Source organism: Streptosporangium nondiastaticum (genome assembly GCF_003011965.1).
Classification (GTDB): domain Bacteria; phylum Actinomycetota; class Actinomycetes; order Streptomycetales; family Streptomycetaceae; genus Streptomyces; species Streptomyces nondiastaticus.
Genome location: NZ_PXWG01000002.1, coordinates 115,343 through 171,196, shown reverse-complemented (window position 1 = coordinate 171,196; position 55,854 = coordinate 115,343). Strand labels below are relative to the sequence as shown.

56 protein-coding genes and 2 pseudogenes (2 of these 58 only partly in view) are annotated in these 55,854 nt (G+C 71.8%); 27 read left to right on the top strand and 31 right to left on the bottom strand.

The genetic code is table 11. The features are described 5' to 3' along the window. On the top strand, positions 1-51 hold the 3' portion of the coding sequence (locus B7P34_RS02335; RefSeq protein ID WP_189382376.1) for a glycosyltransferase family 2 protein. It extends 690 nt beyond the left edge of the window; the window shows 51 of its 741 coding nt (coding positions 691-741); its start codon lies beyond the left edge, outside the window; it ends in the stop codon at positions 49-51. Here B7P34_RS02335 and B7P34_RS02330 read toward each other — a convergent pair. After that, positions 3-911: a hypothetical protein gene (locus B7P34_RS02330; RefSeq protein ID WP_146166710.1), complete on the bottom strand. Its 909-nt coding sequence runs from the start codon at positions 909-911 to the stop codon at positions 3-5. The two genes, B7P34_RS02335 and B7P34_RS02330, sit on opposite strands and share 49 nt — an antisense overlap. Positions 912-1,147: 236 nt before the next feature. Between B7P34_RS02330 and B7P34_RS39620 the strand changes: the two genes are divergently transcribed. From B7P34_RS39620 to B7P34_RS39615, 3 genes and pseudogenes are all read left to right on the top strand, one after another. Beyond that, on the top strand, positions 1,148-1,660 hold the full coding sequence (locus tag B7P34_RS39620; RefSeq protein WP_223267408.1) for an IS110 family transposase: 513 nt from the start codon (positions 1,148-1,150) through the stop codon (positions 1,658-1,660). A gap of 5 nt (positions 1,661-1,665) precedes the next feature. Beyond that, positions 1,666-2,736 (top strand): annotated as a pseudogene (locus B7P34_RS38180) (penicillin-binding transpeptidase domain-containing protein); the annotation flags it as partial. Positions 2,737-2,774: 38 nt separating this feature from the next. Beyond that, positions 2,775-3,122 (top strand): annotated as a pseudogene (locus tag B7P34_RS39615) (glycoside hydrolase family 65 protein); the annotation flags it as partial. On the opposite strand, the gene B7P34_RS02310 reads toward B7P34_RS39615, so the two are convergent. From B7P34_RS02310 to B7P34_RS02300, 3 genes are all read right to left on the bottom strand, one after another. After that, entirely contained in the window at positions 3,094-3,783 is a 690-nt protein-coding gene (locus B7P34_RS02310) for a helix-turn-helix domain-containing protein (RefSeq protein ID WP_146166709.1), read from the bottom strand. The pseudogene B7P34_RS39615 and the gene B7P34_RS02310 sit on opposite strands and share 29 nt — an antisense overlap. A gap of 164 nt (positions 3,784-3,947) precedes the next feature. Beyond that, positions 3,948-4,598, bottom strand: coding sequence for a CBS domain-containing protein (locus tag B7P34_RS02305; protein WP_106674061.1), 651 nt, complete (start codon positions 4,596-4,598; stop codon positions 3,948-3,950). Between the two features lie 30 nt (positions 4,599-4,628). After that, on the bottom strand, positions 4,629-5,306 hold the full coding sequence (locus tag B7P34_RS02300) for a CBS domain-containing protein (RefSeq protein WP_223267406.1): 678 nt from the start codon (positions 5,304-5,306) through the stop codon (positions 4,629-4,631). Between the two features lie 524 nt (positions 5,307-5,830). Here B7P34_RS02300 and B7P34_RS37160 point away from each other — a divergent pair. Continuing rightward, positions 5,831-6,031, top strand: a complete 201-nt coding sequence (locus tag B7P34_RS37160) for a hypothetical protein (protein ID WP_189382374.1) — start codon at positions 5,831-5,833, stop codon at positions 6,029-6,031. 10 nt (positions 6,032-6,041) lie between these two features. On the opposite strand, the gene B7P34_RS02290 is transcribed toward B7P34_RS37160, so the two are convergent. The 19 genes from B7P34_RS02290 to B7P34_RS02200 all read right to left on the bottom strand — a co-directional run bounded on the left by B7P34_RS02290 (position 6,042) and on the right by B7P34_RS02200 (position 25,411). Further along, positions 6,042-6,353 carry an SHOCT domain-containing protein gene (locus B7P34_RS02290; RefSeq protein ID WP_223267405.1) on the bottom strand — a complete coding sequence of 104 codons (312 nt, stop codon included), beginning with the start codon at positions 6,351-6,353 and terminating at the stop codon, positions 6,042-6,044. Positions 6,354-6,413: 60 nt separating this feature from the next. Further along, complete coding sequence (gene hypE, locus B7P34_RS02285; RefSeq protein WP_106674059.1) at positions 6,414-7,451, bottom strand: hydrogenase expression/formation protein HypE; 1,038 nt, start codon at positions 7,449-7,451, stop codon at positions 6,414-6,416. Further along, complete coding sequence (hypD, locus tag B7P34_RS02280; protein WP_106674058.1) at positions 7,448-8,575, bottom strand: hydrogenase formation protein HypD; 1,128 nt, start codon at positions 8,573-8,575, stop codon at positions 7,448-7,450. The genes hypE and hypD overlap by 4 nt, the downstream gene beginning before the upstream one ends. Before the next feature lie 10 nt (positions 8,576-8,585). Next, on the bottom strand, positions 8,586-9,908 hold the full coding sequence (locus B7P34_RS02275) for a Ni/Fe hydrogenase subunit alpha (protein ID WP_106674057.1): 1,323 nt from the start codon (positions 9,906-9,908) through the stop codon (positions 8,586-8,588). After that, positions 9,905-10,690, bottom strand: coding sequence for an oxidoreductase (locus B7P34_RS02270; RefSeq protein WP_106674056.1), 786 nt, complete (start codon positions 10,688-10,690; stop codon positions 9,905-9,907). Before B7P34_RS02270 ends, B7P34_RS02275 begins: the two co-directional genes overlap by 4 nt. Before the next feature lies 1 nt (position 10,691). After that, positions 10,692-11,486, bottom strand: coding sequence for an FAD/NAD(P)-binding protein (locus B7P34_RS02265; protein ID WP_106674055.1), 795 nt, complete (start codon positions 11,484-11,486; stop codon positions 10,692-10,694). Then, entirely contained in the window at positions 11,483-11,938 is a 456-nt protein-coding gene (locus B7P34_RS02260; protein ID WP_106674054.1) for a cyclic nucleotide-binding domain-containing protein, read from the bottom strand. The genes B7P34_RS02265 and B7P34_RS02260 overlap by 4 nt, the downstream gene beginning before the upstream one ends. Then, positions 11,935-13,113: a 4Fe-4S dicluster domain-containing protein gene (locus B7P34_RS02255; RefSeq protein ID WP_106674053.1), complete on the bottom strand. Its 1,179-nt coding sequence runs from the start codon at positions 13,111-13,113 to the stop codon at positions 11,935-11,937. Before B7P34_RS02255 ends, B7P34_RS02260 begins: the two co-directional genes overlap by 4 nt. 121 nt (positions 13,114-13,234) lie before the next feature. Beyond that, entirely contained in the window at positions 13,235-15,949 is a 2,715-nt protein-coding gene (locus B7P34_RS02250; RefSeq protein ID WP_106674052.1) for a bifunctional acetate--CoA ligase family protein/GNAT family N-acetyltransferase, read from the bottom strand. A 96-nt stretch (positions 15,950-16,045) separates the two neighbouring features. After that, complete coding sequence (locus B7P34_RS02245) at positions 16,046-16,321, bottom strand: HypC/HybG/HupF family hydrogenase formation chaperone (RefSeq protein ID WP_223267404.1); 276 nt, start codon at positions 16,319-16,321, stop codon at positions 16,046-16,048. Then, complete coding sequence (locus B7P34_RS02240) at positions 16,318-16,713, bottom strand: Kae1-like domain-containing protein (protein ID WP_435693942.1); 396 nt, start codon at positions 16,711-16,713, stop codon at positions 16,318-16,320. Before B7P34_RS02240 ends, B7P34_RS02245 begins: the two co-directional genes overlap by 4 nt. A gap of 19 nt (positions 16,714-16,732) precedes the next feature. Continuing rightward, complete coding sequence (locus B7P34_RS39250) at positions 16,733-19,678, bottom strand: beta-ketoacyl synthase N-terminal-like domain-containing protein (RefSeq protein WP_286157437.1); 2,946 nt, start codon at positions 19,676-19,678, stop codon at positions 16,733-16,735. Next, a complete protein-coding gene (locus B7P34_RS02230; RefSeq protein ID WP_106674050.1) occupies positions 19,675-20,229 on the bottom strand; it encodes a helix-turn-helix domain-containing protein in 555 nt (184 codons plus the stop codon). The genes B7P34_RS39250 and B7P34_RS02230 overlap by 4 nt, the downstream gene beginning before the upstream one ends. Positions 20,230-20,260: 31 nt before the next feature. Further along, positions 20,261-20,656 (bottom strand): hypothetical protein, encoded by a 396-nt coding sequence (locus tag B7P34_RS02225; protein WP_146166707.1) that lies wholly within the window; start codon positions 20,654-20,656, stop codon positions 20,261-20,263. A gap of 164 nt (positions 20,657-20,820) precedes the next feature. Next, entirely contained in the window at positions 20,821-22,212 is a 1,392-nt protein-coding gene (locus B7P34_RS02220; protein ID WP_106674048.1) for an amidase, read from the bottom strand. Then, complete coding sequence (locus B7P34_RS02215) at positions 22,199-22,408, bottom strand: hypothetical protein (RefSeq protein WP_106674047.1); 210 nt, start codon at positions 22,406-22,408, stop codon at positions 22,199-22,201. The genes B7P34_RS02220 and B7P34_RS02215 overlap by 14 nt, the downstream gene beginning before the upstream one ends. Before the next feature lie 120 nt (positions 22,409-22,528). Beyond that, a complete protein-coding gene (locus tag B7P34_RS02210; RefSeq protein ID WP_106674046.1) occupies positions 22,529-23,461 on the bottom strand; it encodes an MBL fold metallo-hydrolase in 933 nt (310 codons plus the stop codon). A gap of 68 nt (positions 23,462-23,529) precedes the next feature. After that, positions 23,530-24,750, bottom strand: coding sequence for an MFS transporter (locus tag B7P34_RS02205; RefSeq protein ID WP_223267403.1), 1,221 nt, complete (start codon positions 24,748-24,750; stop codon positions 23,530-23,532). A gap of 82 nt (positions 24,751-24,832) precedes the next feature. Continuing rightward, entirely contained in the window at positions 24,833-25,411 is a 579-nt protein-coding gene (locus B7P34_RS02200; RefSeq protein WP_106674044.1) for a TetR/AcrR family transcriptional regulator, read from the bottom strand. A 12-nt stretch (positions 25,412-25,423) separates the two neighbouring features. Here B7P34_RS02200 and B7P34_RS37155 point away from each other — a divergent pair, with 12 nt between their 5' ends. Further along, positions 25,424-25,600 (top strand): hypothetical protein, encoded by a 177-nt coding sequence (locus B7P34_RS37155; protein ID WP_189382370.1) that lies wholly within the window; start codon positions 25,424-25,426, stop codon positions 25,598-25,600. A 149-nt stretch (positions 25,601-25,749) separates the two neighbouring features. Here B7P34_RS37155 and B7P34_RS02195 read toward each other — a convergent pair whose 3' ends face one another. After that, on the bottom strand, positions 25,750-26,160 hold the full coding sequence (locus B7P34_RS02195) for a hypothetical protein (protein ID WP_106674043.1): 411 nt from the start codon (positions 26,158-26,160) through the stop codon (positions 25,750-25,752). Between the two features lie 383 nt (positions 26,161-26,543). On the opposite strand from B7P34_RS02195, the gene B7P34_RS02190 reads away from it, so the two are divergent. The 10 genes from B7P34_RS02190 to B7P34_RS02150 all read left to right on the top strand — a co-directional run bounded on the left by B7P34_RS02190 (position 26,544) and on the right by B7P34_RS02150 (position 35,412). Next, complete coding sequence (locus B7P34_RS02190; protein ID WP_106674042.1) at positions 26,544-26,867, top strand: hypothetical protein; 324 nt, start codon at positions 26,544-26,546, stop codon at positions 26,865-26,867. Positions 26,868-27,193: 326 nt separating this feature from the next. Further along, positions 27,194-27,427, top strand: coding sequence for a hypothetical protein (locus B7P34_RS38160; RefSeq protein WP_106674041.1), 234 nt, complete (start codon positions 27,194-27,196; stop codon positions 27,425-27,427). Positions 27,428-27,461: 34 nt separating this feature from the next. Beyond that, positions 27,462-28,967, top strand: a complete 1,506-nt coding sequence (locus B7P34_RS02180) for a hypothetical protein (protein WP_106674040.1) — start codon at positions 27,462-27,464, stop codon at positions 28,965-28,967. A gap of 4 nt (positions 28,968-28,971) precedes the next feature. After that, positions 28,972-29,214: a hypothetical protein gene (locus B7P34_RS02175; protein ID WP_106674039.1), complete on the top strand. Its 243-nt coding sequence runs from the start codon at positions 28,972-28,974 to the stop codon at positions 29,212-29,214. A 404-nt stretch (positions 29,215-29,618) separates the two neighbouring features. Next, the gene (locus B7P34_RS36605; RefSeq protein WP_146166705.1) at positions 29,619-30,062 is read left to right on the top strand and encodes an effector-associated constant component EACC1; all 444 of its coding nucleotides are present in this window, start codon (positions 29,619-29,621) and stop codon (positions 30,060-30,062) included. 2 nt (positions 30,063-30,064) lie between these two features. Continuing rightward, complete coding sequence (locus B7P34_RS02170; protein WP_106674038.1) at positions 30,065-31,984, top strand: caspase, EACC1-associated type; 1,920 nt, start codon at positions 30,065-30,067, stop codon at positions 31,982-31,984. An 11-nt stretch (positions 31,985-31,995) separates the two neighbouring features. Further along, positions 31,996-33,234, top strand: coding sequence for a serine/threonine-protein kinase (locus tag B7P34_RS02165; protein WP_223267417.1), 1,239 nt, complete (start codon positions 31,996-31,998; stop codon positions 33,232-33,234). 235 nt (positions 33,235-33,469) lie between these two features. Continuing rightward, complete coding sequence (locus tag B7P34_RS02160) at positions 33,470-33,862, top strand: VOC family protein (protein WP_106674036.1); 393 nt, start codon at positions 33,470-33,472, stop codon at positions 33,860-33,862. Next, positions 33,859-34,734, top strand: a complete 876-nt coding sequence (locus B7P34_RS02155; RefSeq protein WP_106674035.1) for a sigma-70 family RNA polymerase sigma factor — start codon at positions 33,859-33,861, stop codon at positions 34,732-34,734. The genes B7P34_RS02160 and B7P34_RS02155 overlap by 4 nt, the downstream gene beginning before the upstream one ends. Before the next feature lie 363 nt (positions 34,735-35,097). Further along, positions 35,098-35,412: an AMP-binding protein gene (locus B7P34_RS02150; RefSeq protein WP_106674034.1), complete on the top strand. Its 315-nt coding sequence runs from the start codon at positions 35,098-35,100 to the stop codon at positions 35,410-35,412. A gap of 128 nt (positions 35,413-35,540) precedes the next feature. Here B7P34_RS02150 and B7P34_RS37150 read toward each other — a convergent pair whose 3' ends face one another. Then, entirely contained in the window at positions 35,541-35,846 is a 306-nt protein-coding gene (locus B7P34_RS37150; protein WP_189382366.1) for a hypothetical protein, read from the bottom strand. Between the two features lie 910 nt (positions 35,847-36,756). Between B7P34_RS37150 and B7P34_RS02140 the strand changes: the two genes are divergently transcribed. Then, complete coding sequence (locus B7P34_RS02140) at positions 36,757-37,698, top strand: carbohydrate-binding protein (protein WP_106674033.1); 942 nt, start codon at positions 36,757-36,759, stop codon at positions 37,696-37,698. 138 nt (positions 37,699-37,836) lie between these two features. Here B7P34_RS02140 and B7P34_RS02135 read toward each other — a convergent pair whose 3' ends face one another. Continuing rightward, complete coding sequence (locus tag B7P34_RS02135) at positions 37,837-38,091, bottom strand: FAD-dependent monooxygenase (protein WP_223267402.1); 255 nt, start codon at positions 38,089-38,091, stop codon at positions 37,837-37,839. Positions 38,092-38,313: 222 nt separating this feature from the next. On the opposite strand from B7P34_RS02135, the gene B7P34_RS02130 reads away from it, so the two are divergent. Further along, positions 38,314-38,943 (top strand): sulfotransferase family protein, encoded by a 630-nt coding sequence (locus B7P34_RS02130; protein WP_146166703.1) that lies wholly within the window; start codon positions 38,314-38,316, stop codon positions 38,941-38,943. 42 nt (positions 38,944-38,985) lie between these two features. On the opposite strand, the gene B7P34_RS02125 is transcribed toward B7P34_RS02130, so the two are convergent. Continuing rightward, entirely contained in the window at positions 38,986-40,098 is a 1,113-nt protein-coding gene (locus B7P34_RS02125; RefSeq protein WP_106674031.1) for a glycosyltransferase family 4 protein, read from the bottom strand. A 341-nt stretch (positions 40,099-40,439) separates the two neighbouring features. Between B7P34_RS02125 and B7P34_RS37145 the strand changes: the two genes are divergently transcribed. The 7 genes from B7P34_RS37145 (at position 40,440) to B7P34_RS02095 (ending at position 47,653) form a co-directional block, all read left to right on the top strand. Beyond that, positions 40,440-41,426, top strand: a complete 987-nt coding sequence (locus tag B7P34_RS37145) for an aKG-HExxH-type peptide beta-hydroxylase (RefSeq protein ID WP_189382365.1) — start codon at positions 40,440-40,442, stop codon at positions 41,424-41,426. Continuing rightward, complete coding sequence (locus B7P34_RS02120; RefSeq protein WP_189382363.1) at positions 41,423-42,625, top strand: YcaO-like family protein; 1,203 nt, start codon at positions 41,423-41,425, stop codon at positions 42,623-42,625. The genes B7P34_RS37145 and B7P34_RS02120 overlap by 4 nt, the downstream gene beginning before the upstream one ends. Before the next feature lie 89 nt (positions 42,626-42,714). Beyond that, a complete protein-coding gene (locus B7P34_RS02115) occupies positions 42,715-43,659 on the top strand; it encodes a class I SAM-dependent DNA methyltransferase (RefSeq protein WP_106674030.1) in 945 nt (314 codons plus the stop codon). A gap of 81 nt (positions 43,660-43,740) precedes the next feature. Continuing rightward, entirely contained in the window at positions 43,741-44,943 is a 1,203-nt protein-coding gene (locus B7P34_RS02110; protein WP_106674029.1) for a cytochrome P450, read from the top strand. Between the two features lie 34 nt (positions 44,944-44,977). Further along, positions 44,978-45,847 carry an aldo/keto reductase gene (locus B7P34_RS02105; protein ID WP_106674028.1) on the top strand — a complete coding sequence of 290 codons (870 nt, stop codon included), beginning with the start codon at positions 44,978-44,980 and terminating at the stop codon, positions 45,845-45,847. Next, positions 45,847-46,776 carry an NAD-dependent epimerase/dehydratase family protein gene (locus B7P34_RS02100; protein ID WP_106674027.1) on the top strand — a complete coding sequence of 310 codons (930 nt, stop codon included), beginning with the start codon at positions 45,847-45,849 and terminating at the stop codon, positions 46,774-46,776. The genes B7P34_RS02105 and B7P34_RS02100 overlap by 1 nt, the downstream gene beginning before the upstream one ends. 22 nt (positions 46,777-46,798) lie before the next feature. Beyond that, positions 46,799-47,653 (top strand): sulfotransferase domain-containing protein, encoded by an 855-nt coding sequence (locus B7P34_RS02095; RefSeq protein ID WP_106674026.1) that lies wholly within the window; start codon positions 46,799-46,801, stop codon positions 47,651-47,653. Positions 47,654-47,721: 68 nt separating this feature from the next. On the opposite strand, the gene B7P34_RS02090 is transcribed toward B7P34_RS02095, so the two are convergent. Continuing rightward, the gene (locus B7P34_RS02090) at positions 47,722-48,093 is read right to left on the bottom strand and encodes a CD225/dispanin family protein (protein ID WP_106674025.1); all 372 of its coding nucleotides are present in this window, start codon (positions 48,091-48,093) and stop codon (positions 47,722-47,724) included. A gap of 21 nt (positions 48,094-48,114) precedes the next feature. Next, a complete protein-coding gene (locus tag B7P34_RS02085) occupies positions 48,115-49,029 on the bottom strand; it encodes a TIR domain-containing protein (protein WP_106674024.1) in 915 nt (304 codons plus the stop codon). 229 nt (positions 49,030-49,258) lie between these two features. Between B7P34_RS02085 and B7P34_RS02080 the strand changes: the two genes are divergently transcribed. Together B7P34_RS02080 and B7P34_RS02075 are read left to right on the top strand one after the other, a co-directional pair. Then, complete coding sequence (locus B7P34_RS02080) at positions 49,259-51,259, top strand: DUF4231 domain-containing protein (RefSeq protein WP_106674023.1); 2,001 nt, start codon at positions 49,259-49,261, stop codon at positions 51,257-51,259. After that, a complete protein-coding gene (locus B7P34_RS02075; protein WP_106674022.1) occupies positions 51,256-52,890 on the top strand; it encodes a DUF4231 domain-containing protein in 1,635 nt (544 codons plus the stop codon). The genes B7P34_RS02080 and B7P34_RS02075 overlap by 4 nt, the downstream gene beginning before the upstream one ends. A 185-nt stretch (positions 52,891-53,075) precedes the next feature. Here B7P34_RS02075 and B7P34_RS02070 read toward each other — a convergent pair whose 3' ends face one another. Beyond that, a complete protein-coding gene (locus B7P34_RS02070; RefSeq protein WP_106674021.1) occupies positions 53,076-54,428 on the bottom strand; it encodes an aKG-HExxH-type peptide beta-hydroxylase in 1,353 nt (450 codons plus the stop codon). 8 nt (positions 54,429-54,436) lie between these two features. Then, positions 54,437-55,854, bottom strand: the 3' portion of a protein-coding gene (locus B7P34_RS02065) for an FxsB family cyclophane-forming radical SAM/SPASM peptide maturase (RefSeq protein ID WP_223267401.1). The gene runs 91 nt beyond the window's last position; only the last 1,418 of its 1,509 coding nucleotides appear in the window; its start codon lies beyond the right edge, outside the window; its stop codon occupies positions 54,437-54,439.

The window sequence follows — 55,854 nt, the reverse complement described above, 5'->3', positions numbered from 1 at the left end:
GACTACGCCCGCCGCGCCGCAGCCGAAACCGCCGGCACCACGCCGGTGTGAACGGCGTCGTTGTACAACAGGCGGGCGATCTCCCCCAGGCACAGCTCCAGACGCCAGGGCCGCTCCGGCGCGCCGTTCCCCGCCGGATGCAGGCTCAGATCGTCACGCCCGGCTGCCCGGGCCACCCGGGTGATGTCGCCCAGAGTCCGCTCGGTGTGCGGATTGCCCGAGACGACCAGGACGCTCGCCCCCGTGGCCGGGGGCAGGTGCGTCAGCCATTCCTCGGCGCAGCTGGCGGTGGTGTGCCGGGGCGGCCCCTGCGGCCGGTGGCGGGCGGCGGCGTTGAGCACCGTCAGGTCCAGCCCGTCGGCTGTGGACAGCCGCTGCCACAGGACAGTGCGGTGCGGGATGCCCGTAACCGTGGCCGGACCGGTGGCCGGGTGGCGGGCGGTCAGGGTCAGAGTGGGGCCGAAGACGACGAGGACGGCGGCGATGGCCAGTTCGTACTCGGTGGCGAACGGACGCTCCCACCGGTTGGCGTCCTGGGGGTCGCGGGCGAGCTCCGCGCATACCCAGGGGTGGTGCAGCAGCCGCGGGTCGGCGGCGGCCAGCCGGGCGAGGATGTCCTCCAGGCTCCCGTCGCGCTCCTCCCGCAGGCGCTGGCCGCACCACAACGTGACCGGCCCGAGCCGGCACCCGTGCTCCTCCCGCAGTCGGCGCACCAGGTGCAGCCGGCGCTCGTTGGCCGTCCACAGACCCGCCACGATGACCGTCTCGCCGAAGACCGCGCCCGCCTCGGGCCGGACCGCCTCTAACAGCCCCATCTCGCCGACCAGGCCCAGTGCCCGGCCCCTTTGGGCGGGCGTGCAGGGGATGACGGTCCTGCCGTGCTCGGGCGCCATCCAATGCGCCGCCGCCACGGCCGCCCGCTCCCCGGCATCCTCATGCCACGGCACCCCCAGGACACCGAACAGAGCACGCAGGCGGGAACGATGACGCCCGGCGAACGCCGAAGCAGCCGGTATGCACCCCATCGAATCAGTGATCATTTAGCGGGAGCGTAGTCCACGCCAAACCGGTCCTGTCCAACGAGCCGGACCTGGGAACCGCCGCCTCTTCCTGCGGCACGCCCCACGCCCCTGGGCGAGGAACCAAGGTGAGCGCCTCCGGGCAACCACCGAGACCTTCGAAGATCTCCATCAATATCGAACGGATCGGTGGGCGGCCGCGTGGGTGTGAGCACGCTCCATATGGTGGCCGCCTCCCCGGACCGGGCGCAGTATCGCCACGCCCGGCTGCTCCGCCCCGCGTCGGCAGTCCCCACGCAGCGCCACGGACCACTTCCTGCTCATCACGGTGGGGAGACAATCCGGAACACCTGGACAGTGAGGCTTTCTTCGCTGTGCTGTGCGGGGTCAGCCCTGTCGAGCGTTCGTCGGGACGCCGGCAGTTCCGTCGCCTCAACCGCGGTGGCGACCGGCAGGCGAATGCCGCGCTCCATCGCATCGTGTTCACCCGTCTACGGGTCGGCCCGCGCACTCAGGACTCTCACGAGCGCCGGATCAAGGAAGGTAAGACCCGTCGCGAAATCGTCCCTTGCCTCAAGCACTATGTGGCCCGGGAGGTCTTCCACCTGGTCGGACAGCTGCAGCCAGGACCCCGCTCATAGGGGCTGTGACGCTTTATGACGGCGACGACAAGGTCTCCCTGCAGACCCCGGAGGGCCCCTACTGGGACCGGTCGGGGAAGATCGTCAGGGCGGTCAACGACGGCGACCGGTCCTGGGGGAAGATCTCGCTCAAGGACGCGGTCGCACAATCGGTCAACACTCCGATGATGCAGCTGGGCATGGACGTGGGGCTGGACCGGGCCGGCACGGTGGGAGTGCAGGCAGGTCTGCTGGAGAGCGGCCTCGGAGAGAAACTGCCGTCGTTCTCGCTCGGCACCTCCACGCCCAGCGCCATCCGCATGGCCGACGCCTACGCCACGTTCGCCGCCAAGGGCCGGCACACCGAGCCGTACTCGGTCGCCGAACTCCGGCGCAACGGTGACGACGTGCCCGTGGGGAGGCCGCAGCCCGAACAGGCGCTGCCGCCGCACGTGGCGGGGGCCGTGGACGAAGCACTGCGCGAGGCGGTCCGTGACGGCACGGCGAAGCCTGCGCAGGGTGCGGCGGCGCCCGAGTGCCGTGGCGGGCTGGTCCACTGCCCGGGTACGTACATGGCCGGCTGCCACGACCGTGTGGTCTCGTCGGTGGCGGGCCGGCAGGTCGAGAACGAGGACATGGTCAACCTCCCGAACTGGCTGCTCCTGCGCTTCCGGCTGCTGTCCCCCGACGGATCGCCGGAGCCGTGGTTCACACCGGACACCTGCGAGGTCACGGATTACCGGCAGGCAGGTGCTCGACCTCCGGAAGGCACACTGCCCCGGGCCTTCCGGTACCTGGCGGCTGACGGCCGTGTGCTGCGAGTGGAGCAGTGCCGGCTGGTCCACATGGGAGATCCGCACATCGCGGCCCTGCGTACGGTCTTCGTGCCCGAAGGATGGGACGGGCGGATCGAAGCGGAGGCCGGGCTCGACGGGAACGTCATCAACGCCGACGTGCACCGGTACCGCGCTCTGGACCGCCGCCGTCTCGCCGGCGTGCAGGTCGGCGTGGCGGAACCGGACACGGTCTGGCTCCGCTGCCGTACGAGGACGTCGGAGATCGGCATCGGCATGGCCCAGCGGGCCGAAGTCACCGGTCGGCGCCGGCGGTATCCCGGCCGGCGGCGGTGGGGCAGCGCACGGTCGACTACTACCTGCGGCGCACCAGCCACGGCTCCACCCTCAGCGAGGTCGTCCACGGCCGGGTCCTGGCCCGCGCCCGCCGCGCGGACGCCTGGCGGTACTTCCGCGAAGCACTCGAAAGCGACGTCGCGGATCTCCAGGGCGGCACCACGCCGGAAGGCATCCACCTCGGCGCCATGGCCGGCACCCTCGACCTCGTCCAGCGCGGCCTGACGGGCCTGGAGACCCGGGAGGACGCCCTCTGGCTGGAGCCCGTGCAACTGCCCGGACTCTCAGACTGCCCGGGCCCGGTTGGCAGGGGACGGCTGAGGTTCACCGGGTGCGGATGGTGCGCCCGGTGACCTGGCCGGGGCGGACTCGGATCCACAGATTGCGCTTCCCGCCGGCCCAGGGTTCCGCTCCGGGGCGGGTGGCGAGGCTCTCGACAGTGCCGGGGTCGGTGATGCGTTCTGCCGTACCGTTGATGAGGACGCTCCAGCCGCGGCTGAGGTGTTCGTCGATGTGGTCGGCTTCGAAGACGAGCTGCTCACCGTCGCCTGCGGCCGCCGTGTCTCCCGTCCCGGTCCGGTAGATGATGGTGCGGCCGTCGACCAGGAAGTTCACGGGCAGAATCACGGGTGCGGGCCCGGAGGCCAGGCCGATCCTGCCGATGCCGTGCGTGCCCAGCCGCTGCCAGCATTCGTCCTCGGTGAGGTGCGCGAGCAGAGGGCTGGCACCGGCGGGCTGCCGGCCCGGTGCCGCTTCGCGTGGGCCTCCCACGAGTTCGTCGTAGGGCATGTCGAGGGCGGCGGCGAGGCGGATGACGGCGGCGGGGTCGAAGTCGCCGCCGAACGTCTCCAGCTGGCTCAGATAGGGGACGGACATGCCGGCGCGGCGCGCCACGTCCTCACGGGTCAGTCCCAGCTGCTCGCGGCGTACGGCACAGCGGGTCGCCACCGTGTCCTCGTGCGGACTTCCGGAGTGCGTGTCGGGGCCGCCCGGTCGCGGCCCGTCGTCGTGCATCGTCTCTGCCTCCGCCTGGCCGCCCGGTGCGGTGTGCCGCCGCCGTCGGATCCGTAGCTCGTGAGCCGCTCTCTTGCCCAGGGGATCAGAGCATCGGGGCCCGTGCCAGCGGTGCGCCGCCGATCGGGAGCTCGGGACAGCGGCGCGACGGGCCCGGGCGGCGGTCAGCTCGTCGGGCCGTCGAGCCGGAGATCGACGTTGACGACGCCTCCCACGGCCCGTACCAGCCGGGCCACGAGCGGGATCATCGTCTCATCGGGCAGATGCCCTGAGAGGGTGACCACACCCTCGTCCACCTGGACGTCTACGGTGGGCCGCCGGTGGGCGAAGAAGCGGGCGACGACCTCGTCGCGGACTTCCCGGGCGATGTCCTCGTCGCTGCGGAGGTAGACCTTGAGCAGGTCGGCGCGGCTGACGATGCCGGCGAGCATGCCCTCGGCGTCGACGACGGGCAGGCGTTTGACGCCCTTGCGAGCCATGATGCGTGCCGCTTCTGCGACGGTGGCGTCCGCGTGCACGGTGATCGCGGGCGTGCTCATCAGGTCCTGGGCGGTCCTCGCACTCGCCTTCGCCAGGTCGGCGAGCTGCTCGGGCCGGGTGAGGTCCGCCTGCTCGCGGCCTTTGTACTCCTCCTTCGACAGGAGGTCGGCCTCGGAGACCACGCCGATGACGCGCCCTTCGCCCGCGAGGACGGGCACGGCGCTGACCTTCCACTCCGAGAGCGTCTTGGCGATTTCCTTGTAGGGGGCGTCACGGCTGACCGCCACGACGGTCCGCGTCATCACGCCGCTGACGGTGCGCTGTGTGTCATGCATTCCGGCTCCTCGTCATGTGCCCGCGCGCGGTCATGGGGTGGGGAAGCCGCCTCCGGTGTCGTCCGTCGTGTACGTCAGGCGCTGGTGGACCGAGACGACGCCGTCCACGGATCGGCACAGGCGTTCGATGAGTGGGATCGCGCTGCGGGCCTCGACGTTGCCGGTGAGGGTGACCTGCCCTTCGGACACCTCGGCCCGCACGGCCGAGGGGGCCAGGCCCACGGTGTGTTCCAGCAGGTCACGTTCGATTTCGGAGCGGATGGCGTCGTCCTCGCGGAGGAAGACCCGCAGGACGTCGGCGCGGCTGACGATGCCGACGAGCTTGTCGGTCTCGTCGACCACCGGCAGGCGTTTGACGTTCTGCGTCGTCATCAGCCGGGCGGTCTCCACCACGTTCCACTCCGGCCGGGCACAGACCGGGGGAGCGGACATGAGGTCTTCGGCCCGGGCGCCTTCCGCCTTGGCCCGCTCCCACGCTTCGAGGCTGGGTACGGGTACGCGGCCGAAGGGGTCGGGCTGGTCGGCCGACTTGCGCATCAGGTCGGCCTCGGAGACCACGCCGACCACTCGGTCATTGGGGTCGACGACCGGCACGGCCGTCACGTCGTTCTCAGCGAGCTCCTTGACGATCTCCTTGAACGGTGTGTCCGGGCGTACCCGCACTACGTTGCGGGTCATGAGCTCGTCGACCGTGCGGTGCTGCAACATGGCGTTCGGATCCCTTCCGGAAGATCCCAGATATTCCCGTTTATGTCAGCTGTGCGGTACGACCGCCACCGGACACCCCACGTGGTGGACCGGGGCATGAGGGACGAGCCCGATGCGCACGCCGCGAGCGGGACCGGGGCCGGCAGGGATACGAGGTCGCTTCCACCCCGCTGCCCGGACCTGGTCCTCAACCGGGACACGGCCGCGAGCGCGGCGGGCCGCCGGGTCGTGTGCAGCAGCGTCAACGACGTCCTGGACAGAGGTGCTGCGCATCCTCGCTGACGGCGGCACGGAGCTCGTCACCCAACGTGCCCCGGTTACAGCAACATCTACAACAACATCGACCTGACGGCGGCACGGGCGCTCGGCCTGACGGTGTCGCGGGTGTCGTGGTGCTCTCCGTACGCCGTGGCACGCCCACGCGCTGGTCCAGACCCTGCTCGCCGGACGGCTTCTGGGAATGGGCCTGGACGTGTACGAGAAGAGTCGGTGTCTTCTTTTTCGACAAGTCGCTGGAGGTGGTGATGGCCGACGAAACCCTCGCCCGGCTCATGACCTTCGGCAACGTCTTGATCACCTCCCACCAGGGCTACTGCAGCCACGACGCGGTCGGGCAGATCGTCGGCACTACGGACCGGAACATCGCCGACCACCTCACCGGGCGGGCGAACGACAACCTGCTTGTCCCGCCCGGTGCCGGTGGTGGAGGAGAACCAGGGCAGTGACGGTGGCGCGTCACTGTTGTTCAGCAGAGCCGGGCGGCGAGCCTCTCAGGGTGGCCAGGCGTCGCGCGTACTCCTCCTCGTCGATCTCACCGCGGGCGTACCGTTCGGCGAGGATCTGCTCGGCGTGGCCGGGTGCCGGGCCCTTATGCCAGCCGGTGGGCCCACCGCCGTGCGGCGGACGGGCGAGCGAGCGGAAGAGCAGAACCGCGACGGTGATGATCAGTGACCAGAACAGGACCATGCTCACCGCCATCGCGAACAGCCCCCAGCCGCTGCCACCATGGTCGTACCAGAACATCATCGATTCACTTCCCCAGGTCATCCGGGGTTCGGGGCGTGTGTGCCCTGGCGTCCCACCTCCATGGTCGCTCGGCGCGGCGGTTCAGCAAATGCGGGGCAGCTGCTCACCGAGTGGCATGTCCACCACGCGGCGGGCGCCCACGGCTGTCCGCATGACGACGCGGCCGGGGTGCCCGTCGGCCGGGAGGGCATCCCCGATGCGTACGGCGCCGCTCCCCTCCGGAAAGGAGCGCAAGGCGGCCAGCGCCGTTTCGGCGGCATCGGGCGCGACGAGCGCGACCATGCAGCCTTCATTGGCCACGTGGAGGGGGTCGAGCCCGAGGATGTCACAGGCAGCGGCTACCGGTTCCGGCACCGGTACGGTGCCTTCGTCGATGACGACGGCCACGGCCGAGTCGCGTGCGATCTCGTTGAGCGCGGCGGCCAGTCCGCCCCGGGTGGGGTCGCGCAGGACGTGCAGCCGGTCGCCGAGCGGGGACAGGGCTGCCACCAGACGGTGGAGGGGGCGGGTGTCGGAGGCGATGTCGGCCTCGAAGCCCAGGCCCTCCCGGGTGCTGAGCACCGCGGTTCCGTGCAGCCCGATGGGGCCCGACAGCAGTACGGCGTCGCCCGGCCGGGCACGGGCGGCGGAAGGGGAGAGGCCGGGGAGGCGCTTGCCGATGCCGGTCGTCGTGATGAACACCTGGTCGGCCGCGCCCCGGCCCACGACCTTGGTGTCCCCGGTGACCACGGGGACCCCCACCTCCTGGGCCGCCTTGCCGAGGGAGCGCAGTACGGCTTCCAGCCGCTCCAGTTCGAGTCCTTCCTCCACGATCAGGGCCACCGACAGGGCGATGGGCTCGGCGCCGCGCATCGCCAGGTCGTTGACGGTGCCGTGGACGGCGAGGGAGCCGATGTCGCCGCCGGGGAAGAACAGCGGGCTGACGACGAAGCCGTCCGTGGTCATCACGAGTTCGCCGAGCCCGGGCAGGGGCGAGGCGTCTTCCAGCGGGCCTTCGTACCCGCCGAAGGCCGGAAGGATCGTCTGTTCCAGGAGCTCCGCGGTGAGCCGGCCGCCGGCGCCGTGGCCGAGCAGGATGCGCTCCTTCTCCGGGCGGGGCACAGGGCATTCCGTGATCACGAGGACGCTCCTTCCGCGGTGACTGTGGTGGCTGCGGTGGCGACGCGCCCAGCCGCGTGGAAGGCCGCGCAGGTGCCCTCGGCCGACACCATGGGCGCGCCGAGCGGGTGGCGGGGCGTGCAGCGGGTTCCGTAGGCGGTGCAGTCGGTGGGCAGCCGCGCGCCGGTGAGGATGCTGCCGGCGATGCACTCGGGGTGCTCCGCCGAGTGCAGTCCGTCGACGTCGTAGCGTCGTGCGGCGTCGAAGGCGGCGAATTCGGGGCGGAGTTCCAGGCCGCTTCGGGGGAGGTCTCCGATGCCGCGCCAGGCGCGGTCGGTGACCTGGAAGACGCGGGCGACGGCGGACTGCGCCTCGCCGTTGCCCTGGCGGCGCACGGCCCGTACGTACTGGTTCTCGATCTCGGCCCTGCCGTCCTCGAGCTGCCGTGCGGCCATCAGGATGCCTTCGAGCAGGTCGAGGGGTTCGAAGCCGGTGACGACGACGGGTACGTGGTAGCGGGCGACGATGGGTTCGTACTCGGTCCAGCCCATGACCGCGCACACGTGCCCTGCCGCCAGGAACGCCTGGACCTCGCACTCGGGCGACTCCAGCAGCGCCGTCATCGCGGGCGGTACGAGGACGTGGCTAACCAGCACGCTGAAGTTGCGCAGCCCCAGGCGGGAGGCGTGCAGCACGGCCATGGCGTTGGCGGGGGCCGTGGTCTCGAAGCCGACGGCGAGGAAGACGACCTCCCGGTCGGGATGCTCCTCGGCGAGCTTGACGGCGTCCATGGGGGTGTAGACGACGCGTACGTCCGCGCCGCGGGCTCGCAGGGCGAGCAGGTCGGTGCGGGAGCCGGGGACGCGGAGCATGTCGCCGAAGCTGGTGAGGATCACACCGGGCCGGGCGGCGACGGCCATGGCGCGGTCGAGGGTCTCCAGCGGGGTGACGCAGACCGGGCAGCCGGGCCCGTGGATCATGCGCATGCCGGCCGGCAGGAGTTCGTCGATGCCCTGGCGGACGAGGGTGTGGGTCTGGCCGCCGCAGACCTCCATGATCTGCCAGGGGCGGGTGGCGGTGCGGTGGAGTTCGTCCAGCAGGCGCCGGGCGAGCGCCGGGTCGCGGTATTCGTCGAGATATTTCACGCGGCTTTCCTCACGCTCGTTCGACGGTCAGATCGAGGAAGTGGGCCGAGCAGGAGATGCAGGGGTCGTGATTGCGGATGGCCCGTTCACAGAGGCGGGTCAGCTCGGCGTCGGTGGCGTCGCCGTGCCGCAGCCGGTCCTGGACGATGCGGCGCAGGTCGTCCTCGATGGCGCCCTGGTTCTGGGAGGTGGGCGGGATGAGGCGGGCGTCGGTGACGACCCCGTCCGCATCGAGGACGTAGCGGTGGTAGAGGGTGCCGCGCGGGGCCTCGGTCGCGCCATGGCCGGTGCCGGCGCGCGGGGACACGTCCACGGCCGGGCGCGGCGGCGGCTCGTAGGTGCCGATCAGGCGCAGGGCTTCCTCGACCGCGTACAGGACTTCGACGGCTCGGACGACGATGCTGCGGAAGGGATTGCGGCACACGCCGTCGAGACCGGCGGCGCGGGCGGCCTCCCGGACGGAGTGCGGGAGCAGGTGGCCGCTGATGGCGTAGCGGGCGAGGGAGCCGGTCAGGTGCCGGCGGCCGTCGAGCCGGGCCTGGAGCGCGGTGGAGTACGGCACCTGCTCCTCCACCACATGGGCCGTGAAGTCCCGCACCGGAAAGGCGCGCGGCTTCTGCCCGTCCCCGTACCGGAGGGCGGTGGGGGTGCCGGTGTCGATGGCGTACGCGTCGGGTGCGGCGAGCGCGAGCAGATCGGCGTCGCATTCGGCGTCGGGGAAGTCGAACCCCGCCACCCAGCGGAGGGTCTCCTCGGCGTCGTCACGGGCCCGTCGGAGCTGCGCGGCCAGCGGGCGCAGTTCGGCACGGGTGGGAGTGCGGTGGAAGCCGCCGACACGGACGTTGACGGGGTGGATGGAGCGGCCGCCGAGCAGCTCCAGGACGGCGTTTCCCGCCTGTTTGAGCCGCAGGCCGCGTTCGACGTCCGCCCGTCGGTCGCGGGAGAGGTGGACGGCGCTGTCGTAGCCGAGGAAGTCGGGGGCGTGGAGGAGATAGATGTGCAGGGTCTGACTTTCGATCCACTCGCCGCAGTACAACAGGCGCCGCAGCGCGGCCAGCTGACCGTCGACGGTGACGCCGCAGACGTCCTCGATCGCCCGGCAGGCGCTCATCTGGTAGGCGACCGGGCAGATCCCGCAGATCCGGGAGGTGATGTCGGGCGGTTCGGTGTGCCGTCTCCCGCGCAGGAACGCCTCGAAGAACCGGGGCGGTTCGTAGATCTTCAACTGGGCGGCGGTGACCTTGCCGTTGTCGATGCTCAGGTGCAGCGCCCCTTCGCCCTCGACGCGGGCGAGGGAGCCGACGTGCAGGACGCGCGAGCCGCGGTGCGTCATGGATCCTCCCTCTCCGGCTCGATCGCCGCGAACTTCGCGACGTTGAAGGTGTGCAGGAAGCGGAGGACGTCCTCGTCGCTCATGCCGTCGCTGCGCAGCAGCGGGATCATCGCGGGCATGTTGGCCGAGCCGGAGGGGCCGAAGCAGCCGTAGCAGCCCCGCCCGTAGGCCGGGCACAGGGCTCCGCATCCCGCGTGCGTCACAGGCCCCAGGCAGGGGATGCCGTGCGCGACGGGGAGGCAGGTGGTGCCGCGCCGTTTGCAGGCGAAGCAGACGCTGTGGTCGGGGATGTCGGGGCGGCGGTCGGCGAGGAAGGCGGTGATGACTTCGATGAGCTGTCCGCGGTCGATGGGGCAGCCGCGCAGTTCGAAGTCGACGGGGACGTGGGCGGAGATGGGGGTGGAGGTGGCGAGGGTCTCGATGTAGTCAGGTTTCGCGTAGACGGTCGCGCGGAATTCGGCGACGTCGGCGAAGTTGCGCAGGGCCTGGACACCACCCGCTGTGGCGCAGGCACCGATGGTCACCAGGCGGCGGGATTCGGCGCGGATGCGTCGGATGCGTTCGAGGTGTTCGGGGGTGGAGACCGAGCCTTCGACGAGGGACAGGTCGTACGGGCCGGGCTGGACGTCGCTCGACGCTTCGACGAAGTGGGCGATCTCGATTTCGGCGGCCAGGGGGAGGAGTTCGTCCTCGCAGTCCAGCAGGGTCAGTTGGCAGCCGTCGCAGGAGGCGAACTTGAACACGCCGAGCCGTGGACGGCGGCGTACGGGCGGCTCGGCCATCTCACAGCTCCCGGACGGCGAGCAGGGGCTCGGCGTGGTCGTAGCCGACGACGGGCCCGTCCCGGCACAGAAGCAGGGGGCCGAGCTGGCAGTGGCCGCAGTGGCCGGTGGCGCAGTGCATGTTGCGTTCGAGGGAGACGCGGATGTGCTGGGCCGGTACGCCTCGGTGCAGCAGCTCGCGGGCGGTGGCGCGGATCATGATCTCGGGGCCGCAGATGAAGGCCGTGGTCTCGTGCGGGGTGAACGCCGCCCGGTCCAGCAGGGTGGTCACCACGCCGACGTGCCCGGTCCAGCCCGGACCGGCGCGGTCCACCGTCACGCCGCAGTACGGTCGCCCCCAGCCGTCCAGTTCGTCCCGGTACAGCAGGTCTTCGGGCGTGCGGGCGCCGATGAGGACGTTCAGTCTGTTGTGCGCGGATGCCGCAGCCTGGACGAGGGGCCGCAGCGGGGCCAGGCCGATGCCGCCCGCCACCACGAGCAGGTCGCGCCCGGCGGCGCTCGGCAGGTCCCAGCCCGTGCCGAAGGGACCCCGCACACCCACCTGCGTACCCGGGCGGACGGCGCACAGGGCGCGCGAGACCGCACCCACCCCGCGGATGGTGTGGGTCAGCGTGCCGTCTCGCAGACCGGCGACGGACACCGGGATTTCGCCGGCCCCGAAGGCGTAGAGCATGGCGAACTGGCCCGGTGCGAACGCGGGGAGAGCCTCGCCGGCCGGTCGCAGTTCGATCGTGCGGGTGTCGGTGCTCTCGGGCCGGTTGGCCACCACCCGATAGGGGAGGGGAACGGCGGTCACTCCGCCGAACCGCTTCTGTAGGGCCCGTAGAGGTCCAGAAGCCGGGTCCGGGAGGATCGCAGACGGTGACCGATGACCTCTACGACGTAGGTGAGGAGCGCATGGTCGAGTGCCGGGTCGCGCTCGCACAGGGCCAGTACTTCGGCCGCGTCGAACTCCCAGGCGTCCACCGGGCGGGCCGCCTCGGCACCCAGGTGCCACTGGTGCGGTGGGCACAGCCATGACCACCCGACCAGCCCGTCGGCCCCGATGGTTTCGACCACCGCGGCCTGACGTCCCGGCACGTGAACGTCGAGGTTGACGGTGCCGGTGCGGATGATCCAGAAGCGGTCCGCCCGCTGGCCCTCCTCGAAGATTCTCGTGCCGGCGGGGAACGACACCTCACGGCCCAGCTCCATCAGCCGTTCACGGGGCCCTTCGGGGAGGGCGGCGAGCACACCGGTGCGTTTCATGGGGTTTCATCCTTTGGCCCGGCCTGCCGGTCGAGGGATTCCTGGTGCAGGGCGTGGGCTTCTTCGGTGATGTCGATGGCGACCGGGCACCACACGATGCAGCGGCCGCAGCCCACGCAGCCGGAGCTGTCGAACTGGTCCCACCAGGTGCCCAGCTTGTGCGTCAGCCACTGGCGGTACCGGCTGCGCCCGGAGCTCCGGACGGAGCCGCCGGGCAGGTGCGTGAAGTCCAGGTCGTAGCAGGACTCCCAGCGCCGCCAGCGCTCGGCGTGGTCGCCGGTCAGGTCGGTGACGTCCTCGGTGGTGGTGCAGAAACACGTGGGGCATGCCATCGTGCAGTTGCCGCAGGTCAGACAGCGCGCGGCGACGTCGTTCCAGCGCTCGGCCTCCAGCGTGCCGGCCAGCAGTGCGCGCAGGTCGACCTCCGGCATGGTGCGGCCCATCCGGCCGGCGGCGGCCTCGACGTCCTCGCGAGCCCGGGTGCGTGTCAGGTCGTCGGCGGGGCGGCGCGGCAGGCCGGCCAGGATGTCCGCGCCCTCCTCGGTGCCGGCGCGAGCCAGGAAGCGGTGCCCGGTGCCGTCGACCACCTCGGTCAGCGCCAGGTCGTAGCCGGGCTGCGCGGCGGGGCCGGTGCCCATGGAGACGCAGAAGCAGGTGGCGCCCGGCTCGGTGCACTCGACCACGATCAGGAACGCCCCGGTACGGCGTTCCTCGTAGGCGTCGTCCCGGTGCCGGCCGCCGGTCATGACGCGGTCCTGGATCTGGATCGCCCTCAAGTCACAGGGCCGTACGCCAAGGAAGGCGAACGAGGTGGGCTCGGGGCGCTCGGCACGGACCGTCATCCCGCCGTCGGGAGCGCGGTCGGCGGTCCACTGCCGTACCCGCTCGGGGTGCAGGAAGTTCTTCCACGACTGGGGGCCGGCGCTGTGGGCGAAGGCCGCGGCATCGGTCCGCCGCTTGATCCGGTAGTAGCCGCCCTCCAGCTCCACTCCCCAGCCGTAGGGAAGCTCGTCGGCGGATTCCAGCTCGGCCAGCACGATGGCGCCGTCCCGCTCGGTCGGGCCGATGACCGTCCGGCCCCGGGCGCGCAGCTCCCGTACGAGAGCCCCGATGCCTTCCGGGTCCAGCACACAGGCCGTGCTGCCGGCGTCCGGCGGTGCCGTCGCGGAGGGCATGGCATCTCCTGCTCGCTGGGTGCTGGTGCTCTCCTCAGCCTGCGCACGCCCCCGGCGGGCCGCACGCCGAGCGTGCCGGGAGGGTGCGGGCCATCCGGGCGCCGGTCTCAGCGCGCCGGTCTCAGCGCAGGCGGCGCAGGTACGGGTCGTAGGCCTTGCGGGGTTCCAGCCGCACGCGGGCGTCCAGCGCCATGACGCCGTCCGGGCAGGCCACCACGGGATTCAGGTCGGCCTCGGCGAGCTCGGGCAGGTCGCACGCCATCCGGGAGAGGCACAGCAGCAGCCGTTCAAGGGCGCCGAGGTCGACGGGGGTGCCGCCGTGGCGGCCCGACAGGAGGGCGGAGCAGCGTGGTGAGGTGATGAGGTCGTCGAGGTCGTAGGTGGTGAGCGGGGCGAGGCGGGCGGCGTGGTCGGCCAGTACGTCGGTGGCCGTACCGCCCTGGCCGAAGAGCACGAGCGGGCCGAAGACCGGGTCCTGGACGACGCCCGCCACCAGCTCCAGGACGTGCGGGGCCTGCGGCTGCACCACCACGCCGGAGAGCCGGTCGCCGAAGCGGTCCACGAAGTCGCGGTAGGCCGCTCGTACCTGTCCGCCGCCCTGGAGGTCGAGGCGGACGGCTCCCTCGTCGGTCTTGTGCACCAGCCCCGGCCAGTGGGCCTTGAGGACGACCCGGCCGTCGGGGCCGGCCAGCCGCGCGGCCGCCGCCACGGCCGTCTCCTCGTCGCACACCCACTCCCAGGCGACCTGCGGAATGCCGTAGCGGGCGAGGAGCCGCGCGCACCGCACCGGATCGAGCCAGCCGCCCTCCGGCCGCTCGGCGAGCCACTCGGCCACATCCGCCCGGGCCCCTTCCACGTCGATGCCGGACGGCTCAGGCGGCAGGCCTTGCGGACGGCTCCGGTGACGGGCGTAGGCCGCCGCGTACGACAGGGCGCGGGCGGCGTCCTGCGCGTCGGCGTACGCGGGCACGGCTCCGCCGCGCTCGGCCGGCAACAACTCCACGCGCCCGGGCCGGTCCACCAGGACGAGCGCCGTCGTGCACGGTGCCGGCGCCGCGGCGTGGGTGAACGCCCGCACCAGATCGTCGCCGGTGGCGGCGGCCAGGGCCGTGGGGACCAGGACGCCCAGCACGGCGTCCACGTCCCGGTGCGCCGCCAGGAGATCCACGCAGGCGCGCAGCCGGTCCTCCGGGACGGCGGCGGTCGCGTCGACCGGATTGCCGACCGCCGCCCCCGCCGGCAGGACGGCCGCGACCTCCGCCGCCAGCGCGGGCTCCAGCGGCCGTACGCTCAGTCCCGCCTCGCTGCACGCGTCGGCGGCCAGCACCCCTACCCCGCCGGCATTGGTGACCACCACCACGCGGTCGCCGACGGGCAGGGGCTGGGCGTGCAACAGCGCCACCGTGTCCAGCAGCTCCCCGATGGTCCGGGTGGCGATGACACCGGCCTGGTGGAAGAGCGCCTGCCGGGTCATCGTCGGCGTGGCGGCAGCCGCCGTGTGCGAGGCCGCCGCCCGGCGCCCGGCCTCCGACCGCCCCGCGTCCACCGTGAGCACCGGCATGCGCCTGCTCACCCGCCGCGCGGTGCGGGAGAACGCGCGGGGGTTGCCGAACGACTCCAGGTGCAGCACCGCCAGATCGGTGCGCCCGTCCTCCTCCCACCACTGGAGCAGGTCGTTGCCGCTCACGTCGTACTTGTCGCCGAGCGAGACGAACGTGGATACGCCGACCCCCAGCCGGGACAGCCCGTCCAGCAGGGCGATGCCCACGCCGCCCGACTGAGTGGCGACCCCGGCCGTGCCCGGCAGCGGGAACCGGGCGGCGAACGTCGCGTCCAGCCGGACATCCTTCTCGGTGTTGGCCAGCCCCAGGCAGTTGGGCCCGACCACGCGCATGCCGTGCCGGCGGCAGGCCGCCCGCAGCCCTGCCGCCTGGTCCGCGTCGAGCCCGGACGTCACCACGGCCAGCGCCCGCACTCCGCGCGCGCCGCACTCCTCGGCGACGGCGGGCACCGCGTGCGCGGGGACGGCCAGGACGGCCAGATCCGGGGTCACCGGCAGGCCGGAGACGGCAGGGTGGCAGGGCAGGCCGTCGAGGGCCGGGCCGTGCGGGTTGACGACATGCACCGGGCCGGTGAAGCCGTTGGCCCGCAGGTTGCGCAGGATCGCCCGTCCCACGGAGGCGGGTCGGTGGCCCGCGCCCACCACGGCGACCGACCCGGGGCGCAGCAGCGGCCGGAGGCTGGCGACGTCGGCGGTGCGTCCTCGCGTGTCGAGGGCCGTCAGGTAGTGCTCGTCCGGCGTCAACGCCACCCGGACGTGGACTTCCGGCCCGTCGAAACGCCGTCGTACGGGGAGCCCGAGGTCGGCGAAGACCTTGATGACGCGCATGTTCGCGCTCAGCGCGTCGGCCGTCAGCTCCTGGATCCCCTCGGCTCGCGCGAGGTCGACGAGGTGTTCCAGCAGGAGCGTTCCCACGCCACGGTGGTGCCACGCGTCCGCCACGGCGAGGGCGACCTCGGCGGCGGTCGGCCTGCCTCCGGGCGGATCGGTGGGTGCCGGGTGGAATTCGGCCAGCCCCACCACGTCGCCGCCCGCCTCGGCCAGCAGAGCACGGTCGCCCCGCCCGGTGCCCGGACACAACGCGTCCGCCGCCTGCTGCGCGACGAGGGGACCGGCGGCGAAGAAGCGCAGCCGCAGATTCTCGGCGGACATGTGCTCGTACAGCCGGAGAACCGTCGTGCGGTCCTCCGGCACGACGGGCCGGACGCGCACGGTCGTCCCGTCGGCCAGCAGCGCGTACACCGCGCCGGCCGGTGACTCCGGGGTACGGGTCATGGCGCGGTCGCCTCCTCGCTTCCAGCATGGCCCGTGGCGGGCGGAGGCCGCATGGGCAGGGTGCCGTCGAGGGCCGGGCCGGTCACCTCGCGTGTGTCAGCGGGAGCCGGGGAGCGGCTCCCCGAGTTCTCCCTCCACGGCGTCGGCCATGGCCCGCAGCACCTCCAGGGTTCGCTCCGCCTCGGCCTCGTCGACCGTGGTGATGGCGAACCCCACGTGGATCACGACATACGTGCCCACGCCGGCCTCCGGTGTGTAGGCCAGGCACGCCTCGCGGCGGACACCGCCGAAGTCGACCGTGGCCATCCGCAGGCCGGCACGGTCGTGGATCTCAACCACCCGGCCCGGAATGCCCAGACACATCACCGTCATCCTTCCTGTAGGCGGGCTGCGGCCACGGCCGCCTGCCCGTAGCTGATGCCGCCGTCGTTGACCGGCACGGCACTGCTTACGAGGACCCGCAACCCCTGTTCCTCGAGCAGGGATCTCGTCTCCGTGAGCAGACGTGCGTTCTGGAAGCAGCCGCCCGACAGACACACGGTCGACGGCGCCCCGGCAGCCACAACCTGCTGAACCAGGGCGGCGGTCGCCTCTGCGAGCGTGCGGTGGAAGGCCGCGGCGAGGACGGCCGTTCGCTCGCCGGCCACCGTGCGGTCCAGTAGGGCGGCCAAGGTGGGTACCGGGTCGTACACCAACAGCCCGCCGGCTCGCGCGAGGCGCCAGGGGAGGGCTTCGGCGGATCCCTCCCCCGCTGCCGCTTCCAGGGCGACGGCCGCCTGCCCTTCATAGGTGGCGTCGTCGCAGCGCCCCGAGCCACAGCGGCCGGTCGCCGGGCCGCCCCGGCCCGTACGCGGCCTGAAGCGCCCGCGCCTCCACGGGATCGCCGAGCGCGGTACCGGTGCCGTGCGTCTCCACCATGTCGATGTCCGCCGGGGACAGCCCGGCGGTGGCCAGCGCCTGCCGGATCACCTCCTGCTGAGCCGGGCCGCTCGGCGCGGTGAGGCCGTTGGACGCGCCGTCGGACGCGACTGCCGAACCGCGGAGCACGGCCAGCACCGGATGGCCGTTGCGCCGGGCATCGGACAGCCGCTCCAGCAGGACCACGCCCACGCCCTCGGCCCAGGCGGTGCCGTCGGCCGCGGCCGAGAACGGCTTGCACCGGCCGTCCGGCGCCAGGCCGCGCAACCTGCTGAACGCCACGAACGACGCGGGAGTGGCCATCACGGTGACGCCCCCGGCCACGGCCAGCGAGCACTCGCCGGACCGCAACGCCTGTGCCGCCGAGTGCATCGCCACCAGCGACGACGAGCACGCGGTGTCCACGGTCACCGCGGGCCCGCGCAGGTCCAGGACGTAGGCGATACGGCCTGAGGCCACGCTCCCCGCCGAGCCCAGCGCCAGATGCGCCTCCAGCTCGTGCGGGCCGCGGTGCAGCAGACGGCCCGCGTAGTCGTCGTGCATCACGCCGACGAACACGCCGGTGTCGGTGCCGCGCAGCGCCGCCGGGTCGATGCCCGCGCGCTCGCAGACCTCCCAGGTGGTCTCCAGCAGCAGCCGCTGCTGCGGATCGGTGGCCAGTGCCTCCCGTGGGGACATCCCGAAGAAGGCCGCGTCGAAGTCGGCCGCCCCGCGCAGGAAGCCGCCGCGGCGGGTGACGGAGGTGCCGAGCCGGTCGGGGTCCGGGTCGTGGAGACCGGAGAGGTTCCAGCCACGGTCGCCGGGGACTTCCGAGGTCGCATCGATCCCGTCCGCGACGAGCCGCCACAGCTCCTCGGGCGAGGCCACGCCGCCCGGATACCGGCAGGCCATCGCGACGATGGCGACCGGCTCGGCCGTGGGCGTACGCGCCCCGCCGCCGTCCGGGGCCGGGCCGCCGAGCAGCGTGGTCTGCAGGAACGCCGCTGCGGCGGCGGGGGTCGGGTGGTCGAAGACCAAGGTCGCGGGCAGCTCCAGGCCGGTGGCCGTGCCCAGCCGGTCACGCAGCAGTACGCCCCCGAGGGACGTGACCCCCAAGTCGGTGAAGGGCCGGCCCGGCTCCAGGTCGCGCTCCGGCACACCGCTCGCGTGCGCCGTCGCCGCGAGGACGAGACGCGACACGGCGTCGGACCGGTCGGACGGGGACAGCGCCGCCAGCCGCCGGCGCAGGGCGGACGCCGTGGCCTCGCGCGCCGGCCCGAGCCGTTCGGCCAGGTGCCGTGCCAGCGCGGGACGGTCGGTCTTGCCGGAGGGGGTACGGGGCACGGCGCCGGTCTCGTACACCTCGTCGGGCACCTTGAAGTCCGACAGCCGCTCCCGGCAGCGGGCGCGTACGAGGGCTGTGTCGACGCCGCGCCGCGGATCGGCGACGACGAAGGCCACCGGTACCTCGCCCAGTACGTCATGCGGCCTGCCGATGACGGCAGCGTCCACGACGCCGGGGCAGCTGAGCAGCACGTGCTCGACTTCGACCGGATTGATGTTCTCGCCACCACGGATGATCAGTTCCTTGAGACGGCCGGTGACGCGCAGGCCGCCGTGTTCATCGCGACGCCCGAGATCTCCGGTGCGGTACCAGCCGTCCTGCACGGCGCGGGCGGTATCGTCCGGGCGGTTGTGATACCCGAGCATCAGGTTCGGACCGCGGACCCGGATCTCCCCTTCGTCCCCGTCGGAGACATCGTCGCCCCCGGCCGGATCGGTCAGCCGCACCTTGACGCCGGGCACCGGCGAACCGCCTTGCCCGGAGCCACCGGGCCGCTCAACTGTGATCTTCCCGCAGGTCTCGGTGCTGCCGTAGCCGTCGAGCAGCGGGACGCCCAGCAGCTCCTCGACGTCCGCCCGCAGCTCCGGGGGGCACGGCGCGCCCCCGGAGACGCACAGACGAAGGCCGGACGGCGGACGGGGGGTCTCGCGGACCGCGCTCGTGAGCAGGCGGTAGGTGGCGGGCACGCCGGCCACGATGGTGCACGGCTGTTCGGCTAGCGCCTGGGCGACGCTCGCGCCCCGGTCGAGGAGGTACGCGCTCGCGCCCACGGCCACCACTCCCAGCAGGCACAACGAGTGCGCGTAGGCGTGGAACATGGGCAGCGGCCACAGCAGCCGGTCCTGCGGCCCCAGGCCCCACAACGGCACGTAGGCCGCCGCCACGGACCACAGCGCGGCGCGCTGGCTGGAGACCACACCCTTGCTCCGCCCCGTGGTCCCCGAGGTGTAGAGGATCCAGGCCGGCTCGTCCAGGCCGAGGTCGTCCCGGGGCGCGCATCCCGGATCCGACCCGGCGAGCCGTTCGAAGGAGTGGGTGTCCGCGGCCGTTCCGTCCCGCACGGCGCCCGTGTCCACCACCAGGACCCGCGACCGCAACCGTGGCCGTACGGCTGCCAATTGCGAGACCCGCGGCAGCAGCGTCTCCTCCGTGATCACCGCCACCGCTCCGCTGTCGTCGAGGAAGTACGCGAGCTCCGCTTCCGCACCACCCGAATCGAGCGGAACCCCCACCGCTCCCGCCCGCAGAACCGCGAGAAAACCCTCCGCCATCTCCACCCGGTTGCCCAGGAGGAGCGCCACCCGGTCGCCCCTCCGTACCCCCAACCGCACCAGGTGGCCCGCCAGCCGACGGGTCCGCTCCTCCAACTCCTGGTACGTGACGCTCCGCCTGGCGTCCAGGAAGGCGGTCATACGCCCTGCTCGCGCCGCATGCGCCTCCAGCACACCCGGCAGCGCACGGATCAATTCGCCTCGGACGTCTGTCATTTCGGCGCCTCCGGCGACGTGACAACGGGCTGGGCGGCCATGGCGCGGGTGACGGCGCGCGGGCCGTGGCCGCGCGGTGCCACGGTGGCGAGTTCCAGCAGCCGTGGGCCGATGGTGTAGTGACCGGCGGCGGTGCGTTCCAGCGCGCCGTGTTCGGTGAGCCGGCGGGCTATGCGCAGCGCGGTGGCCTTCGGCAGGTCCGCCCGCGCGGCCAGGGCGGTCAACGACAGCACCGGTGTGTCCGGCCCGAGACAGGTGAGTACGCGAAAGGCCCGGTCAAGGAGGGGTTCGCCGTGAGCCGGGCGGTGTCCGCGGCTGTGGGACCGCTCCTCGTCCGCGCCGCTGCCATCGTGCGAGCCGTTCACGCTGAGCCCCCACGGATCGCACGGGACGGGTCCACTCAATGAAACCAGGGGTGGCCCGTCACCGACAGACCCGCGAGCATCTTCCGCGTCGGACAAGGCGCGGAAGCCCGGGGTCGACCGACACGCTCCCCGCCTATTGGGCCCGTCGCATCGCCAGAGCGGCGAAAGAGGCTTCCGGTGACTCATGATGCGCTTCGAACTGGGACGAAGCGCTCAGTCAGAGCTGGAACGGATAGAGAGAAACGCCGGCCGCTGCGACGCGGATCTCCACCCACGGGGCGGCGATGCCTTCCGGAAGCGGTGCCGCGAGGCCGAACATGATCAGCGAGCCATCCACCTCAAGGGCTGCGATGTCAGCCTCGGAGACATTGATCCGGCCCCGCAGGATGATGTGGTTGCCGTCCTGCCCGAGCCATGGTTCGGCAAGGGCGGAGAGCTGAATGTTCTCTCCCCAGTGGAGATCTTCGTCCACGGTCCACTCGACATGGTGTTGGCCGTCCATCTCGTCCAGGTCACCGTGCCAGCTCACCACCGCGGTCCCGATCGCCGAGTGAATCCGTACTGCCGTCTGCGGCAGCGAGACCGCCTGCGCCTTTTCCACACGAACCAACATCGCTCGATCATCCATGATCTCGCTCAGGCAGCTCGACACACCAGGGCCGGAGAGCGGGTGCGGCTCGTCAGTCAGGAAGAGCTACACCCTCCTCCGTTTGTACAGGTCCCAGGAGTCGGGGCCGCCGATGTACGGGGTAGGGGGTGGTCCGCTCCTGCGTGAGATCAGACCGCCGCGGCGAGGGCACGGGCGGGCTGTGTCTGCTCGTAGGCGTGGCCGACCCGCAGGAGTGCGGGCTCGCCGAGGGGGCGGCCCAGCAGTTGCATGCCGATGGGCATGCCCGCCGCGTCGTGGCCGACCGGAACGGTCAGGGCGGGGACTCCGGTGATGTTGGCGGGGGAGCTGAGCCGTACGTAGGCGTCGGAGACGCTCTCGACCGTGCCGTCGGGCCAGGTCACCGTCTCCTGGCCGGCTCCGACCGCCGGCATCGGGACGCTCGGGGCGACGATCACGTCGACGTCCTCCAGCATCCGTGCCCACTCGGCGCGCATGAGCGTGCGGGAGCGCTGGGCGCGCACGTAGTCGCCCGCGCTCATCAACTCGCTTGCCTCCAGGAGGATGCGGACGTCCTCCTCGTACAGGCCGGGGACCGTGCGCAGGCTGCCTTCGTGGTAGGCGCCGGCTTCCGGCACCATCAGGCCCCACTGGGTGGCCTGGACGTAGCGGGTCATCGGGATGTCGACCTCGACGAGCCGGGCGCCCAGGGCTTCCAGTTGCCCGATGGCGTGCCGGACGGCGGTTTCCACCTGCGGGTGGACGTGGTCGAAGTAGTAGGTGCGCGGCAGACCGACGCGCAGCCCTGTCAGGTCGGTGCCGGCACCGGGCCGGTAGTCCACGGCGGGCAGAGCGAGCGAGGCGGGGTCGCGCGGATCGTGTCCGGTCAGCGCGGTCAGGACCAGGGCCGCGTCCTCGACGGTGCGGGTGATCGGGCCGACGTGGTCCAGTGACCAGGACAGGGAGGTGACGCCGTGACGGGGGACGAGACCGTAGGTCGGCTTGAGGCCGACGACGCCGTTGAGCGCGGCGGGCACCCGGATCGACCCGCCGGTGTCGGTGCCCAGGGCGAAGGTCGCGGTGCCCGACGCCACGGCGACCGCGGAGCCGCCGCTGGAGCCGCCGGCGACCCGGCCGGTGTCCCAGGCGTTGCGGGTCTGAGGGGTGGTCAGGCCGAACGCGAATTCGTGGGTGTGGGTCTTGCCGAGCAGAATCGCGCCGGCTGTGCTCAGACGTGCGGCGACGGTGCTGTCAGCCGTGGCGCGGTGGTCGGCACGGACCCGGGAGCTGGCCGTGGTGGCCATCCCGCCGACATCGATGAGGTCCTTGAGTCCCATCGGGATGCCGTGCAGCGGTCCCCGGTAGCGGCCGTGCGCCGCTTCGTGTTCGGCTTCGCGTGCGGTCCGGCGCGCCTGCTCCGCGGCGACCGTGACGTAGGCGCCGAGGTGCGGCTCCGCCTTCTCGATCCGGTCGAGGACCGAGTCGACCAGTTCGACGGGGGACAGTCGCCGGTCCCGTATCGCGTCCGCGGCGGCGGCGAGGGACAGCTCATACGGCTGCATCGCGCTTCTCCTGTACGGGGTGGTAGGCGGCGGCGGGCGGGACGTCCGCGAAGTCCAGCTCACGCAGGACCGAGACGACGCTGTGGATGTGGTTGGCGACCGCGGCGACCGCGGCGTGGCGCTCGGCGGGCAGGTCGAGTCCGGCGCGGGCGGCCCAGCGGGCGGCCTCGGGCGGTGTGAGTTCGACGGCGGACATGGATGTTCTTCCTGTCGGTGGGGGTGGGGCGGTGGTGTGGCCGACACCCTGAAGGCGGAGGTTCCGGGTGGGCAGCTGAGGACGCCGCGGCGGCCTGCGCGGGTGCGGCCGGTTGCGCGGTCAGGCCGCGGTGGCTGGCATCTCGGCGGCGTGCTCGGCGAGCAGCCGGTAACGGCCGTTCTCCCGGCGGACGGTGCCTGCCGTGGGCTGCGGGAAGTGGGTGCCCAGGAGCAGCGCGTCGGTGTCCGCCAGGGTGTCGAGCAGGCGGGCGCGGGTGCGGATGGCCTGGGCGGGATCGATGTCGACGCAGCTGTGCACGTGGGGGTGGGAGAGCTGCACGGGGTGGTGGATGCTGTCGCCGGTGATCAGCGCGTGGCGGTCGCTGCCGCGGAGTTCGACGGCGACCTGTCCCGGGGTGTGGCCCGGGGCGGGGATGAGCAGGACGCCCGGCGCGACCTCGTGCCCCTGCTCGGGCACGTCCACGAGGTCGTACTGTCCGGCGTCGTGCACGGGGGTGACGGAGTCGCGGAACATCTGGCGTCGGGCGTCGTCCAGGTCGGTGGCGGCCCAGTGGTCCCATTCGGTGCGGCTGGTGAGGTAGCGGGCGTTGGGGAAGGTGGGAACCCAGTCGTCACCGGAGAGGCGGGTGTTCCAGCCCACGTGGTCGGTGTGCAGGTGCGTGGTGATCACGAGGTCCACGGACTCGGGCGGGAAACCGGCCGCCGCCAGGCGCTGCAGGAAGTCGGTGTCGAGTCCGTTCCAGGCCGGGTTGGCGCGCGGCTTGGCGTTGCCGATGCCGGTGTCCACGACGATCCGCAGCCCGCCCGCCTCCACCGCGAAGCTGTGGCTCGCCAGACGGGGGACGTCGGCGTCGGCGAAGTCGGGGCGCAGCCACGACGCCTCGTCCAGCACCTCTTTGGTGGCGTCCGGCAGTAGCCAGGGTCCGGTCTGGCGCGGCAGCTCGATCTCGTCGACACGGCGTACGGCGATGTCGCCGAGGCTCCATCCCGTGCGTGCGGGTGAAGTGGCCTGACGGGGCGTGGTGGTGTTCATCGGTGGTCCTTTCGGATGGGGCGGTTCGGATGGGGCGGTGCGGTCCGGTGCGGGACGGCGGGATCCGGTCAGCCGGTGGCCGGCTGCCGCACGGAGCGGACGAGGCCGGTCAGGGTCAGCAGGATGACCGTCGCGGCGTAGAGGTAGACGGCGGTTTGCAGGCCGTAGAGGTTGGTCAGGAGGCCGGCGAGGACGGCGGGGATGCTCATGGCCAGGTAGCTGAGGACGTAGTAGGCGGCGAGGGTGCCGGCGCGTTCGTCCGGGGCGGCCGGGGCCAGCAGCAGGCGCAGGGCGCCCTGGGTGACGGCGCCGAAGCCGGTGCCCGCGAGGGCGGTGCCGGCGAACAGGGCGGGCAGGCTGTGCAAGTGGGGCGCGCTCAGGGTCAGCAGGGCCCCGGGGATCAGGACCGCGGCGCCGGCGGCGCTCGCCGTGCGGGGGGACAGGGGCCGCGCGGCCAGGACGGCGAGGCCGGCTGCGGCCGTCAGGGTGAAGAAGACCAGGCCGCCGGTGGCGCGGGACGTGTGCGGGGCGACGAGCCGGGCGAGCGAGGGACCGAGGGAGGAGTAGAAGCCGCCCAGCGCCCAGGCGGCGACGACGCCGGGGGCGAGCAGTCTCATGGCCGGGCGGGAGGCGGGGGCGACGGCGATGCCGGGACGCAGGGAGCGCCACGCGCCGGAGTGGGGGTGTGCGGTCTCGGTGGTGAGCAGCACCGCGGCCGCCTGCGCGGTGAACAGCAGGAGCAGCAGGAGGTAGACGGTGCGGGTGGGAGCGGGGGCGTACTGCACGAGGGCGGTGGAGGCCAGGACGCCGGCCGCCATGCCGGCCACGGGGGTGATGCCGTTGGCGAGCGTCGCCCGTCCTGGGCGGCCGGGGTCCTCGAAGTCGAGCAGGGCGGCTCCGGCGGCGCTGGTTGCGACGCCGGTGGCAAGGCCTTGCAGGATCCGGGCGGCGATCAGCGCCGTGACGCCCTGGGCGGTGGCGAAGACGGCCATCGCGGCGGCCTCCGCGAGCAGCGCACCGATCAGGACGGGGCGCCGGCCGAGGTGGTCCGAGAGAGTGCCCGCCGTCAGCAGGGTGCCGAGCAGGGTGAGTGCGTAGGCGCTGAACACGACGGTGACGGTCAGTGCCGAGAAGTGCCATTCGGCCTGGTAGAGGGCGTAGAGGGGGGTCGGCGCGCTGGAGGCGGCCAGCAGGGCGGCCAGGATGGAGGCGTGGAGGGGGAAGGCGCTGCGGCGGCCCAGAACGGGCAGGCGGCGGGAAGGGGACGGCGGGGCCAGGACGCTGAGCACGGAGCACCTCTCATGCCTAAAGCAAACGCTTTGCGTTAGACAGATTAGATCCCACGCGCCCCAAAACGCAAACCCTTAGCTTTTAGCCTCCGGAGGGAGCAGAGCCCCGGCCGAGCGCCGACGCCACAAGCCCGTCGGTGTAGGCCTCCGACAGATCCGAGGGGCGGAACAGGATGCGGTACATGAGGGGGGCGACGAGGACGTCCAGCAGGGTCTCCACATCGGGCACGCCCTCCCCGCGCCCGGCCGCGCGCACCCCGATGGCCTTCAACTGCTCGGCGGCGTAATCGGAGCAGCGAAGCGCATTGCCCTGCTCAGGGTCGCCCAGCAGGGCGTCGCGGATGTACGTGCGCCCCGCCGTCGAGGCCATCTCGTCCGCGAACTGCACCGCCCACGCCTCCAGGTCCGCCCGCAGGCTGCCGTGGTCGGCCGGCGGACCGTCGGGACGCAGCCGCTCGACGGCGACATCGGACAGCAGTTCCCGCAGGTCCCCCCAGCGCCGGTAGACGGTGGACGGCGTCACCCCCGCGCGGGCGGCGATCAGCGGCACGGTCAGCGCGTCCCGCCCCACCTCCGCCTCCAGATCGCGGACGGCCTGATGCACGGACTGCTGGACGCGGGCGCTGCGCCCGCCGGGGCGTGTGGTCGCTCGGGCACTCATGCGTCCAGCTTAATGCGAAAAAGTTGCGTCCGGCCGATCGAACCTTCCGGTGCCCGGCCCGGGGCGGAGCGGCTGGCTGCGCTCGTCGCGCTCAGCGGCGTGCCGTACGAGGAGTACGCCGAACACGCCGCACGCATCCTGGCGACTTTTGAGGGCCTGGAGAGGCTGGAGAGGAAGGGCGCGAAGTGAGCCAGAACCTCCAGACCTCACCGGCCTGCCCGCACGCGGCCCTGTCGGCCGACGGGACGCCGATCAGCTATCGGACGACGGGCGATGGTCCGGGCCTCATCCTGCTCGGCGGGGCTCTGCGCACCTCTGACGACTACCTGCCACTGGCCTCAGCGTTGGCCGCCTCCTTCAGGGTGCACCTCGTCGAGCGGCGAGGGCGCGGTGCGAGCGGTTCTCAGGGCCCCCGCTACACCCTGGGAAAGGGAGATGCCTTCCGTGCGACCCTCCCGCTGGAGCTCCTGCCATGTCTGCTGAACGATCTGCCGACTCATATCGCCCTCGAAGTTGCTCTCGATGCCGATGCCGATGCCGATGGCGTCCGCGCGCAGCTCGATCGCCAGCGGGAACGTTTCTGCACGCCACGTCTCCGCGCCGAGGGTCCCCGAGCGGTCGTCGAGGACGTAAATGCGGCCCGCGAGATCGTCCTCGTCCCACCGGGTCCGGATGACGATCACCGACCTGCGCGGTTCGATACGGGTCAGCAGAATCGCCTGCCACCATTCCCGCAGATGGCGGCGCATCGTGGGCGACGTGGCCTCGGCGGCATCCTTATCGGGCCGTCAACGACCGCCAGGTGCGCGCCCTTAGCAGAACCGCTTGCGGCCGGCCTCGGCGAAGTCCAGTCGGCCGAAGTCCTCGCCGACATCTCTCAGGCGCACCGGCAGGCACAGGCACGGCGCGTTTGTGGGCCAGTAGCTCCGTCAGCTTTACCTGTGGATCTTCCTCTCCGCTCGCGGGTACGAGGTGAAGAAGAAGGCGCGCTTTTCCGGGCCGGGAAAACGCACATATAACCCCGCTTTACCCCGCTTTGTTGCGGGCGATAACGGAATTCCGGGTCGCTTGACATCCCTCCCCCCCGCAGGGGGCACTGTGAAAGCAGAGACCCAATGAGGGACGTGAGGCCATGCCCTCCGACGACAGCCACTATGACAAGATCCTGCGCGTCCGGGTTACCGCCAAGGACGCGGACACACTGCGCGCGCTTCTTCGAGCTGAGCGCCCCGACGTCGGAGGTCGTCCCCGTACGCATGCGGACGGCAGTGTCGGCATCGACGCCTACGTGAGCGAGCGGAAGGCCGCGGTGCTGGAGCAGCCGGGAGTGACCGTGACGGTGGTGGGCGATGCCACCGCCGTGGGCAAGGCCCGCCAGGCCGAGGTCGGGGAGGGCGACCGGTTCGCCGACCCGTCGGCCGTTCCGCGCGGGCTCGGCGACAAGGTCGAGGACTGATCCGGTGAGGTTCCCATGCCGCTCAACGCGAAGTACTTCAACACTACCGAGGTCGATTCGGCCGTGGTCCGCCTGGCAGGCGCGTACCCGGAGCTGAGCCGGCTCGTCGCGCTTCCCGAGCGTTCGGTCGAGGGCGTGACGTGTCACGCCCTCGAAGTCGGTTCCACCCCTGACGGAGGCAAGGACTGTGTCGTCCTAAGCGCGGCCTGCCCCACGACACCGCGTACGCGGAGTACATCCCGAAGAGCGACGAGGACACCGCCCTCGAACTGGCCGAGGAATTCTGCGCGGGGCTGCACCGCGTCCGTGCCGCCACATACAAGCCGATGTCCGGCTTCCACCTGTACGCGACCTGTGGGACCAGCGACGATTACGCGTACTCCCGGCACATCGTCGACGACAGCAAGGGCAAGGTCCTTGCCTTCACCATCGAGTGGGGCAAGGAGGACCCCGCGTCGGACGCCGCGAGCTTCCACCCGCCGTGGGCGGAGATGGAGAGGATCATCAAGGATGTCGACGCGGGGCTGGTCCAGTTCTGCCTGGCCGCGCTGAAGACCTGAACCGGCGACCGAAGCCGGCGGAGAGGTGTTGTCCATGAGCTCGGTCAAGATCGTAGCCGCGAACTACGCCGCCATGCGGCACAAGGGGTACACGGGCGCGGGCCTCACCTCGGTGCGCGAGGCTCTCACCGGCCTGGTCGAGGCCGACCGGGACCGGGGCGTCGACACCACCGTGGTCGACCTCGGCAGCCCGGACGACATGGCCCGGTACGGTGCCCCGGAGGTGACGGACCCCGCCGACGCGCGGCAGAACAAGGACGCCGTCGACGCCGTCTTCCACGGGGTCGGCCCCGACTACCTGATGCTCCTGGGGAGCCATGACGTCATCCCGCACCAGCAACTGAAGAACCCCGTCCCCCACGACGACGACCCGGTCGTCCCCAGCGACCTGCCGTACGCCTGCGAAACCACGTACGGGGCGGGCAGGCAGGAGCCGGGCCGGTACACCGCGCCCAGCCGCGTCGTGGGCCGCCTGCCGGACGTGACTGGGGAGCACGACCCGGCCTACCTGACCGGCCTCCTCGGGCGTGCCGCCGCGGTCGCACCCGCGGACCGTGGGAAGTACGAGGGCTACTTCGGGCTCTCCGCCGCTGTGTGGGAGAAGTCGACGCGCGAGAACCTCGCGACGCTCTTCGGTGACGCCTCCGCCCTGCACCTGGTCCCGCCCGGCGGATCACCGTGGCAGCCCGGACCCCTCGCCGCCAGGAGCCATTTCGTTAACTGCCACGGCGCCGCCAAGGACTCTCATTGGTACGGACAGGGCAGTTCCGGCTACCCCGTCGCCCTCAAGGCCGGCGACATCGACGGGCACCTCGCCGACGGGACGGTCCTGGCGGCCGAGTGCTGCTACGGGGCCGAGCTCTACCGGCCTCCGGCCGCCCCGCACCTGCCGCTGTGCAACACCTACCTGGGCAGCGGCGCCCTCGTCTTCTTCGGCAGCACGACCATCGCCTACGGGCCCGCCGACAGCTGCGACCAAGCCGACCTGATCACTCAGTACCTCGTGCGGGAGCTTCTCCAGGGCCAGTCCGGCGGCTACGCCGCACTCAAGGCGCGGCTGGACTACGTGAAGCTCAAGGGCCGCCTCGACCCGGTGGACCTCAAGACCCTCGCGCAGTTCGTCCTCCTCGGCGACCCCTCGGCCAAACCGGTCAAGGCCCGCGCCAAGGCCGTCGGCGGGACGGACCCGGGCGCCGCCCGGACCCACCGCCGCCGGGAAGCCAGGCTCGTCGCCCACATGCTGGAGCAGTCCGTCTCCGTACCGGAGCCCCTTCCCGGCACTGAACGCGACGCCGGGCTCACCTCGCGCCTGCGCGACATCGCCGAGCGGCACGACCTGCCGCCGAGCTACGCCGTCTCCTCGTTCGCCGCGGTCTGGAAGCACGAGGGCGAGGCACAGAAGTCCTTCGGGCAGCCACCTCGCCAGCACCTCCTGCACGCCCAGCGCGACCCCGACGCGCCGGTGCGCACCGACGTCGTCGTGGTCATCCGCGAGCAGGACGGCGACATCGTGTCCGTGGACGAGTACGAGGCCCGGTGACCCGGTGACGACGAGGCGACTGCGCGGCCGGCTCTCCTACGAGCGCGTCGACGTGGGCTCCAAGAGCGAACGCGACGCGCTCGTCCTGCACACCGGCGAGTACGACTACGTGGTGCGGCTGCCAGGCGCGAGCCCCTTCGAGGCGAGCGACGTGAGCCACCTCGCCGGGCGCGAGGTGGAGGCCGAGGGTGAGGTGGACCGGCAGTACTTCTTCGTCACTCACTGGACCGTCGAAGACGAGCACTGAGGTGGTGCCCGGCCCGGACCCCTAGTGCGATCTTGCGCATGCCACGTCATCGATGGCGACGTCGCCGGGGCGCAGCCCGTCGAACGGCGGATCGGATTTGCGCGACGACGCGCCGGCGCCGGTGACGATGGGTGGCAGGTGAACAGCACTGGCCAGTACGCCTCGTTGGCCACCTGGCCTGGGCACGGCGACCAGTTCAGGGTCGGCGAAGTCCGGTACACAGCGCAGCCGATGGCGGGGCGGGGCGGATGCGGAAGAGGCGGAGGAGTTCGGGGACGTAGCGCGTTCTTTCGGCTGCCACCACGATTCCCGAAGTGGCACACTGGTGTGAGGATGACCACACGGGGGGCCGCCCATCCGCGGGCCCGATGAGAAAAAGGCGTGAGGCGGAGAGGCGGTTTGTGATGCGATCCCTGCTGGCCGTGGACGGCTCCGAAGGGCCTGACTCCCTTGTGGACCTGAGAGACTGGCTCGGCGGCGAAGCACTGTTGCGTGGACGGGTGCACGTTCCGCCGTCCGCCCCCGGTGCGGGCGAACTGGGCGCTTGGAGTGACACCCTCGTCGTGGCGGTCGGCGCCGGAGGTGCACTGACGGCACTGGCCAGGGCGGTTGCGGTCTACGTGCGCCAGCCGCGCCGCAGCACTGTGCGGGTAAGGGTGGTCGCCCCTGACGGAACGCGTACGGAACTGACAGTGCAGCACGCGAAGAATCTCGACGCGGTCGAGAACCTGCTGCGCACGGCGCTGCATTCGGACACGGACACGGAGACGGATACGGACACGGGCAGGGAGGCAGTCTCCGGCGGGACCGCCCCCGCTCTCGGTGAGGCGTCCGAAGCGGAGCGCTGAGCATGATGCGCTCACCCGACCCGGCCTGTTCACGCGCTGTTCTGATCGGCACAGCGGAGTACCCCGAGGACGCTCTGCTGCCCGGTGTCCCGGCCGTCCGCAACAACGTCCGTGACCTGAAGCGACTGCTGACCGAGGGCCGACCAGGAGCCTTCTCCCCGGCATGCACCTGCACGGTGCTCGACCCGGCCACGCCGAGGGATCTCGGACTGCCGCTGCTTGAGGCAGCCCGACAGGCCGAGGACGTCTTTCTCGTCTACTACGCGGGGCACGGCCTGATCGGACACGAGCGGCGCGAGTTGTATCTCGGGCTGTCCAAGTCCGTCAGCGAGGCACCGTCGTTCACGGCCTTCCCCTTCCAGGGAATCCGCGAGGCATTTCGGGCCACTCCGGCGCGCAACCGGGTGCTCATCCTCGACTGCTGTTTCTCCGGACGTGCCATCGCAGGTGGTCTGTCCGGAACGTACGAACCGCTCATCGACCAGATGGAGATCACGGGCACCTATACGCTGACGTCGGCAGCCGCCAACGAGCCCGCCCGCTTCCAGGACGGCGAACGGCACACCGCGTTCACCGGCGAGCTCTTGCTCGCTCTGCGGGACGGCATCCCCAGTACGTCGTCGGCCGAGGTCACGCTGGGCGCATTGTTCCGGCACCTCAAGCGGGTGCTGCCGGCCAAGGGTCTGCCGGAGCCCCAGCAATGCGGAACGGACACCGCGGAGTTCTTGATCCTGACTCGGCCCCGCCCGCGCGCCAGATCCAGACGGGTCACCGAGGCCGACGCGGGCGGGCCTTCCGGCACCCGGGAAGGGCTGCTGGCCCGCTGGGACCTCGGCCGCCGTCTTGGCGAGGAAGGCCGGACCGGTGAGGCCATGCGTCTGCTGAACGAAGTGGTGCCCGATCTCACCCGGATGCTGGGGCCGGACGATCCGGCCACCCTCGTAGGACGGGTCAACCTCGCCTACTGGACCGGGCGTGAGGGCGACACCGACGAGGCGCTCAGGCTGTCCACCGCCGTAGTCGGGGACATGACGCGCGTACTTGGTCCGCACCACCGCGCCACGCTCGCCGGCCAGAGCCAACTCGCCCACTGGGTGGGCGAGTCGGGCAGGCACCATGAGGCGCTGAGCCTCACCACTTCCGTCCTCACCGACCTCGTGCGCGTCCTGGGCCCCGACGACCGCGAGACCCTCATCGGCCGTGCCCGGCTGGCTCGCTGGACCGGGGAGGCCAGCGACCCGGCCGCAGCGGCGCGGCTGTCCGGTGAACTCGTGCCCGACCTGTCCCGTGTCCTGGGTGCGGAGGACCGCGAGACCTTCACCGGGCGTATGAACCTGGCGCAGTGGACGGGCCGGGCAGGTGGGACCAAGCGTGCCGCGCGCCTGCTCACGGACCTGGTCCCGGACGTGTCCTGGGCTCTGGGCGCCGACGATCGGCACACCCTTCTCAGCCGGTCGCGAATGGCCCACTGGTCGGGCGCCGCGGGACGGCGGCGCCGGGCGCGGCGGCTGTTCGCCGCCGCGGTACCGGATCTCGAACGGGTGCTGGGCCCCGATGACCGCGAGACCCTGCTCGCACGCAGCCAGCTCGCCCACTGGACGGGAGAGACGGGGCAAGCCGCGGAAGCGGTGCGGCTCTTCAGCCTGTTGGTGAGCGACATCGCCTGGGTCCTCGGCTCCGACGACAGGGCCACGCTGGTCAGCAGGGCCCGGCTGGCCCACTGGACGGCGGTACAGGGTGAGGTGGGTGACGCCGTCCGCCAGTTCCACGCCGTCCTGCCCGACCTCAACCGCCTCCTGGGCCCGGACGCTCCCGAAACCGTCGAGAACCGCGTGCTGCTGGCCTTCTGGCGCAAGAAGGCGGACCGGCGGCTCAAGGAGCAGATCTTCTACGGCACCGGGCCGCGCGGAGCCTCGCCGTGAGCCGGCGGGAAATGCGGGGCGGACGGGACGAAGAGGGGACCGGGCCCAAAGTCGGCTCCGCTCTTGGGCGTTCGGATCCTGCGCGGATCGGGCCATACCAATTGCTCGGCCGGCTGGGGTCCGGCGGCATGGGCAAGGTGTATCTCGGCCGCTCCCGCACGGGGCAACTGGCCGCGGTCAAGGTGCTGCACGATCAGCTCGCGGAGGACCAGGAATTCCGTCGCCGGTTCGAGCGTGAACTGCACGCGGCGTCGCGGGTCAGCGGTCGTTTCACCGCCGCTGTCCTGGAGTCGTCCCGCGGAATCGACGAGCGTCTGTGGATGGCGACCGAGTACGTTCCGGGGCCCTCCCTGAGTCAGGCGGTCTCCGCGTTCGGGCCGCTGGACCCGACGACGCTGCTGGCCCTGTGGCTGGGGCTGCTCGGCGCGTTGGAGTCGATCCATGCGGCGGGAATCGTGCACCGCGACCTGAAACCGTCGAACGTCCTGCTCGCGGAGGACGGCCCCCGGCTGATCGACTTCGGTGTCTCCGTCCTCGGCGGCGCGACCACCCTGACAGCCACGGGAGTGGTCATCGGAACCCCTGGATACATGTCGCCGGAGGAAGTCCAAGGCCACAGGTCGGGACCCCACAGCGATGTGTTCGCCTTGGCGTGCACGCTGACGTACGCCGCCACGGGGAGCGCCCCGTTCGAGGGGGCGAACCCGATGGGGGTGATGTACCGCGTCATCCATGACGAACCCGACCTCAGTCGTGTGCCGGACCGGATCGCCTCACTGATCCGCCCCTGCCTCGACAAGGATCCACAGTCCCGGCCCTCGGTCACCGAGCTGATCAACATGTTGCCCGCAGCGGAGACGGACGAGGTGTCCCGGCTGCTGGCCCATGGCAAATGGCTGCCTGAGGCCATCCGGCGCCGGACGCGGGAACACGCGGTGACGGTCTTCGAATGGGACGGCGCGCGCCGAGACTCCCTGGCTGCGGCGCGACCGGTTCATCCCGGGGACAGCGAGTGCGACCCTGAGCCTCCTACTGTGCCCCAGGGCAGTGTCACCACACCTCCGAATGGCAGTCCCCCGAACCCCCCGGGTTCCTACGGCACCGGCGGTCCCGATCCCGGTCCCGATCCTACGAACGAGGCGTCCTTGCGGACCCACACGGTTCCCCTGCCTGCGGACATGCCACCGCTTCCGCGGATCCCGCGCCGTACCTGGCTCCGCTGGCTGCCGGCCCGACGTGGTACGCGTTGACGAACACGGGATGCCGCGTTGACATCGGACTCGCCGGTCGTACCGGGCAGGCCTGATAACTGGTTGAACAGGACGAACAGGCTCTGCTTGATACTTGACGACCTTCGTTGCGACCTTCCTGGCCCGCCACGACGACTGGCGGACCGGTCCTGTTACCTTCTCCCGTTGGCATCCGTCATAGGGGCGAAGACCGAATATGAACGGTCATCACGCCAACGAGTGAATCGAGAACCGGATGCTGACCAACATCATGTACGTGACGGTCTACGTCACCGATCAGGACCGCGCGCTGGAGTTCTACACCGAGGGACTCGGGCTGGAGAAGCGGGTCGACTTCCCGGGGCCCGACGGACGTTTCCTCACCGTCGGAATGCCCGGCAGCCCGGTGCAGATCATCCTGTGGTCGCATGCGGCGGCCGCGGGACAGCCGGGCGACACGGGCCGGAATGCCGCGCCCGGTCCGCTGATCCTCGAGTCCGACGATCTGCGGAAGGATTTCGAGCTCATGCGAATGCGCGGCGTCGTCTTCGAGCAGTCCGAACCCGAGGACTATCCGTTCGGCGTCCGCATCGAGGCAGTGGACCCGGACGGCAACCGCGTCTCGCTCCGTCAGCAGCGAAAGCCGTGACCGCCCACCTGTCCGGCCTCGTGACCGAGGCGTTCGAAGCCCAGCGCAACCGGCTGCGCGCCGTTGCGTACCGCGTGCTGGGCTCGCACGCCGACGCCGAGGACGTGGTCCAGGAAGCCTGGATGCGCCTCGTCCGACAGGACGAAGCGGCCATCGGCAACCTGGCGGGCTGGCTGACCACCGTGGTCGGCCGCATCAGCCTGGACCTCCTGAGATCCCGCCAGGCCCGTCCCGAAACCGCCTACGGGCAGGAGTTCGCGGACCTCGTGGTGACGCCCGCCGACGACCCCGCGCCCGACGAGCAGGTGGCGCTGGCCGATTCGGTCGGCCTCGCCCTGCTCGTCGTGCTCGACTCGCTCACCCCGAGTGAGCGCCTGGCGTTCGTCCTGCACGACATGTTCGCCGTCCCATTCCGCGAAATCGGCCAGATCCTGGACAAATCAGCCGACGCCACCAAGATGATCGCCAGCCGCGCCCGCCGAAAGGTCCAAGCCACGGACCGGCCGGCGGGCCCCGGCCGCGAGCACCGAGAGGTCGTCCAGGCATTCCGCGCCGCCGCCCTCGGCGGCGACTTCGAAGCGCTCCTGCGCGTCCTCGACCCGAACGTGAAGCTGACCGTCGACACCCCCGACGGCGTGGTCGTCACCCTCGGCGCCACCAACGTCGCCGCCGGTGCCCGCAGGTTCTCCGGCGAGGTCGCCCGCCACCGGCCAGTGCTGGTCAACGGCATCCCCGGCCACATGTCCTGGCGCCCCGACGGAACCCCTCTCTCCGTCATCGCCTTCACCGTCAGCGAAGGCCGGATCAGCGGCATCCACATCGTCGTCGACCCGGCCAAACTCGCCTCGATCCATCTGCCCGCCCCGGCCTGAGCCGGTGTCGTCAGGGTCGGTCGGCCCGCGCATGTGCGAGTCATTCCGGGCCGGCCGACCGAGGACGTCACGGGTGGTGTCGGAGTGCGCGGCTGAGTTCGCGTGTACGCCGACAAGTGGTTACCCGTTGGTGTGATTGCCGGACATGGGGCCGGCCTTCTCGTGATCCTGAAGAAGAAGGCACAAGGCCGATCATCACCCCCCTTCCCACTGGACCGCTCCCGCCGCGTCGGCCGGGCCCTCTCCCACCACGACCCGAGCATCAGCAGTGTCGGCCGCAGGGGCCCGCGCAGTGCAGCGCCGGCTCCCGTGATGCGGTCGGCGGGGGAGCCAACCAAGGCGCGACCACTCCCTCCAGCGGTCGTGGCGGAGTTCCCGGTGCTCGGCGACGCCCGGGGCATGGGCGCCGGTGCTGCTCGGCAGCGGGACGGCGTCCGGCCGCGCGACGTGGCCTACACCCTCTTCACCTCCGGTTCCGCGGGCACGCCTCGGGTCGTGGGGATCGAGCACCGCTCCGCCGTCCGCTACCTGGCGGCACTGGAACAGACCGTCTACGCCGGCCAGAGGCGGCAGGGGCTGCGCGTGGCGGTCAAGGCCCCGATGACCTTCGATGCCTCGGTCAAGCAGTTGTGGCAGGCGGCGGTCGGCCTGGCGAACATACGCGCTTTCAACTTGTAGGGGCCGACGGAGTGCACCGCCGACGTGACCGCCGTGCAGGCCGCGGGTGTCGACGACCAGGTGGCGCTTGCGGCCGTTCCGGGGCCGGGCCGGTCTTTGAGGGCCCGCCCTTCACGGCGGGTGGACCGTCAGGCGAGGGCGCCGGCGCGGGCGGCGAGCCCGCGTGGCTCGGTGGTCGTCCGCCCCGAGACCGGCAGTCCGTAGACCAGGGACTTCACCGCTGGGCGGGCTGGGGTCTCCTCGGGAGAGTGATGTTCGGCGGCTGTCGGGGCGATGGACAGCGCCTGCTGGTGCCAGTCGGCCTTGCGGGTCAGGACGGCGAGCTGCCGCGCAGCCTCCGCGACCAGCAAGGGCTGGCCGGCGGCTTCGGCGGCCTGGCGGGCGCGGTCGACGGCCGTCCAGCCGAGCTGCTGCTCGTCCAGCTTGATCCGCATGCGTGTGGCCAGTAGATAGCCGTGGGCCAGCCGTCCGCCGCGGCTCCGGCCTGGGCGTGGGCCGCGCAGATCAGCCGGGGCAGTCGTACGGCCAGGCTGCCATAGGCGCAGGCATGGAAATCGGTGAAGGCCCGGGCCAGGTCCGTGCGCAGCACCGCCGACGGCGGCACAACGGTGTTCGTGTGAAGGCCAAGCATGGCGTCCCGCACCGGCAAGGCCGTCAACATCCGGCCCCTGCGAACCGCGGCGAGGACCTCGACTCGACGCTCACGGTCGCGCTGACCAAGGAGTCCACCACAGGACCTCAGCGCCTGGGCTGCCCCGCCGAACAAGGCGAGCCTGCCCGCGGCACTGTGGGGGAAGTACGACGGCAAGCTGACCACCGGCAGCGCGCAGCGCGTCGACGATCAGCTGACGGGCGCCGACCTGCGACTGCCGCAGCCCACGCCGGGCAGCACACCCGGGCCGATCAAGGCCGGGACGATCGCGCACGACGACCGGACGCCGAACGGCAAGCTGCCGCTGACGCGGCCGGCCGTCGTACAGGCCGTCACCACCGCGGAGTCCGCGCCCGCACAGGCCGGGGCCCCGCAGCCGGGGCGAGGACCTCGGCATCAACAGCGCTGGAGATGTCAAGAGCGGCAACAGCCTCACCCTGGAGGGTAAGAAGGTCGTCCGCTTCGGTGACACGTTCGCCTTGCGCGACACGCACTGTCGCGCCGCTGGTTCCACGGGGTCGCAGGGCGGCGCCGGTCCGGGCCTGGGCCGGCCGCGGCTCACGCTTGTCCGGTTAGTGTCTGTCCGCGCGGGGCGCGGCAACCCTAGCGTCGTCCGCGCTATCGCAGAGCAACGCCTCACAAGGCACCCCCACCGGAACGGACCACTCTTACCGGACCGGAAGGACATCCGTATGCTCAACCGCAGACATAGCAGACACAGACGCTCGATACCGGTCTTCCTTGCAGCACTCTTCCTCCTCTTCGGCGTCACAGCTCTGGCCCCTGCCACGGCAACACCCCGGCATGCGGAAGCCACCACGGCACCCGCCGCGCAGACGTGGTCCGGCTGGGAGTCGCTCGGCGGCGGACTGACGTCCGCGCCCGCCGTGTCGTCGTGGAACAACGGCCGCCTGGACACGTTCGTCCGTGGCGGCGACAACGCCCTCTGGCACAGGTGGTACGAGAACGGCTGGTCCAACTGGGAGTCACTCGGCGGCTACCTGACCTCGTCTCCCGCAGCGGTCTCCTGGGGACCGGGGCGCATCGACGTGTTCGTCCGCGGCGGCGACAACGCTATGTACCACAAGTGGTTCGACGGTGGTCGTTGGTCCGACTGGGAGTCACTTGGCGGCTACCTGACCTCGGCACCGGCGGTCTCTTCGTGGAGCGGCGGCCGACTGGACACCTTCGTCCGGGGCGGGGACAACGCCATGTACCACAAGTGGTTCGACGGTGGCCGCTGGTCCGACTGGGAATCCCTGGGCGGCGGACTGACCTCGGCGCCGGCAGCGGTCTCCTGGAGTTACGGGCGCATCGACACCTTCGTGCGCGGTGGCGACAACGCCATGTGGCACAAGTGGTATGACGGCCGCTGGTCCGACTGGGAGTCCCTCGGCGGCTACCTGACGTCAGACCCGGCCGTGGCGTCCTGGGACTCCGGCCGCCTGGACACTTTCGTCCGGGGCGGCGATAACGCCATGTACCACAAGTGGTATGACGGTCGCTGGTCGGACTGGGAGTCCCTCGGCGGCGGACTGACCTCGGCGCCGGCAGCAGTGTCCTGGGGCTACGGGCGCATCGACACCTTCGTGCGCGGCGGTGACAACGCCATGTGGCACAAGTGGTGGTCCTGAGCTGACTGTTGTCCGTCGCGACGGCTGTGGTCGCGGCGGACGACATCGAGCAAGGGCGTATCACTCTCCCGGAACCGGCGGATGACGGCGCGTCGAACACGTCGGTGCCGTGGAGGGCGAGGTTGACCCCCTTCGCGCTCATCGGAGGGACGAGGTGCGCCGCGTCTCCGATTCGAGCCTCCACTCCCGGAACATGCGCACCCCTCGGGCGTCGATGGTCCCGGCCCGTTGCCGGTGCTCGACGTATGTCCGGCTGTGCTTCTCCAGGACGACGCAGCTGATGCCGTTGCGCACCAGGAAATTGCTGAGCGTGAGTCCGGCGACCCCGGCCCCCGTGGAGAGCTCTTTGCGGAGACCGGGTAGGTGGACCGCTCGTCCTTTCCGGCGACGCATCTTCACTGACCCCTGGACGGGGCGTCAACTGCACCTGTTGTCTCAAACGCTGGAGCAACGAAAACCGTCGATTCGTCACTATCGGCGTGCCGCTGCACCCTACGGACACCGGTTGGTGTAGTGAGGGAGACCGGCTCACCTGGCTGCCGTCGCGGCGGGCAACGCCTCAAAAGCCTTTCAGCCGCTGTTGACAATCTCTCGCTGTCCGGCACGGTGGCGTACATGAGCCTCAGTTTGCCGCCCACCACGAAGCCGAAGGTCTTCGGCATCGGCCTGTCCCGGACCGGGACCCTCTCCCTCACCACGGCTCTGCGCACCCTGGGCTTCGACACCGCCCACTACCCCTCCGATGCGTCCACCTATGCGACGCTGCTGGCCGGCACGGCGCGTTTCGGGGTCCTCGACCGGTACGACGGCATCACCGACATCACGGTCGTGCCCTACTACCAGGAACTGGATCTGCTGTGGCCCGGAGCGAAGTTCGTCCTCACGGTCCGCGAGGAGGAGAGCTGGCTGCGTTCCTGTCGCCGGCATTGGGAGCGGCCCATCGGGAACAAGACCGGGAATGAGATCGGGAACAAGGCGGCGCTCGGAGAGCACTACCCTGACCTCCAGCGCTTCCTGCGGTCCGCGGTGTACGGCTGCCACGCCTTCCACCGGGAGCGGTTCCTGCGGGTCGCCCGGCGGCACACCGCCGAGGTGTTGCGCCACTTCGCCGGACGGGACGGCGACCTGCTCGTCCTCGACATCACCGACGGCCAGGGCTACGAACGCCTCGCCCCTTTCCTCGGTCTTCCCGTCCCGGACGAGCCCTTCCCCCACCACAACAACCGGAGGGAACACGGATGGTGAAGGCCCTCGGTGCGGAAGGCCGCCGACCGAGGCACCCCGGCGTCAGAGTCCGGCGAGGACGTCGTCGGCGCGGCGGCGCCAGGTGTAGCGGTCCAGGACCTGTCGGCGGGCCTCGTCGCCGAGTGCCCGGCGCAGTGCCTCGTCGGCGACCAGCCGGTTCAGTGCGGCGGCCCAGGCGTCGATGTCTTCCGGTGGGCACAGCAGGCAGTTCACCCCGTCCTGCAGGACTTCGCGGAGGACGGGGAGGTCGGAGGCGACGATGGTCCGGCCGTGGGCCATGTACTCGAAGATCTTCATGGGCGAGGTCCAGCGGCCGATCTCGAAGAGGTTGCCCCAGGTGTACACCTTGCGCTGGTGCGGGGCGAGGACGACGTCGAAGTGGGGGTAGTACGCGGGGAGGTCGGCCGGCGGCCGGTGGCCGTGGAAGTGCACGTTGGGCAGGCCGCAGGACTCCTCCCAGCGGGCCCGGTACTCGGGGGTGCCGCCGACCAGGTGGAAGTCGAAGCCGGGCAGCCGGCGGGCGAGCTCGATGATGAGGTCGATGCCGCGCCCGTCGTAGAGGTGTCCGACGTACCCGATCCGCGGCGCGTCCGGGCGCCCGGGCAGCTCCGGCAGGGCTGTGGTCGTGGCGGGATCGACCGGGTCGGCGCAGTCGGGTGCGACGAGGACGGGCAGGGGGCCCGGTCCGGGGTAGGCGGCCTGGAGGTCCCGCGCCAGGGCGTGGGTGATGACGACGACCCGCGCGAGCCGTGGCTGTGCGAGCAGGTCGCGCTCCATCCCGGCCGGCGCCAGGTCGTCGCGCAGCTGGTGGACCTCGTAGACGAACGGGGCCAGGTCCGCGGCCGCCGAGAGGCTGTAGGGGTCGCGCCCGTAGAGCAGGTCGGGGACGCCGTCGCGGATCAGCAGGTCCCTTACGGCCTCGGCGCGCTTCCAGTAGCCCGCCGGAGTGTAGTCCGGGCAGGGCACCCTGCGCACGGGGAACCGGTGGCGCACCCCGTAGTAGGCGTACGGGTCGTCGGCGGGGTGGGAGCCGGGGGTGGCGTACAGGGTGACCTCGTGCCCGGCCGCGCTGAAGGCGTCGCACATGCGCATGATGTGGACGCCGTTGGCGAAGACCGAGGGAATGCTCCCGCTGTGCAGGTACGCGATCCGCATGCCGGCATGCGACCGCACCGGGGGCCGGGGCGTCAAGGGGGCACGTCCGGAACGGAGTTGGATCCGATGGCGTGACTACTCCTTGTGTCAGATCAGCTACCTGCCTACGGTGGTTTGACAGGTACCCGACCATGGTGGAACCGGCAATCGAAGGGAGATCACGATGAACGACACCGACATCGAGCAGGTCCCGGACGAGGAACTGCCCGAGCTGGCCTTGATGGTCGACATCCCGAGCTGCTGAGGCCAGGCCGCTTGCTTCAGGTTCCTTCAGGGCGGCGGACCGGTTCCTTGCCGTCCGCTGCCCCCCTTTCTTGCCGGGTACCCGGAGGTACATGCCCTTGCGTATCGCACCCGACGCGCATCAGAGCGCCGAGGAACGGACGGTACTGGCCCGCATGACCCGGTCGGGCCTGGCCCGGGCCGGGCTGACGGTGACCGCGGCGGAGGCGGGGCACCCCGCGATCACCGAGATCGCGCACCTCGCCCAAGCGGTACTGCGCGCGGACGCGCCCGGCGCTGAACGGCTCGCGCGGCTCGGCCGGATGCTCGACCGGGCCCGTGCCGGCATTGCCGCCGCACCGCCGTCCGCGCTCCCGTGGCCGGCCGAACCCGCCGCACCGGCCCCGCACCTGGAGCGGAGCGTCACCCGGGCCCGCAACTCCCTTCCGCGGCAGGACGATGACACCGGAAGGCCTCCGGAATCCACCGTGGTCGCCTGGCATGAGGGCGAGGTCGAAACGCTCCGCGAGACGGTGGCACTGCTCGCGGCCGTCTGGCCCGAGGCGCACGCGGAGCTGGGCGGAATCCTGGCCCAGATCGCCCTGCTGGCCGGTCCGGCGATCGACGGGTTCACCGACTTCACGGTGCACGGTGCCGTGTTCGTCCGGCGCGACCGCCTGGGCCCGGGGCCCGATGCCCTGCCCGGACCGGTCCGCCTGGCGGAGGCTCTCGTCCACGAGGGCACGCACACCCGGTGCAACGCGGCGTCCGTGGCAGCACAGCCTTTCCTGCGGTCCGCACGGGGCGATGTGGGTCTGGTCGCTACCCCACTGCGTGTCGACGCCCGGCCGCTGACGGGGCTGTTCCAGCAGGTCGCCGTCCTTGCCCGGAGCGTCCTGCTGTACCAGCGCCTGCTCGACGGGGACACGCGCGATCCCGGGACGGCGACGGCCGTGCGCTCACGCCACGCGCAGCTCGCGCGCTCCGCCACCGAAGGCGTGCGCACCCTGGAGGATCACCGGGACGCGCTCACCGATCACGGGCTGGCCGTCCTGGAGGAGGCCATTGCTGTGGCCAGGGAAAGCACCCGGGAGAGCGCCCGGTGACCGCGCCCTCTTGGGAGCCGCAGGTTTTCAGCCCATACCCCGCATCGCCTGACGTCGTCTTCGCGCGCGTCGCCGCCCGGTCACCGCAGTTCGACCCGGTCTGCGCGGCGGGCGGCCGGCCCGTCATCGTCGGCAGTGCCGCCGGGCACGACAGGGACGGTGTCGTCACCAGCGCGCGCGGCGAACTCCTCGAACGCGTCGGCAACATCCTCGCGGGCCGCGCCGCCGAGGCCGCAGCCGCCGTGGTGGCGAGCTATCGCGAACTGATCCGCCGGGGAATGCCGGCCCTCGACCCCGCCGTGCTGACCCGGGGGAGTGCGGCCGAGGCCCGTGACGCCCGGCGGCTGTGGGTCCTGGGCCGCGTGGTTCCCGGCGGCGCCGAAGTCCACGTACCGGCCGGCGCCGTCCATCTCCACCACCGGGCCCCGGCCGGCTGCGACCCCGGCCCCGGCGCCGGGTCCACCGGAGTCGCCTCGCACCCGAGCGCGGAGTCCGCCGCGGATCACGCCGCCTGGGAGGTGCTCGAACGCGACCTCCTCCGCGCGAGCTGGTACGGACTCTCCCCGGCTCCCGTTGCCCTGCCGGCGCCCGCCCTGCCCGCCCCTCTCCCGGCACTCCTGGACGCATTGGGCGTACGGGCCACTGTCCTCGACGTGCCCGCCCGCGCGGGTACCCGGTGCGTGGCAGTCTGCCTGCACGCGCCCGACCGCACGGGGCAGACGTTCGGCGCCCGGTGCGGCCCCGACGACGGGGACCTCGCCGTCCTCGTGGAGAAGGCCGCCTACGAAGCGCTGATGGTGCGCTGGAGCATCCACTCACCGGTGGGCCGCGACACCTGGTCCCGCTGGCAGGGCCGCACCGCGCCGGACTCGGCCGTCCGCCACGCGCTCCGGGCCTACCACCTGCAGGACAGCCTGACCCTATGGACCACAACCACAACCACAACCACAACCACGACCACGGCCACGCCGGAGGCGGGACGCGGCCACCGGCCGGCCGAGCCGGCTCGCGGCGGCCTCGACGCGCTGTCCGCCCACACCGGCCGGGAACTCGTCCTCGTGGACACGACCTGCGGTCCGGCCATCGCGCTGGGCGTGAGCGTCATGCGGGTGGTGGCCCCGGGCACTCGCCCGCTGCCTGCGGGGCCGGACGACGAACGCGGCCCGCCGTCACCGCGCGGCCCGCACCCCTTCGGCTGACACCCCGCTCACCGACGGGCCCGCAGGCGCACGGCCCGGACCGCTCAGGCGGGCGCCCGCACCGGCCCCGGGCCGAGGAGACCGCGACCATGCCCCCACACCAGGACCAGAACCTCACTTCCCCGGCAGCGGCGCCGCTCCCCGGCACCGGGAACAGCCGCGGGAAGGAGCCGGAACACAGGCCCGCGGGGCCGGCGAGCCCCACGGATGCCGAACGGTCCGGGCACACCGAACAGCCCAGGCACGTCAAACAGCCCAGGCACGTCGAACAACCCGCGTACGCCGAACAACCCGGCCACGGCGAACAACCCGGCTACGCCGACCGAAACGCCGCCGACTACGACCGCTGGTTCTCCAAACCCGGCGTCACCGGCGCGACGGTGAACACCCTCGCCCGGCTCGCCGGTGCGGGACCCGTTCTCGAACTGGGCATCGGCACCGGCAGGGTCGCCCTGCCCCTGGCCGGGCGCGGCCTCGACGTCCACGGCGTCGAACGCTCCGGCGCGATGATCCGGCAGCTGCGCGCGAAACCGGGCGGCGACCGGATCGCCGTCACACAGGGGGACTTCGCGGACGTTCCGGTCCCGGTCCCGGGACGGTTCTCCCTGGTGTACGCCGCCGGCGGCACGTTCCTCGAACTCCCGGACCGCGAGGCCAAACAGCGATGCCTGGCCGCGGTCGCGGCCCGTCTGGCGCCCGGCGGAGTGTTCGCCGTCGACGCGCACGTGCCCGAGGCGCTCGCCGTCGCCGCGGCGTCCGGTGTGCCCGAGACCGTCTCGGCGACCGACGACCACCTCATCCTCTGCCACCGCCTGATCGACCCGTCCACCCAGACCTACCACTCCCACTACCTCGTCCACGAGGCCGACCGGACCCATCACTTCCGGGTCCGCTTCCACTACGTGTCGCCCGGAGAACTCGACCTCCTGGCGGAACAAGCCGGCCTCCGGCTCGTACGGCGCCAAGGCGGTTGGGAGGACGCGCCGTTCACGAGGACCAGCACGTACCACGTCTCCGTCTACGCACACAACTGACGCACACAACTGACGCGCACGACTGACACCCACCCACGCCCGCCCGCCCCCTTCACCACCCGACACGGTCCAGGAGTGCCCATGCCGGACGCGGACCACCCCCTTCCCGCCGCCGACACCGTCTTCCCCCTGCCGCACCACGACGGGCTCGGCCCCCTCCCGGAATTCGCCGCACTGCGCCGCACCCGCCCCTGCGCCCGGATCCGCCTCCCCAGCGGCGACCCCGCCTGGCTGGTGACCCGCTACGCGGACGTACGCACCGTCCTCGCGGACCCCCGCTTCAGCCGCTCCCGTGCCACCCGGGGCGCGGGGCCGCGCATGGCCGGGGTGACGACGCTGCCCGACTCGGTCCTGGCCGCCGACCCCCCGGAACACACGCGCCTGCGCAGGATCGTCGCCCCGGCCTTCACCGTCCGCCGCGTCGAGACCCTGCGCCACGGCGTGGCGCGGCTGGTGGACGACCTCCTCGACGAGGTCGCCGCGCACGGCCGCCCCGCCGACCTCGTCCCCCTGTTCACCCGGCCGCTCCCGCTGACGGTCCTGTGCGACCTGCTCGGTGCGCCGCGGCAGGACGGCCGGCGGCTGGAGGCGTGGTGCGACGCCCTGCGCAACCTCACCGCCGTCCCGGACTCCGCCGTCACCACGGCCGTCGGCGAGATGACCGGCTACCTCGCCGCGCTCATCGACACCAAGCGGAGCCGGCCCGCCGACGACCTGCTGAGCCTGCTGATCCGCGCCCACGACGACGGTGACCGGCTCACCCACGGCGAACTGGTCTCCTTCGCCCTGGTGCTGTTCGCCGGCGGCTACGGCACCACGGCCGACCGCCTCGCCGGCACGCTCCACCTCCTGCTCGAGAAACCGGGCCGCTACCAGTACCTGCGGGAATCCCCGGACCGGATTCCCCGGGCCGTCGAGGAGCTCCTGCGCTACGCCCAGACCAACGTGCAGGCGAACCTGCGCGTCGTCACCGAGGACATCGAACTCGGCGGCGTCACCCTGCACGCGGGCGATGCGGTGATGGCCGTCAACTCCTCGGCGAACCACGACGAGGCAGCGTTCGCGGATCCCGGGCGCCTGGACCTCGGCCGCGTCCGCAATCCCCACCTGGCCTTCGGGCACGGCGCCCACCACTGCGTCGGGTCCCACCTCGCGCGCGTGCAGCTGCAGGAGGCCCTGGCCGGGCTCGTCCGCCGCTTCCCCACCCTGCGCGCCGCGGCACCACCGCTGTGGAAGACGGGCCTCAAGACCCGGGCACCCCGCACCCTGCCCGTCACCTGGTGAGCCCGCGCACCCCCGGAAGCGGAGGTCAGAGCTGATGCGCACCCGCCCCATCGGTCCGTCCGGCACCGCCCTGCCCGTGATCGGACAGGGCACCTGGCAACTGGAACACGCCGAGCGCCGCACCGCCGTCCGCGCCCTGAACACCGGCATCGACGCCGGGATGACGCACATCGACACCGCCGAGTCCTACGGAGAGGGCGAGGTGGAGCGCCTCGTCGGCGAGGCCGTGCGCCACCGGCGGCACGAGGTCTTCCTCACCTCCAAGGTCCGGCCGGCCAACGCCGACGCGCACGGCACCGTGGCCGCGTGCGAGCGCAGCCTGCGCCGCCTCGGCACCGACCACCTCGACCTCTACCTGCTGCACTGGCCCGACGGCCACCCCCTGGACGAGACCCTCACCGGGCTGCGCGCGCTCCACCGGGCGGGGAAGATCCTCCACTACGGCGTCAGCAACTTCCACGAACGCCACCTCACCGAGCTGTTCGCCCGTACCGAACCGGGTGAGATCGCCTGCAACCAGGTCCTGCACCACCTCGGTGACCGCTCCGCCGAACTCCGTGTCGCCCCCGCCTGCCGGGCCCGCGGCACCGCCATGGTCGGCTACAGCCCCTTCGGACTGGGCTCCTTCCCGCCCTCCCCACGGGCCGCCGCCGTCCTCGACGCGATTGCCGGTGCCCACGACGCCACCCGGCACCAGATCGCCCTCGCCTTCCTCGTCCGCGACCCGCACACCTTCGCCATCCCCAAAACCGCCACACCCTCCCGGGCCGCCGAGAACGCCGCCGCGGCCGACATCGCCCTCACGAGCGAGGACGTCGCCCGCATAGCGGCGGCCTGCCCCGCCGGCGCCGGCGGCGGCAGCTCCCCCTCCGGGGCTTCCGAGGTATCGGGCGGGCAGCGGTAGTGCGGGCGCTGGTCACCGGGGCGGCCGGCTTCATCGGCTCACACCTGTGCGCGCACCTGCTGGCCTGCGGCGACACCGTCACGGGCATCGACTCCTTCACCGACTTCTACGACCCGGCCCGCAAGGAACGCAATCTCCGCACCCTCACCGGCTCCCCGGGCTTCTCCCTCCACCGCGCCGACCTGCTGACAGCGGACCTCGCCCCGCTCGTCGACGGCGCGGACGCCGTCTACCACCTCGCCGGCCAGCCCGGGGTGCGGCCGTCCTGGGGAGCGGAGTTCCCGCTGTACACGTCCCGCAACGTGCTCGCCACACAGGTCCTGCTGGAGGCCGTACGGCAGCACCCGGCCGGCAAGTTCGTCTACGCCTCCAGCTCCTCGGTCTACGGCAACGCACCGGTCTGTCCCACGGCCGAGACGGTCCTGCCCCGGCCCGTCTCCCCGTACGGGATCACCAAGCTGGCCGGCGAGCACCTGTGCGAGCTCTACCGGCAGACCTTCGGAGTGCCGGCCGTGTCCCTGCGGCTGTTCACCGTCTACGGACCCCGCCAGCGGCCGGACATGGCCTTGGCCCGCCTCCTCCACGCCGCGTCGAACGGCGCCCCGTTCCCCCTCTACGGCGACGGGGAACAGACCCGCGACTTCACCTACGTCCACGACGCCGTCACCGCCATGCGCGAGGCGGCCCGCTCCGCGTTCACCGGGATCGCCAACCTCGGCGGCGGCTCCCCGGTCTCGATGAAACAAGCCATCTCCACCGTCGAGAACATCGTGGGGCCCGTGGAGATCCTGCCCCTGCCGACGGGCCCCGGGGACGCGCGCCACACCAGCGCCGACATCACCGTCGCCACCCGGGAACTCGGCTACCGGCCCCGCACCACACTGCACGACGGGATCCTGGCCATGGCCCGGGAACACCCCCGGCCGTGAGCGACAGGAAAGGACCGCTCCGGTGTTCTCCCCACCCTCCCCCGAGGAGCCCGTGAGGCCCGCCGACACCCAAGGCGACGTCTACGTCCTCTCCTTCCCCAAATGCGGCCGCACCTGGCTGCGGTTGCTCATGGCCAAGGCCATCTCCACGGCGCGCGGAATCCCCATGGAAGTCTGCCGGGACCTGGCACTGACCGGCTTCAGCGCGGTGGACTCCACCGTCCCGCGCATCGTCTTCTGGCACGACGACCGCGTCCCCTGGCGCACCCCGGCAGGGCTGTCCCGGAACAAGGGCTTCTACCGCGACCGCAAAGTGGTCCTCCTGGTCCGCGACATCCGGGACACCGCCGTATCCCGCTACTTCCAGGTCCTCCACCGCGATTTCCGCCCGTACGCCGGGGAGATCGGTGACTTCCTGACCGAAGACGAAGGCAGTGTCAGGACCTGCCTGACCTTCTGGGATATCTGGCACGCCCGGCAGGACGTACCCGCCTCGTTCCTCCTCACCTCCTACGAGCGGCTGGCCGCCGACACCGCCGGGGAACTCGCACGCGTGCTCGACTTCTGCGGGCTGGCTCCGGCGGGCCGGGACGCGCTCCGCACCGTGGTCGACTTCGCGGAGTTCAAAGCCATGCGCGCCATGGAACTCTCCAACGCCCTGAACACGGACAAGCTCCGGCCCGCCGTTCCCGGAAACCCCGACTCCTACAAGACCCGCCGCGGAGTCATCGGCGGCTACCGCGACTACCTCACACCGGAACAGATCGACTACGTGAACGACGCCACGCGGCGGATCCTCGCACCACCATGGCAGCCCGCGGCCTTCGCAGCAGACGCCGCACCCGCCTCACCCCACCGCCTCGACCGGACGCCTTGACCGGCCGCAGGACGGGGGCCGCCAGGCCGCACCGTCAGCTGTCAGACGCGCTCCAGGGCGGCATCGCACTACTGGGAGCCGAGGGACAGCACGAAAATCCAGAAGACAATGCCGAAGCCCAGCCCGACCAAGTTGACGATGAGGGCGGACTTCGACGCACGCTGTGCGCCGGGCGCGTCTCCGTAACCCCAGCGGGTGGAAACCTGCGCCGAGTAGTACATCCCAAAGGCGCCGAAGAGGAACCAGAAGAAGAGGAAAACGATGATCGACAGCCACCAGTAGGTGGGCGGTTTGGTGCCCTGCGCGGTCTTTGGCGCTCCTCTGCTGCGCGTGGGAGGCTGCTGATAGACCGGGGGCACGTCGGGTGGTGGGTAGCGTCCTCCGGGAGGAGGATCGGGGGAGCTGTTGCTGTCGCCGGATGACGGCCTTGGTGTGCTCATGGCGGTGGATTCCCTTCACCTTCAGAAGTTCGGGTCGTTGATGACCTTGCCGTTGTCGGAGGCTTGGCTGGTCCAGCAGCCGTTCCAGAACCACCGCAGTTGATGGCGGCCCGAGGGGTCCGGGTACCAGCCGGCCGGTGGCAGACCGGATTCCGGTGTCGTCGGCTCCGGCTGGGCACTTGCGGACGTGGACAGCGTGGCGGGCTGCTCTTTCTGCGACTCCGCTCCGGGGGAGGGCACTTCCGACGGCTCCCCGCTCACATCCCTGAGCAGTGGGTCCAGTATCTGCCAGGCAGCATGGCAGAGATCGCGGCGCCGTTGCAGTTCGCGCAGCAGGGTGACGACGGCCTGCCGCTCTCTCTCCAGGTCCAGGCGGATACGCAACTCGGTGATCAGCCCGACCTGTTCGTCCAGCGACAGGCCTGCTGCTCGTACGCGGTCGCGGAGATCGCCCAGATAACTGGAGGGCACATCCGGGCGTTTGGGCATCGGGTCGGGCAGCGGCGGGGCGCAGGGCAGTCCTGTCAGGGCGCTCGCGAGCTTGGCTCCGGCCAATGGGTCGGCTTGGGTGAAGTCGACGAACTGTCGATTGCTCAGATCCGGCGGCAGGATGTCGGGCGTGACCGGTTCGACCATGACGGGCAGCGGCGGCTTGCCGAGTTCGGCTGCGTACTCGCGCTCCCGCTGAGCAGGGACCGAATCGAAGAGCTCAGGTGAGAGCACGACGACGATGGCGTCGCACGCCTCGATTTCGGTGAGGATCCGGTCCCACCACGGTTTTCCGCCCTCGGTCTCCAGCTCGCGGTCCAACCAGGGGGTGTGGCGCAGTGCTTTGAACACTTCCACCAGCCTCAGCACGGATTCGCTGTCAGGGCGCGCGTACGAGATGAAGAGACGACGCCCGCCCGGCGCTCCTGCCGGCGTTGTCGATGTCATGGGAATCCCCTACACGTGTGCGCCCACGCTCCTGTCGTTCGCGGCCCACGCTGCTGATTTCAGGTTAGCGCCACCCCAACGGACAGGCACGGGCGAGACCGAGCAGCACGCCGGGAGCTACCTGGGGACAGCGGGTACGGCGGAAGCTGCTGATGCGGGAGGCGGGGCGGCGGGAGATCCTGGGAAGGGGCGTACGCATCGGGATCGGTGAGCTCTCCGAGGTGGCCCAATGACCTTCGGCTCCGGTGACGAGAGGGCTCGGGGACAGCCGGCCGAAACGGCCGAAGGCTGGACACGGACCGTGCCTTTTTCAGAGCGGACGGTATTCCGGCCGGGGGCCGGGGGAGGACGCGGCGCAGCGGGCCGGGCGGGGGCCCTGGACGCGGCGCTGTCGCGCCTGGGACTGTGCCCGCCGGCCGAGCGGCGACCGGTGCTCGTGGTCAGCGGCGGAGCCGATGAAATCGGGCCGGGTCCGGGGGATCAACCGCCGGGGGATCAACCAGGGCCGGGCCCGGGGGATCAAGCAGGGTTGCGGGACGGGGCAGGTCCGGCAGGTTCAGCAGGTCAGAGGGTGCCGCGGCAGGCCGCCACGGTGCTGGGTGCGGCGGTCGCGGCCGCGCGGGAGCTGAGTGGTGCGATCCTGATCGACGACGGGGGCGGGTCGGTGGCCGCTGCTGCGTCGGCTGCCGACGATGCCGGGGGCACCGGCAGTCCGCCGACCGTACTCAGCGTGGTCTCAAGGCACCGAGCGGTCGGACGGGGAACGCCGGGCGACGAGGAGCAGGAGCACACGCGGGTCATCGAGGTCGACGTGGCCGAGGGGGACACAGCTGCCGCCTGGAAGCCGGCCGTGGCCGCCACCCTGGCCGAGGGGGCGCCGGTAGTGACGGTGCTGGCGGGGGGTGCCGCGGCCGCCAGGGCGGAGGTGCTGTCGGCGGTGCGCTGCGGGATTCCGGTCTTCGTCCTGGCCTGGTCCGGCGGACTGGCCAGGCAACTTGGTGAGCGCCGGCAGCGGTTGCACCGGCCGGGCCGGGCCCGGCTGCCGCACCGGTCGCGCAGGGACGGCGGCTCTTCGCTGCCGACAGCGGACCGGAAGGCGGAAGAAGGGACGAGAGGCGGGCCAGAGGCAGCGGCGCAGTCGCAGTCGGAGTCGGAGGAGGTGCACGAGATCGTTCGCCACGGTGACCTCCGGGTGCTCTCGGAGCGTGACGCCGGTGCACTCTCGCGCCGCCTCACCTGGGAGTTGCAGGACGAGCCGGTACTGAAGGCCGCCTGGCAGACGTTCGCCACCTATGACCGGCTCGCCACTCGGCTGCGCCGGGCCTTCCAGCGTTTGCAGGCGGTGATCCTCGGGCTCGGGGTCTTCGCCACGCTTCTCGCGCTGATCGACGCCGAGATCGGCGGGAGGAAGCTGCACTGGGTGGTCGTCGCGGTACCGGTCGCCGTCTCGGTCCTCATCGCATGGTCCAGCCGCCACGCCCGCGGTCCGCGGTGGATCGCGCTGCGCGCCGCGGCGGAGGACGTCAAGTCCGAGATCTACCGGCACCGGGCCCTTGAGGGCGCCGCCGCTCCCGCGGAGGGCAGCGGGCGGATGGCCGCAGAGCGCCGCCGGCGGATGCTCAAATGGCTCGGTGACATCGAGGGGCGGCTGGTCAGGACCAACGCCGCAACCGCTCCCCTCACTCCGTACGACGGGCCGCTGCCACCTCCGATGGCCGGCAGCGGTTGCGCCGATGACGGGCTGAGCCCGCTGACGGCAGCGCAGTACGTCGGGATCCGGCTGGGAGACCAGATCGCCTACTACCACTCCCGCGTCCGGCACCTGCACCGGCTGCGGTCCGCACTGGAAGCTCTGGCGATCTGTGCAGGTGCGGCGGGCACGCTGCTGGCGGCCGTCCAGGTCGATCCCTGGATCGGGTTGACCACGGGTGTGTCGACCGCTGCGCTGGCCGCCCTCGGCTACGTGCAGGCCGACGCCAACATCATGGCGTACAACCGGACCGCCGGTGATCTGGAGGTGCTGAGGCAGAGCTGGGAAGCGCGTGCCGCCGAAGAGCAGGAGGCAAGCTCCGTCGTCGCCCTGGTCATGAAGACGGAGGCGGTCCTGAGGCGCGAGCGTGCCAGGTGGGTGCACCAGATGAGCGAGGTCCTCCAGGAACTGAAGGACCGACAGGATCTGGAGCCGAAGAAAAGGCCCGCGCCGCACGATGGTTCGGAAGGCGCGCCATGAGCGGGGAGCCGTCGGGTGCCGCTTCGGCCCTGGACGGCGAAGGCCGCCTGCCGTTCACGCTCCGGGTCGGTGTGACCGGGCACCGCGCCCTGGACCGGCCGGACGAGCTCATGTCCGCGGTCCAGGAGGCGGTCCGCGAGCTCAGCGCACGGCTGTCCGGCATGGCGGGACCGCTGCCGACGGTGCGCGTCCTCTCGGCGCTGGCGGAAGGCGCCGACCGTCTGGTCGCCGCCAAGCTGCTGGAGTGGCCCGGAGCCACCCTGGAAGCGGTGCTGCCCGTACCTCCCGACGACTACCTCGGCGACTTCGGCAGCGCGGAGTCACGGGCCGAATTCCACGCGCTCCTCGCCCGATCCGCGGTCACCCGGCGTGTGCCTGCCGTCGCGACGCGAGAGGAAGCGTACGAGAGGGCCGGGCACGACATCGTGGACCGGTCCGACGTGATGGTTGCCCTCTGGGACGGCCGGCCGGCCCAAGGGCGGGGCGGCACCGCGGCCATCGTGCGCTATGCACAGGAGCGTGGCGTGCCCCTGGCGTGGATCCGCACGACGGGGGAGCCACGGGTGGAGTACCGGCTGGAGGAGGCCCGTGCCCGCGGAACGCGTGAAGCGGCATACGAGTTCCGCCAGTACAACGCGGGCGGAGTACGCGATTTCCCCCTGCTGGTACGCGTCGAGCGGGACCGGCTGAAGCCCGGGTCCGGTGGATCGGCGGCCGTCGAGCAGGCCCACGAGGCCGTCGCCGACTGGATCGTTCCCTACTTCGTCCGGGCGGACGCTCTGGCATCGCGGATGCACCGTCGTTTCCGCGCGGCGAGCGCGGCGATCTTCATCATGGCAGCGGCGGCCGCCGTCGTCGTAGCCACCCAGGTCACCTTCCTGCCCCGGCGCGACTGGATCACCATGGTGGAGGTCGTGCTGCTCGCCCTGCTTCTGGTGGTTCCGATCGTGACCCACCGGCGTCGGGTGCTCGATCGCTGGATCTCCTACCGGTTCCTGGCCGAACGCCTGAGGTCCGAGTACTTCTTCGCCCTGTGCGGAACGAGGAGCCGCCGGGTGCGGACCGGCGGTGGAAGCCAGCTCTTCGATCCGTCCGAAGCATGGGTGAGACGGGCCGTGTTGGAAATCATCGCGCGCCGCCCGCCCGTTCATCTGACGCCGGCGGACGTCCCGGCACTCAGGGAGCACCTCAGCCGGCACTGGATCCGTGCCCAGATCCGCTACCACCAGCAGGCGGCCCGGCGGCACGGTGCCTGGGAGACCAGGCTGTACCTGGCGACCAACACCATCTTCGGCGTCACCCTGATCGCCGCCTTCCTGCACATGCTGGGCGCCGGTCAGCACGTGGACCACGACTCCTCGTGGGGACTGCTCCTCATCGTGCTGTCGATCGGCATGCCGACCCTCGGCGCCGCCGTGCACGGCATCCGGACGCAGGCTCAGTTCCGGCAGCACTGCCAGCGCTACCTGCGCATGGCCCAGCTGCTGGAAGGCCTCGAAGGGAAGCTGCAGCGGGCCCGCACGCTGGAGCAGATCCGTGAGGTTGCGATCGAGACGGAGCGCGTCATGCGGGACGAGACCAGCGCCTGGTTCGGCGTTATGCGCTTCCACGACATCGAGCTGATCTCCTGAGGCGCATGTGCATGCTCCGGTCTTCTGAAATGCGACCGTGCCCTTGTCGCGGGCGAGGCAGCGGGCGGCGGTGCATGCACACGGGCAGCCCGGCTGTGCCGGCGGCTTTGCGCATCTGGTGTCCCGGAGGAGTGGCGACGGCCATCGGGCCGGGCAAGGCCGGGGAGGTGTGTAGGACGCCGTGGTTACACCGGGAGTGTCCGGGGTTTGCCCGCGGCGTTCCGCCAAGCAGTCCGGTGGGCCCGGGCCGCGGATTCGGCGTGGTGCAGTGCTGACGCCGGCACGGGTGTGCGGCACAGTGCGTCGAGCGTCTCCAGCATGCGCCCGGCGAAGCGTTCGCCGAGGGGGGTGAGCCGGCCCGAGCCCAGGACGTCGAGGGTCGCGTCGCGGGCGGCCGACCGCCAGCGGGCGAAGTGGGTCTGTGCGGCGGCCCGCAGGGCGGGGTCCGGTTCCGTTCCGGCGCGCCGGCCCCAGAATTGCGCGACGCCCAGATGTGCGTACGCCCCGTGGAAGAGGCCGAGCAAAGGGCGCGGGTCGGGGCGCCAGGGCGCGTAGTACAGCGCTTCGTCTCCCGCCTCGAACAAGTCGAAGAGATGCAGCATGGCAGCGAACTTGTTGTGCTGTATCTCGTGCGCCAGCGTCACCGCGAACACGGCCGTCGCCGGAGGCGGTGACAGCGCAATGCATCCGAAGGTCTCCGCGCTGCTGCCGCTGACGACGCCCCGGCCCGTGCCTGACAGGGGAACCAGCAGCCAAGGGCCGGCGGCCAGCTCCTCGTACACCTCCGGATGGCCGGTACGCAGCATCCGGCAGGCACGCCGTGCTTCCAGCGCCCAGCGGCGCGTCTCGCCGGGGCCCAGGTCGTCCGGGCGGCTCGCGGCCCGCGGGAACGACGGCGGGTCCAGGAAGTCGAGCAGCAGCGCGGCGCCCGTCTCCAGCGTGGTCAGCAGGTGTGCGCCCTGCCAGCGGTCGCCCGTCGCGTACGGACTGCGCGGCACCGCCACCGCGTCGGCGGCGGCGTGCGCTCCCCGTACGCTGATCGTCGCCCGGCCACCGGCGTCCACGCGCAGTTCGGCGTGGTCGCCGGGGCGAACAGCGGGGAAATGGGCCCGGCCGAGCGACGGCAGCGCCACCCGCGGGCCCGCCACCGGCCACCGCACGCGAGCGGGCAGCGCGGCCCGGACCGCGGCTGCGGCGGCGAGCGCGGTGAACCAGTGCACCGGCGGAGCGTCCTCGGACGGCCGTGCCAGACGGGTGAGCAGGCCGAGGAGCGCCGGGCCCGCCGACGGGTGGGTGAGAACGGCGTCCGTGGCCCCGGGTGCCGCGCGGCGGGCCTCGACAAGCAGTTCCCAGGCCCGCTCCGCCTCCCGCGCCACGGCTCCTCCGGCCCCGCGCGCGGCGTCGGTCACTGCGTACACGGCGGCGAGGCGTCTGGTGTGCTCGGCCCGGGCGAGCAGGCCCAGGGCCTCGGCCCCGCCGCCGCCTGAGGCCACCGCGTCGAACAGCGCGCCCGGAAAGCGGTGCGGCAGCGGCGTCATGCCACCTCCTACGAGGACGAATCCGCGGCTGGGGGAGCCGGTGCGAGCGTCTGCGCGAAGGCTTGGCCGTCCGTCCGGCCGTCCATCGGGCCGTCCGTCCGGCCGTGCGTTCGTCCGTACGTCCGCCCCTCGGCCCGCATGCGAGGCATGCTGCCGGGGGACGGACCCGCGGGAGCGCCCGGCGGTCGTACGCCCGGCCTGTCAGTGATACTCGGCCCGTCCGTGGCACTCGACCCGTCCGTGACACCTGACCCGCCCATGGCACCCGGCCCGTCAACGGCCCCCGACCCGTCGACGTCAGAGGGCACCGGACAATCAGTGCCGCCAGTCCCGCCTGCCGCGCCTTCCGCTGCCGTCGTCAGCTCCGCGACGTCCTGCGCCAGCCGGCCCCGCACGCGCCTGATCAGTGATGCCAGGTCCGCGCAGTACACGCTCGGGTTGGCGAAGCCGGTGGCACGGCGGTACCGGGTGGCGTAGTGGCCGCCCCCGCACACCCGGTGCAGCGGGCAGGCGCGGCAAGCCGCGCACAGGCCGTCGGCGCCCCACTGGCGGGCCGCGATGCCCGGGTGGCGCAACAGCGTGTCGAAGGAGTCCCGCCACACGTCGAGGCCGGTGCGCGCGGCCCCGTCGTACGCGGTGCGCAGGGCGTCGTCCTGGGCGAGGGAGCCGTCGCTCTCCACTACGGCGTAACGCACCGGGGCGAGGCCGAGCGACTCCGTGTGTGCGTCGCCGCCGAGCAGAAGGGTCATGACGTCGTCGAGAAGACGGACTCCGGTCTCCCGCACCGGGGCTTCGTACCAGCGTTTGAAGACCGCCCACAGCCAGTCCGCGTACGGCGTGCGCTGCCCTCCGGGGACGATTCCCGGTGGCGGGGTGTGCCAGTTGCCCAGCGGCAGAAGGAAGTCGACGGCAGGGGGCCGATGGCTGAGGAGTGCCTCGTATGCGTGCACCGGGTCGTTGCGCAGGTCGATCGTGCAGAGCAGTCCGGCGAACAGCGGACGGTAGGGCGCGCTCGCGAACAGCTCCAGGGCCGCCTCGACCCGGGCGTGGCTGCCGCGCCCGTCGGCCCCGCGCCGGTGCCGGTCGTGGGCGGCGCGCCCGCCGTCGGTGCTGACCCCGACCCTGATGCCCGACTCGGCGCACAGGTCGAGCCGCTCTCTGGTGAGCCGCACGCCGTTGGTCTGCAGGGACAGGTGCAGCCGTACGCCGTCGCCGGCGGCCGCACGCAGCACCCGCGCCGTGCGGGCGAGCGCGGCGTCACCGATGAGCAGTGGCTCGCCCCCGTGGAGGACGACTCCCGCTTCGCGCAGGCCGTGCGCGGACAGGTGCTCCGCGATGCGCTCGGCCGTGCGGTCGACGACGGCCGGGGGCATGGCGCGCGGCTGGGTCCGCCAGCTCTGATCATGCGAGCGGTACATGTAGCAGT

Bases quoted from the DNA above. Each gene is read 5' to 3' on its own strand.
- B7P34_RS02310 (WP_146166709.1), bottom strand. From the start codon at position 3,783: ATGCACGACGACGGGCCGCGACCGGGCGGCCCCGACACGCACTCCGGA.
- B7P34_RS02305 (WP_106674061.1), bottom strand. From the start codon at position 4,598: ATGCATGACACACAGCGCACCGTCAGCGGCGTGATGACGCGGACCGTC.
- B7P34_RS02300 (WP_223267406.1), bottom strand. From the start codon at position 5,306: ATGTTGCAGCACCGCACGGTCGACGAGCTCATGACCCGCAACGTAGTG.
- B7P34_RS37160 (WP_189382374.1), top strand. From the start codon at position 5,831: ATGGCCGACGAAACCCTCGCCCGGCTCATGACCTTCGGCAACGTCTTG.
- B7P34_RS02290 (WP_223267405.1), bottom strand. From the start codon at position 6,353: ATGACCTGGGGAAGTGAATCGATGATGTTCTGGTACGACCATGGTGGC.
- B7P34_RS02275 (WP_106674057.1), bottom strand. From the start codon at position 9,908: ATGACGCACCGCGGCTCGCGCGTCCTGCACGTCGGCTCCCTCGCCCGC.
- B7P34_RS02270 (WP_106674056.1), bottom strand. From the start codon at position 10,690: ATGGCCGAGCCGCCCGTACGCCGCCGTCCACGGCTCGGCGTGTTCAAG.
- B7P34_RS02260 (WP_106674054.1), bottom strand. From the start codon at position 11,938: ATGAAACGCACCGGTGTGCTCGCCGCCCTCCCCGAAGGGCCCCGTGAA.
- B7P34_RS02255 (WP_106674053.1), bottom strand. From the start codon at position 13,113: ATGCCCTCCGCGACGGCACCGCCGGACGCCGGCAGCACGGCCTGTGTG.
- B7P34_RS02250 (WP_106674052.1), bottom strand. From the start codon at position 15,949: ATGACCCGTACCCCGGAGTCACCGGCCGGCGCGGTGTACGCGCTGCTG.
- B7P34_RS02245 (WP_223267404.1), bottom strand. From the start codon at position 16,321: ATGACGGTGATGTGTCTGGGCATTCCGGGCCGGGTGGTTGAGATCCAC.
- B7P34_RS39250 (WP_286157437.1), bottom strand. From the start codon at position 19,678: ATGACAGACGTCCGAGGCGAATTGATCCGTGCGCTGCCGGGTGTGCTG.
- B7P34_RS02230 (WP_106674050.1), bottom strand. From the start codon at position 20,229: ATGAGTCACCGGAAGCCTCTTTCGCCGCTCTGGCGATGCGACGGGCCC.
- B7P34_RS02225 (WP_146166707.1), bottom strand. From the start codon at position 20,656: ATGTTGGTTCGTGTGGAAAAGGCGCAGGCGGTCTCGCTGCCGCAGACG.
- B7P34_RS02220 (WP_106674048.1), bottom strand. From the start codon at position 22,212: ATGCAGCCGTATGAGCTGTCCCTCGCCGCCGCCGCGGACGCGATACGG.
- B7P34_RS02215 (WP_106674047.1), bottom strand. From the start codon at position 22,408: ATGTCCGCCGTCGAACTCACACCGCCCGAGGCCGCCCGCTGGGCCGCC.
- B7P34_RS02210 (WP_106674046.1), bottom strand. From the start codon at position 23,461: ATGAACACCACCACGCCCCGTCAGGCCACTTCACCCGCACGCACGGGA.
- B7P34_RS02200 (WP_106674044.1), bottom strand. From the start codon at position 25,411: ATGAGTGCCCGAGCGACCACACGCCCCGGCGGGCGCAGCGCCCGCGTC.
- B7P34_RS37155 (WP_189382370.1), top strand. From the start codon at position 25,424: ATGCGAAAAAGTTGCGTCCGGCCGATCGAACCTTCCGGTGCCCGGCCC.
- B7P34_RS02195 (WP_106674043.1), bottom strand. From the start codon at position 26,160: ATGCGCCGCCATCTGCGGGAATGGTGGCAGGCGATTCTGCTGACCCGT.
- B7P34_RS02190 (WP_106674042.1), top strand. From the start codon at position 26,544: ATGCCCTCCGACGACAGCCACTATGACAAGATCCTGCGCGTCCGGGTT.
- B7P34_RS38160 (WP_106674041.1), top strand. From the start codon at position 27,194: ATGTCCGGCTTCCACCTGTACGCGACCTGTGGGACCAGCGACGATTAC.
- B7P34_RS02180 (WP_106674040.1), top strand. From the start codon at position 27,462: ATGAGCTCGGTCAAGATCGTAGCCGCGAACTACGCCGCCATGCGGCAC.
- B7P34_RS36605 (WP_146166705.1), top strand. From the start codon at position 29,619: ATGCGATCCCTGCTGGCCGTGGACGGCTCCGAAGGGCCTGACTCCCTT.
- B7P34_RS02170 (WP_106674038.1), top strand. From the start codon at position 30,065: ATGATGCGCTCACCCGACCCGGCCTGTTCACGCGCTGTTCTGATCGGC.
- B7P34_RS02165 (WP_223267417.1), top strand. From the start codon at position 31,996: ATGCGGGGCGGACGGGACGAAGAGGGGACCGGGCCCAAAGTCGGCTCC.
- B7P34_RS02160 (WP_106674036.1), top strand. From the start codon at position 33,470: ATGCTGACCAACATCATGTACGTGACGGTCTACGTCACCGATCAGGAC.
- B7P34_RS37150 (WP_189382366.1), bottom strand. From the start codon at position 35,846: ATGCGGATCAAGCTGGACGAGCAGCAGCTCGGCTGGACGGCCGTCGAC.
- B7P34_RS02140 (WP_106674033.1), top strand. From the start codon at position 36,757: ATGCTCAACCGCAGACATAGCAGACACAGACGCTCGATACCGGTCTTC.
- B7P34_RS02135 (WP_223267402.1), bottom strand. From the start codon at position 38,091: ATGCGTCGCCGGAAAGGACGAGCGGTCCACCTACCCGGTCTCCGCAAA.
- B7P34_RS02130 (WP_146166703.1), top strand. From the start codon at position 38,314: ATGAGCCTCAGTTTGCCGCCCACCACGAAGCCGAAGGTCTTCGGCATC.
- B7P34_RS02125 (WP_106674031.1), bottom strand. From the start codon at position 40,098: ATGCGGATCGCGTACCTGCACAGCGGGAGCATTCCCTCGGTCTTCGCC.
- B7P34_RS02115 (WP_106674030.1), top strand. From the start codon at position 42,715: ATGCCCCCACACCAGGACCAGAACCTCACTTCCCCGGCAGCGGCGCCG.
- B7P34_RS02110 (WP_106674029.1), top strand. From the start codon at position 43,741: ATGCCGGACGCGGACCACCCCCTTCCCGCCGCCGACACCGTCTTCCCC.
- B7P34_RS02105 (WP_106674028.1), top strand. From the start codon at position 44,978: ATGCGCACCCGCCCCATCGGTCCGTCCGGCACCGCCCTGCCCGTGATC.
- B7P34_RS02090 (WP_106674025.1), bottom strand. From the start codon at position 48,093: ATGAGCACACCAAGGCCGTCATCCGGCGACAGCAACAGCTCCCCCGAT.
- B7P34_RS02085 (WP_106674024.1), bottom strand. From the start codon at position 49,029: ATGACATCGACAACGCCGGCAGGAGCGCCGGGCGGGCGTCGTCTCTTC.
- B7P34_RS02080 (WP_106674023.1), top strand. From the start codon at position 49,259: ATGACCTTCGGCTCCGGTGACGAGAGGGCTCGGGGACAGCCGGCCGAA.
- B7P34_RS02075 (WP_106674022.1), top strand. From the start codon at position 51,256: ATGAGCGGGGAGCCGTCGGGTGCCGCTTCGGCCCTGGACGGCGAAGGC.
- B7P34_RS02070 (WP_106674021.1), bottom strand. From the start codon at position 54,428: ATGACGCCGCTGCCGCACCGCTTTCCGGGCGCGCTGTTCGACGCGGTG.